At 43.3% G+C, this 57,671-nt stretch carries 55 protein-coding genes and 1 other annotated feature (2 of these 56 running past the window's edge); of the genes, 50 read left to right on the top strand and 5 right to left on the bottom strand.

Annotation, left to right across the window (positions count from 1 at the left end):
- A protein-coding gene (gene coaA, locus O3621_RS05540) for a type I pantothenate kinase (RefSeq protein ID WP_002895656.1) crosses the window boundary here: on the bottom strand, positions 1-503 show its 5' portion. 418 nt of this gene lie to the left of the window's left edge; only the first 503 of its 921 coding nucleotides appear in the window; its start codon is at positions 501-503; its stop codon lies off the left edge, out of view.
- A gap of 94 nt (positions 504-597) precedes the next feature.
- On the opposite strand from coaA, the gene O3621_RS05535 reads away from it, so the two are divergent.
- The 8 genes from O3621_RS05535 (at position 598) to O3621_RS05500 (ending at position 8,367) form a co-directional block, all read left to right on the top strand.
- Entirely contained in the window at positions 598-1,185 is a 588-nt protein-coding gene (locus tag O3621_RS05535) for a class I SAM-dependent methyltransferase (RefSeq protein ID WP_314449776.1), read from the top strand.
- A gap of 1 nt (position 1,186) precedes the next feature.
- Positions 1,187-2,464 (top strand): pyrimidine-nucleoside phosphorylase, encoded by a 1,278-nt coding sequence (locus O3621_RS05530; RefSeq protein WP_314449775.1) that lies wholly within the window; start codon positions 1,187-1,189, stop codon positions 2,462-2,464.
- A gap of 17 nt (positions 2,465-2,481) precedes the next feature.
- A complete protein-coding gene (gene deoC / locus O3621_RS05525; protein WP_314449774.1) occupies positions 2,482-3,144 on the top strand; it encodes a deoxyribose-phosphate aldolase in 663 nt (220 codons plus the stop codon).
- On the top strand, positions 3,131-3,520 hold the full coding sequence (locus tag O3621_RS05520; RefSeq protein ID WP_314449773.1) for a cytidine deaminase: 390 nt from the start codon (positions 3,131-3,133) through the stop codon (positions 3,518-3,520). Before deoC ends, O3621_RS05520 begins: the two co-directional genes overlap by 14 nt.
- A gap of 71 nt (positions 3,521-3,591) precedes the next feature.
- Entirely contained in the window at positions 3,592-4,647 is a 1,056-nt protein-coding gene (locus tag O3621_RS05515; protein WP_314449772.1) for a BMP family protein, read from the top strand.
- Positions 4,648-4,786: 139 nt separating this feature from the next.
- Positions 4,787-6,322, top strand: coding sequence for an ABC transporter ATP-binding protein (locus tag O3621_RS05510; protein WP_371513869.1), 1,536 nt, complete (start codon positions 4,787-4,789; stop codon positions 6,320-6,322).
- Positions 6,315-7,409, top strand: a complete 1,095-nt coding sequence (locus O3621_RS05505; RefSeq protein ID WP_314449648.1) for an ABC transporter permease — start codon at positions 6,315-6,317, stop codon at positions 7,407-7,409. The genes O3621_RS05510 and O3621_RS05505 overlap by 8 nt, the downstream gene beginning before the upstream one ends.
- A gap of 1 nt (position 7,410) precedes the next feature.
- The gene (locus tag O3621_RS05500) at positions 7,411-8,367 is read left to right on the top strand and encodes an ABC transporter permease (protein ID WP_314449647.1); all 957 of its coding nucleotides are present in this window, start codon (positions 7,411-7,413) and stop codon (positions 8,365-8,367) included.
- Between the two features lie 104 nt (positions 8,368-8,471).
- Here the strand turns inward: O3621_RS05500 and O3621_RS05495 are convergent, their stop codons facing one another.
- On the bottom strand, positions 8,472-9,437 hold the full coding sequence (locus O3621_RS05495) for a polysaccharide deacetylase family protein (protein WP_314449646.1): 966 nt from the start codon (positions 9,435-9,437) through the stop codon (positions 8,472-8,474).
- A gap of 140 nt (positions 9,438-9,577) precedes the next feature.
- On the opposite strand from O3621_RS05495, the gene O3621_RS05490 reads away from it, so the two are divergent.
- The 8 genes from O3621_RS05490 (at position 9,578) to O3621_RS05455 (ending at position 17,742) form a co-directional block, all read left to right on the top strand.
- Complete coding sequence (locus tag O3621_RS05490; RefSeq protein ID WP_314449645.1) at positions 9,578-10,864, top strand: homoserine dehydrogenase; 1,287 nt, start codon at positions 9,578-9,580, stop codon at positions 10,862-10,864.
- 1 nt (position 10,865) lies between these two features.
- Positions 10,866-11,732, top strand: coding sequence for a homoserine kinase (gene thrB / locus O3621_RS05485; RefSeq protein ID WP_314449644.1), 867 nt, complete (start codon positions 10,866-10,868; stop codon positions 11,730-11,732).
- 122 nt (positions 11,733-11,854) lie between these two features.
- On the top strand, positions 11,855-12,766 hold the full coding sequence (locus O3621_RS05480; protein ID WP_314449643.1) for a hypothetical protein: 912 nt from the start codon (positions 11,855-11,857) through the stop codon (positions 12,764-12,766).
- Positions 12,767-12,873: 107 nt separating this feature from the next.
- Positions 12,874-13,779, top strand: coding sequence for a UDP-N-acetylmuramate dehydrogenase (murB, locus tag O3621_RS05475; protein WP_371513866.1), 906 nt, complete (start codon positions 12,874-12,876; stop codon positions 13,777-13,779).
- Positions 13,780-13,960: 181 nt separating this feature from the next.
- Positions 13,961-15,118, top strand: a complete 1,158-nt coding sequence (locus O3621_RS05470) for an ABC transporter ATP-binding protein (protein WP_002906676.1) — start codon at positions 13,961-13,963, stop codon at positions 15,116-15,118.
- On the top strand, positions 15,099-15,905 hold the full coding sequence (locus O3621_RS05465; RefSeq protein ID WP_002895634.1) for an ABC transporter permease: 807 nt from the start codon (positions 15,099-15,101) through the stop codon (positions 15,903-15,905). The genes O3621_RS05470 and O3621_RS05465 overlap by 20 nt, the downstream gene beginning before the upstream one ends.
- Positions 15,902-16,675, top strand: coding sequence for an ABC transporter permease (locus tag O3621_RS05460; protein ID WP_125330963.1), 774 nt, complete (start codon positions 15,902-15,904; stop codon positions 16,673-16,675). The genes O3621_RS05465 and O3621_RS05460 overlap by 4 nt, the downstream gene beginning before the upstream one ends.
- Entirely contained in the window at positions 16,672-17,742 is a 1,071-nt protein-coding gene (locus tag O3621_RS05455; protein WP_371513865.1) for an ABC transporter substrate-binding protein, read from the top strand. The genes O3621_RS05460 and O3621_RS05455 overlap by 4 nt, the downstream gene beginning before the upstream one ends.
- Before the next feature lie 71 nt (positions 17,743-17,813).
- On the opposite strand, the gene O3621_RS05450 is transcribed toward O3621_RS05455, so the two are convergent.
- Together O3621_RS05450 and ppdK are read right to left on the bottom strand one after the other, a co-directional pair.
- Positions 17,814-18,230: a DUF6556 family protein gene (locus O3621_RS05450; protein ID WP_314449640.1), complete on the bottom strand. Its 417-nt coding sequence runs from the start codon at positions 18,228-18,230 to the stop codon at positions 17,814-17,816.
- A gap of 184 nt (positions 18,231-18,414) precedes the next feature.
- Positions 18,415-21,036: a pyruvate, phosphate dikinase gene (gene ppdK / locus O3621_RS05445; RefSeq protein ID WP_371513863.1), complete on the bottom strand. Its 2,622-nt coding sequence runs from the start codon at positions 21,034-21,036 to the stop codon at positions 18,415-18,417.
- A 245-nt stretch (positions 21,037-21,281) separates the two neighbouring features.
- Between ppdK and O3621_RS05440 the strand changes: the two genes are divergently transcribed.
- From O3621_RS05440 to O3621_RS05390, 11 genes are all read left to right on the top strand, one after another.
- On the top strand, positions 21,282-21,911 hold the full coding sequence (locus O3621_RS05440; protein WP_002915339.1) for a CBS domain-containing protein: 630 nt from the start codon (positions 21,282-21,284) through the stop codon (positions 21,909-21,911).
- Positions 21,912-21,916: 5 nt separating this feature from the next.
- Positions 21,917-22,735, top strand: coding sequence for a pyruvate, water dikinase regulatory protein (locus O3621_RS05435; protein ID WP_011836893.1), 819 nt, complete (start codon positions 21,917-21,919; stop codon positions 22,733-22,735).
- A gap of 41 nt (positions 22,736-22,776) precedes the next feature.
- The gene (locus O3621_RS05430; protein WP_125341262.1) at positions 22,777-24,687 is read left to right on the top strand and encodes a fructose-1,6-bisphosphatase; all 1,911 of its coding nucleotides are present in this window, start codon (positions 22,777-22,779) and stop codon (positions 24,685-24,687) included.
- A gap of 100 nt (positions 24,688-24,787) precedes the next feature.
- Positions 24,788-25,930 carry a cysteine desulfurase family protein gene (locus O3621_RS05425; RefSeq protein ID WP_125337399.1) on the top strand — a complete coding sequence of 381 codons (1,143 nt, stop codon included), beginning with the start codon at positions 24,788-24,790 and terminating at the stop codon, positions 25,928-25,930.
- Between the two features lie 3 nt (positions 25,931-25,933).
- Positions 25,934-27,148: a tRNA uracil 4-sulfurtransferase ThiI gene (gene thiI, locus O3621_RS05420; protein WP_125341261.1), complete on the top strand. Its 1,215-nt coding sequence runs from the start codon at positions 25,934-25,936 to the stop codon at positions 27,146-27,148.
- Between the two features lie 21 nt (positions 27,149-27,169).
- Positions 27,170-27,691 (top strand): isoprenylcysteine carboxylmethyltransferase family protein, encoded by a 522-nt coding sequence (locus O3621_RS05415; RefSeq protein ID WP_125341260.1) that lies wholly within the window; start codon positions 27,170-27,172, stop codon positions 27,689-27,691.
- 104 nt (positions 27,692-27,795) lie between these two features.
- Complete coding sequence (locus tag O3621_RS05410; protein ID WP_260468721.1) at positions 27,796-28,386, top strand: hypothetical protein; 591 nt, start codon at positions 27,796-27,798, stop codon at positions 28,384-28,386.
- 102 nt (positions 28,387-28,488) lie between these two features.
- Positions 28,489-28,576, top strand: a sequence feature (ribosomal protein L21 leader region).
- 33 nt (positions 28,577-28,609) lie between these two features.
- Positions 28,610-28,924 (top strand): 50S ribosomal protein L21, encoded by a 315-nt coding sequence (rplU, locus tag O3621_RS05405; protein WP_002904398.1) that lies wholly within the window; start codon positions 28,610-28,612, stop codon positions 28,922-28,924.
- Positions 28,925-28,939: 15 nt separating this feature from the next.
- Positions 28,940-29,284 carry a ribosomal-processing cysteine protease Prp gene (locus O3621_RS05400; RefSeq protein ID WP_002900460.1) on the top strand — a complete coding sequence of 115 codons (345 nt, stop codon included), beginning with the start codon at positions 28,940-28,942 and terminating at the stop codon, positions 29,282-29,284.
- 16 nt (positions 29,285-29,300) lie between these two features.
- Positions 29,301-29,594 (top strand): 50S ribosomal protein L27, encoded by a 294-nt coding sequence (gene rpmA / locus O3621_RS05395; protein ID WP_002895619.1) that lies wholly within the window; start codon positions 29,301-29,303, stop codon positions 29,592-29,594.
- A gap of 250 nt (positions 29,595-29,844) precedes the next feature.
- Positions 29,845-31,197, top strand: coding sequence for a vWA domain-containing protein (locus O3621_RS05390; RefSeq protein WP_048773290.1), 1,353 nt, complete (start codon positions 29,845-29,847; stop codon positions 31,195-31,197).
- Positions 31,198-31,294: 97 nt separating this feature from the next.
- On the opposite strand, the gene O3621_RS05385 is transcribed toward O3621_RS05390, so the two are convergent.
- Entirely contained in the window at positions 31,295-32,035 is a 741-nt protein-coding gene (locus O3621_RS05385) for a hypothetical protein (RefSeq protein ID WP_314449634.1), read from the bottom strand.
- Between the two features lie 236 nt (positions 32,036-32,271).
- Here O3621_RS05385 and O3621_RS05380 point away from each other — a divergent pair, with 236 nt between their 5' ends.
- The 23 genes from O3621_RS05380 to O3621_RS05270 all read left to right on the top strand — a co-directional run.
- Entirely contained in the window at positions 32,272-35,049 is a 2,778-nt protein-coding gene (locus O3621_RS05380; RefSeq protein ID WP_314449633.1) for a glycoside hydrolase family 3 N-terminal domain-containing protein, read from the top strand.
- Positions 35,050-35,333: 284 nt separating this feature from the next.
- A complete protein-coding gene (locus tag O3621_RS05375; protein WP_002909848.1) occupies positions 35,334-37,295 on the top strand; it encodes a peptide ABC transporter substrate-binding protein in 1,962 nt (653 codons plus the stop codon).
- A 112-nt stretch (positions 37,296-37,407) separates the two neighbouring features.
- Positions 37,408-38,265 (top strand): GNAT family N-acetyltransferase, encoded by an 858-nt coding sequence (locus O3621_RS05370; RefSeq protein WP_061591841.1) that lies wholly within the window; start codon positions 37,408-37,410, stop codon positions 38,263-38,265.
- A 119-nt stretch (positions 38,266-38,384) separates the two neighbouring features.
- A complete protein-coding gene (locus tag O3621_RS05365) occupies positions 38,385-39,287 on the top strand; it encodes a LysR family transcriptional regulator (protein WP_009660400.1) in 903 nt (300 codons plus the stop codon).
- A gap of 3 nt (positions 39,288-39,290) precedes the next feature.
- Positions 39,291-39,758, top strand: a complete 468-nt coding sequence (gene lspA, locus O3621_RS05360; RefSeq protein WP_314449632.1) for a signal peptidase II — start codon at positions 39,291-39,293, stop codon at positions 39,756-39,758.
- Positions 39,742-40,638, top strand: coding sequence for an RluA family pseudouridine synthase (locus O3621_RS05355; RefSeq protein WP_314449631.1), 897 nt, complete (start codon positions 39,742-39,744; stop codon positions 40,636-40,638). The genes lspA and O3621_RS05355 overlap by 17 nt, the downstream gene beginning before the upstream one ends.
- 114 nt (positions 40,639-40,752) lie before the next feature.
- Positions 40,753-41,862, top strand: coding sequence for a glutamate 5-kinase (proB, locus tag O3621_RS05350; RefSeq protein WP_371513862.1), 1,110 nt, complete (start codon positions 40,753-40,755; stop codon positions 41,860-41,862).
- Between the two features lie 21 nt (positions 41,863-41,883).
- Positions 41,884-43,146, top strand: a complete 1,263-nt coding sequence (locus tag O3621_RS05345) for a glutamate-5-semialdehyde dehydrogenase (protein WP_371513861.1) — start codon at positions 41,884-41,886, stop codon at positions 43,144-43,146.
- A gap of 2 nt (positions 43,147-43,148) precedes the next feature.
- Positions 43,149-43,952 carry a pyrroline-5-carboxylate reductase gene (proC, locus tag O3621_RS05340; RefSeq protein WP_371513860.1) on the top strand — a complete coding sequence of 268 codons (804 nt, stop codon included), beginning with the start codon at positions 43,149-43,151 and terminating at the stop codon, positions 43,950-43,952.
- 138 nt (positions 43,953-44,090) lie between these two features.
- Positions 44,091-45,221: a radical SAM family heme chaperone HemW gene (gene hemW, locus O3621_RS05335; RefSeq protein ID WP_268683033.1), complete on the top strand. Its 1,131-nt coding sequence runs from the start codon at positions 44,091-44,093 to the stop codon at positions 45,219-45,221.
- Positions 45,222-45,224: 3 nt separating this feature from the next.
- Complete coding sequence (locus O3621_RS05330) at positions 45,225-45,974, top strand: acyl-[acyl-carrier-protein] thioesterase (protein WP_002906653.1); 750 nt, start codon at positions 45,225-45,227, stop codon at positions 45,972-45,974.
- A 2-nt stretch (positions 45,975-45,976) separates the two neighbouring features.
- Positions 45,977-46,747, top strand: a complete 771-nt coding sequence (locus tag O3621_RS05325; protein ID WP_002906652.1) for a TIGR01457 family HAD-type hydrolase — start codon at positions 45,977-45,979, stop codon at positions 46,745-46,747.
- Positions 46,740-47,363: a TIGR01906 family membrane protein gene (locus O3621_RS05320; protein WP_002906651.1), complete on the top strand. Its 624-nt coding sequence runs from the start codon at positions 46,740-46,742 to the stop codon at positions 47,361-47,363. The genes O3621_RS05325 and O3621_RS05320 overlap by 8 nt, the downstream gene beginning before the upstream one ends.
- A 19-nt stretch (positions 47,364-47,382) precedes the next feature.
- Positions 47,383-48,366 (top strand): CPBP family intramembrane glutamic endopeptidase, encoded by a 984-nt coding sequence (locus O3621_RS05315; protein ID WP_002906650.1) that lies wholly within the window; start codon positions 47,383-47,385, stop codon positions 48,364-48,366.
- A 169-nt stretch (positions 48,367-48,535) separates the two neighbouring features.
- The gene (locus O3621_RS05310) at positions 48,536-49,279 is read left to right on the top strand and encodes a DeoR/GlpR family DNA-binding transcription regulator (protein WP_371513856.1); all 744 of its coding nucleotides are present in this window, start codon (positions 48,536-48,538) and stop codon (positions 49,277-49,279) included.
- Complete coding sequence (gene pfkB, locus O3621_RS05305; RefSeq protein WP_002906648.1) at positions 49,276-50,187, top strand: 1-phosphofructokinase; 912 nt, start codon at positions 49,276-49,278, stop codon at positions 50,185-50,187. The genes O3621_RS05310 and pfkB overlap by 4 nt, the downstream gene beginning before the upstream one ends.
- Positions 50,184-52,145 (top strand): fructose-specific PTS transporter subunit EIIC, encoded by a 1,962-nt coding sequence (locus O3621_RS05300; RefSeq protein WP_371513853.1) that lies wholly within the window; start codon positions 50,184-50,186, stop codon positions 52,143-52,145. The genes pfkB and O3621_RS05300 overlap by 4 nt, the downstream gene beginning before the upstream one ends.
- A gap of 124 nt (positions 52,146-52,269) precedes the next feature.
- Positions 52,270-52,644 carry a DUF1149 family protein gene (locus tag O3621_RS05295; RefSeq protein ID WP_002915309.1) on the top strand — a complete coding sequence of 125 codons (375 nt, stop codon included), beginning with the start codon at positions 52,270-52,272 and terminating at the stop codon, positions 52,642-52,644.
- Positions 52,645-52,646: 2 nt separating this feature from the next.
- Positions 52,647-53,495 carry a DegV family protein gene (locus O3621_RS05290; RefSeq protein ID WP_371513851.1) on the top strand — a complete coding sequence of 283 codons (849 nt, stop codon included), beginning with the start codon at positions 52,647-52,649 and terminating at the stop codon, positions 53,493-53,495.
- Positions 53,496-53,535: 40 nt separating this feature from the next.
- Complete coding sequence (gene dapB / locus O3621_RS05285) at positions 53,536-54,303, top strand: 4-hydroxy-tetrahydrodipicolinate reductase (RefSeq protein ID WP_371513849.1); 768 nt, start codon at positions 53,536-53,538, stop codon at positions 54,301-54,303.
- Positions 54,300-55,499, top strand: coding sequence for a CCA tRNA nucleotidyltransferase (locus O3621_RS05280; RefSeq protein WP_371513848.1), 1,200 nt, complete (start codon positions 54,300-54,302; stop codon positions 55,497-55,499). The genes dapB and O3621_RS05280 overlap by 4 nt, the downstream gene beginning before the upstream one ends.
- Positions 55,496-57,364 (top strand): ABC-F family ATP-binding cassette domain-containing protein, encoded by a 1,869-nt coding sequence (locus O3621_RS05275; RefSeq protein WP_371513846.1) that lies wholly within the window; start codon positions 55,496-55,498, stop codon positions 57,362-57,364. The genes O3621_RS05280 and O3621_RS05275 overlap by 4 nt, the downstream gene beginning before the upstream one ends.
- Positions 57,361-57,671 carry the 5' portion of a hypothetical protein gene (locus tag O3621_RS05270; RefSeq protein WP_371513844.1) on the top strand. 277 nt of this gene lie beyond the right edge of the window, so the window shows 311 of its 588 coding nt (coding positions 1-311); the start codon lies at positions 57,361-57,363; its stop codon lies beyond the right edge, outside the window. Before O3621_RS05275 ends, O3621_RS05270 begins: the two co-directional genes overlap by 4 nt.

Genomic DNA, 57,671 nt, shown 5'->3' with positions numbered 1-57,671 from the left:
GGAATTTGGAAATCCTGACCGTTTTTTATGCTATCCAGAAAGGAAAGAAGCAGCTCCATATTATAGCTTTCTGGGAAACCCTTGCGGTTTAAAATCCCATGATCTTCCAAGGTTTTATTCGGAAATAAAAAACCATCTGTGGTAACTAGCTCGACTGTCGCATTTGAAAAAGTCCGAGAAAGTAAAATCTGCAGCAAGCGGCTGGTGGTGGATTTCCCAACGGCGACACTGCCAGAAACTCCGATGATAAAGGGCTGTTTCCGGCTCTCTTTTTGTAGAAAAATCCCCTTGGAAAAAGCCAAGTCTTCCTTGGAACGCTTATAGATCTGAATGAGGTTGGTCAAGGGGAGGTAAATGTCCGTCACATCCTGCAGGCTAATCTTGTCATTGAAACTCTTGATAGAGTTAAGTTCAGCCTGAGTCAGGGGCGGAGTTGTTTTGCGGTGCAGGTTTTGCCATGTATGGCGGCTGATTTTTTCAAAGTGAAGAAATTCGTTAGTCATAAGTTACTCCTGTATGATGGATTTTAGTATAACATACTTTTTGGAGAAATGAAAACGATTTACAAATATAGGAAAATTATGATAAAATGGTTGTATGACTAAAATGTATTTTGCAGAAAATCCTGATGCCAAACATGATATTCATGAATTAAATGTGGAACTGTTAGGACACCGGCTGACTTTTTTGACAGATGCTGGTGTCTTCAGTAAAAAGATGATTGATTATGGCAGTCGGGTCCTTTTGTCTGTCTTGGACTTTGAAGCTGGAGAACGGGTCTTGGATGTTGGTTGCGGCTATGGGCCTTTAGGTTTGACCTTAGCCAAAGCATACGGAGTGGCTGCGACCATGGTAGATATCAACCAGAGGGCCTTGGACTTGGCTCAGAAGAATGCTGAGAGGAATCAGGTATCTGCTCATATCTTCCAGTCAAATGTTTATGAAAAGGTTACTGGAATTTTCGACCATATTATCAGTAATCCGCCTATCCGTGCTGGTAAGCAGGTTGTACATGAGGTTATCAGCGGAAGCTATGAGCATTTGACAGAAGGCGGTGATTTGACCCTTGTGATTCAGAAGAAGCAAGGAGCGCCCAGTGCCAAGTCGAAGATGGAAGCTATCTTCGGTAATTGTGAGATTGTTAAGAAGGACAAAGGCTACTATATACTAAGGAGCGAAAAATAGGATGCGTGCTGTAGATATTATCCAAAAGAAGAGAGACGGTCTGGAGCTAACCAGTCAGGAAATTCAGTGGCTGATTGAGGGTTATGTGGACGGGACGGTGCCCGACTATCAGATGGCAGCCTTTGCAATGGCTGTCTATTTTAAGGGAATGACAACTCGGGAAATTTCGGATTTAACTATGACCATGGTTGGAACTGGAGAGCAGTTTGACTTGTCAGAAATCACGGGAATAAAAGTAGATAAACATTCTACTGGCGGTGTTGGTGATAAAGTAACTCTGGTCTTGGTACCATTGGTAGCTAGTTTCGGTGTGCCTGTTGCTAAAATGAGCGGCCGCGGGTTGGGCTATACTGGAGGAACCATTGATAAATTGGAATCCATTAAAGGATTTCAGGTAGAGCGCAGTCAGCAAGACTTTATCAAGCAGGTGCAGGAAATCGGCTTGTCCGTTATCGGTCAGTCTGATCAGTTGGTGCTAGCGGATAAGTTGCTCTATGCCTTGCGAGATGTAACAGCAACTGTTGATACGATTCCGCTGATAGCTAGCTCTGTTATGAGTAAGAAAATTGCTGCTGGTGCAGACAGTATACTTCTGGATGTGACTGTTGGTGAAGGCGCCTTTATGAAAAATATTGATGACGCTCGTGTACTAGCACGTACTATGGTAGATTTGGGCAAGGCTGTCGGAAGAAAAACAGTAGCTGTTCTGACAGATATGAGTCAACCTTTGGGAACCAGCATTGGCAATCGTCTGGAAATCTTAGAAGCTTTGGATATCTTGCAGGGCAGGGGTCGTGAAGACATCACAACTTTCATTTGTGAGTTGGCTCAGATTATGCTCGGACTGGCAGATGTTGAGAAAACGGTGGAAGAAGTAAGAGAACAGCTGACCAACGGTGCTGCTTTGAAGAAATTTGAAGCTATGGTCGTAGCTCAAGGTGGTGACTTGGAAGATCTCTATCGTCCATCAAGTGCAGCTCATATTGTAGATGTGAAAGCAGAACAGGCAGGTTATATCACTGAACTGCCTGCTATGGAATTCGGCCTCTTTGCCATGAGACTTGGAGCAGGACGGGCAGTTAAATCTGACGACTTAGATTATGAAACAGGAATTGTTTTCGAAAAGAAAGTCGGAGACAAGGTCGAAATTGGAGAAGTTTTCGCAAAAATTTATTCAAATGAAAAAATTTCTCAAGAACTAGTTACAGAATTTCAAAAAAATGTTAAAATAGGTGATGAAAGCGTTGCAGTAAGCGAGATTATCGAGGTTATTGCTTAATTCTAGGAGAGACCAACATGAAATTAAACAAATATATAGACCATACGCTTTTAAAACCTGAAGCGTCAGAAGAGCAGATTCTGAAGTTAATTGAAGAAGCAAAAGTTTATGATTTTGCCAGTATCTGTGTCAATCCAACCTGGATAGAGTTTGCTGCGGAGCAGCTAAAAGGCTCAGATGTCAAGGTTTGTGTGCCAATTGGTTTTCCTTTAGGAGCCAACACTTCTGATGTGAAAGCTTTTGAAACGAAGGACGCAATTCAAAAGGGTGCGGGCGAAGTGGATATGGTCATCAATGTCGGCGCTCTGAAGTCTAAAAATTATGATTTGGTAGAGCAAGACATCCGTGCGGTTGTAGAAGCTGCTAACGGTACCTTGGTCAAGGTAATTCTGGAAACTTGCCTACTGACAGATGAGGAAAAGGTTAAAGCCTGCCAACTGGCACAGAAAGCTGGAGCTGATTTTGTTAAGACTTCTACGGGATTTTCAACTGGCGGTGCGACAGTCGCAGATGTTGCCCTTATGAGAAAAACAGTTGGTCCTGACATGGGCGTCAAGGCTTCTGGCGGTGCTCGTTCTTATGAAGATGCGCTGGCCTTTATTGAAGCAGGTGCGACTCGTATCGGAACTTCAGCCGGTGTGGCAATTATGAAGGGAGAAGAAGCTAGTGGCGACTACTGAGTTGATTGACTTGGCTGTCCAAGCCAGCAAAAATGCTTATGTTCCCTATTCTCATTTTCCCATCGGAGCGGTTTTAGTCGTTAAAGACGGACGAGTATTTACCGGCGTTAATGTTGAAAATGCCAGTTTTGGCTTGACCAACTGTGGAGAGCGGACAGCTATATTTAAGGCAGTTTCAGAAGGAGTTTTAGACTTCGAGGAGCTGATTGTCTATGGTGAGACGGAAAAACCCATATCACCCTGTGGTGCCTGCCGCCAAGTAATGGCAGAATTTTTTGCTGAGGATCTAAAAGTGACCTTGGTCGCTAAAGATAAATCGACGGTCGTGATGACGGTCAAGGAATTACTTCCATATTCTTTTACAGATTTAACATAAATCTGTTATCGGTCATCTGACCAAACTCAAACTTGCAACTGTGTTGCACATCTTATTTAGGAGGTTCAGAAATGAACAAAAAACAATGGCTAGGTCTTGGTCTAGCAACTGTCGCAGCAATCGGACTTGCTGCATGTGGAAACCGTGCTTCTCGCTCAGATTCTTCAGATGCGAAAACTGATTTGAAGGCCGCTATCGTAACTGATACTGGTGGTGTTGATGATAAGTCATTTAACCAGTCTGCATGGGAAGGTTTGCAAGCTTGGGGTAAAGAAAACGGTCTTTCTAAAGATAACGGCTTTACTTACTACCAGTCTAATGATGAGTCTCAATATGCAAATAACCTGAACCAAGCTGCTACGGATGGTTATAATTTAGTATATGGTATCGGATTTGCTCTTCGTGATGCGGTTGAATCTGCTGCTCAAGATAACAAAGACATCAATTATGTTATTGTTGATGATGTTATCAAAGGAAAAGAGAACGTCGCTTCAGCTATTTTTGCTGACAATGAAGCTGCTTACCTTGCTGGTGTTGCTGCTGCAAAAACTACTAAGACAAAACAAGTTGGTTTCATAGGTGGTATAGAAGGCGCTGTTATCACACGTTTTGAAAAAGGTTTCGAAGCTGGCGTGAAATCAGTTGACCCGTCTATCAAGATTCAAGTAGACTATGCTGGCTCATTCGGTGATGCTGCTAAAGGTAAGACAATTGCTGCTGCTCAATATGCTGCAGGTGCAGATGTGGTTTATCAAGTTGCTGGCGGAACTGGTGCTGGAGTATTTAACGAAGCTAAGTCAATCAACGAAACAAGAAATGAAGATGAAAAAGTTTGGGTACTCGGTGTTGACCGTGACCAAACTGAAGAAGGTAAATACAAGTCTAAAGATGGTAAAGAATCTAACTTTGTTTTGGCATCAAGCTTGAAACAAGTTGGTAAGACTGTCCAAGACATTGCTAACCAAACTGCCAAAGGTAAATTCCCAGGCGGTAAGACTACAACCTTCGGTCTGAAAGACGGTGGAGTTGACTTGACAACTACAAACCTGTCAGAGGATGTTAAAAAGGCTGTTGAAGAAGCGAAAGCAAAAATCCTTGACGGCAGCATCACTGTTCCTGACAAATAAAACAATTTAAGAGCGATCCGACCGTGTAGGGTCGCTTCTTTTTGAAATTGAGACGCCTTTGTGTCAATAGAATTTATTAGCACTGGCTGTGCTAGTAAATTTTATTGAAATAAAATGAAATTCTGGAAAGGAAAGAGCCATGACACATGAAAATGTCATTGAAATGCGAGAAATTACCAAGATTTTTGGTGAATTTGTGGCCAATGATAAAATCAATTTGGAACTCAGAAAAGGTGAAATTCACGCTCTTTTGGGAGAAAATGGTGCCGGCAAGTCAACCTTGATGAATATGCTGGCTGGCCTGCTTGAGCCAACCAGCGGTGAGATTGTAGTGAATGGAAAGTCAGTTAAACTGGACTCTCCATCAAAGGCGGCCTCACTTGGTATTGGGATGGTGCACCAGCACTTTATGCTTGTTGAAGCATTTACTGTCGCTGAAAATATCATCCTTGGAAGTGAAATCACCAAAAATGGTGTGTTGGACTTGAAAGGCGCGACTAAAGAAATAAAGGAACTTTCTGAGAAATACGGCTTGGCAGTTGATCCATCTGCTAAGATTGAAGATATTTCTGTCGGTGCCCAGCAGCGGGTTGAGATTCTGAAAACTCTTTATCGTGGGGCGGACATTCTCATCTTTGACGAGCCGACAGCTGTCCTGACGCCAGCTGAGATCGATGAATTGATGAAAATCATGAAGAATCTCGTCAAAGAAGGAAAATCTATCATTCTCATCACTCACAAATTGGATGAGATTCGGGCAGTTTCTGACCGAGTAACGGTTATTCGTCGTGGAAAATCCATTGAAACAGTTGAAATCGCTGGTGCAACTAACCAAGATTTGGCTGAAATGATGGTGGGACGGGCTGTTTCCTTCAAGACTGTGAAAGAGCCAGCTAATCCTCAAGAAACTGTCTTGTCAATAAAAAATCTTGTTGTTGAAGAAAACCGTGGTGTTCCAGCTGTTAAGGGACTTTCTCTTGATGTCCGAGCTGGTGAGATTGTTGGTATTGCTGGTATTGATGGCAATGGTCAAACCGAGCTGATTCAGGCTATTACAGGACTTAGAAAAGCTAGCTCTGGCGAGATTACAATTAAGAACCAGTCTATTATTGGTAAGCAGCCGCGGCAGATAACTGAAATGAAAGTCAGCCACGTTCCTGAAGACCGCCACCGTGATGGTTTAGTCCTGGCAATGTCCATTTCTGAAAATATTGCTTTACAGACTTACTATAAAGAACCGCTCAGTAAAAATGGAATCCTGAATTACGGTAACATTTATTCTTACGCACGCAAGTTGATGGATGAATTTGATGTTCGGGCGGCTAGCGAATATGTACCTGCTTCAGCTCTTTCAGGAGGAAACCAGCAGAAAGCTATCATTGCTCGGGAAGTGGACCGTGATCCAGACCTTCTGATTGTCAGTCAGCCAACTCGCGGACTTGATGTGGGGGCTATTGAATACATTCATAGACGTTTGATTGAAGCGCGGACTCAAGGTAAGGCTGTCCTCGTTGTTAGCTTCGAGCTAGACGAAATCCTCAATGTTTCTGATAGAATCGCAGTTATCCACGATGGTAAGATTCAGGGGATTGTAACTCCAGAGGAAACTAATAAGCAAGAGCTTGGTATTCTCATGGCCGGTGGTAAGATTCAGAAGGGAGCTTCAAATGTCTAAAAAAACACAACAGATTGCGGTTCCTTTAATCTCAGTTCTTCTAGGGATTTTATTGGGAGCGGTTGTCATGGCCATCTTTGGTTATGATGCTATCTGGGGGTATGAATCCCTCTTTAAAACAGCTTTTGGTTCTTTGAGAAGTTTGGGTGAGATTTCTCGTGCGATGGGGCCTCTGATTCTCATTGGTTTGGGCTTTGCTGTAGCTAGCCGTGCTGGATTCTTTAATGTTGGACTTCCTGGTCAAGCCTTAGCTGGCTGGATTTTGGCTGGTTGGTTTGCACTTTCCTTCCCTGATTTACCTCGACCTCTGATGTTATTGGCGACTGTAGTCATTGCAGCAGTGGCTGGTGGTATTGTTGGTGCTATTCCAGGAATTCTACGCGCTTATCTGGGAACGAGTGAAGTTATCGTAACCATTATGATGAACTATATTGTTCTTTTTGTTGGAAATGCTCTTATTCATAGTTTCCCAGAATCTGTGATGCAGAGTGTTGACTCTAGTAAGCGTGTCAGTGCCAATGCGATTTATCAAACAGAGTGGTTGAGAAGTCTTACGTCTAACTCTCGGATGAATATCGGTATCTTCTTTGCCTTGATTGCAGTAGTGGTTATTTGGTATTTGCTTAAGAAAACAACACTTGGTTTTGAAATTCGTGCTGTAGGGCTTAATCCAAATGCATCTGAATATGCAGGGATGTCATCTAAGCGTACTATTATCATATCTATGATTATTTCAGGTGCTCTTGCAGGACTTGGAGGAGTAGTAGAAGGACTTGGGACTTATCAGAATGTCTTTGTTCAAGGAAGTTCCCTGAGTGTTGGTTTCAATGGTATGGCGGTAAGTCTTTTGGCGGCTAACTCTCCAATTGGAATTCTCTTTGCAGCCTTCCTCTTTGCAGTTCTTAGTGTTGGTGCTTCAGGTATGAACGTGGCTCAGATTCCAACAGAACTTGTAAACATCGTAACAGCTTCTATTATCTTCTTTGTCAGCGCCCACTATCTGATTGAGCGTATGACAGGTATGACGATCTTTGATTTCTTTAAAAATCGTCGCCAAGAAGCTAAAAAAGTGAAGGAGGGAAACTAGGATGAATATTGTAACGGTATTAAGTTTATTAGTATCATCTATGCTGATTTATGCGGCTCCCTTGATTTTCACAAGTATTGGCGGGGCTTACTCTGAACACGCTGGTGTGGTTAATGTCGGCTTGGAAGGAATCATGGTTATGGGGGCTTTTACAGGTGTTCTCTTTAACCTGACTTTCGAGAAGAGCTTGGGTAGCGCGACTCCGTGGCTTTCTTTGGTTGCTGCTGGTTTAGTCGGTGTTGTCTTCTCTCTTATCCATGCTGTGGCAACCATTACTTTCCGTGCGGACCACGTTGTGAGTGGTACAGTGCTGAACTTGCTGGCGCCAGCCTTGGCAATTTTCCTTGTTAAAGCTATTTATAACAAGGGACAAACAGATAATATTCAGCGTTCATTCGGGAAGTTTAATTTCCCTGTCCTGTCTGATATTCCAGTCTTGGGAGACATTTTCTTCAAACATACAAGCTTGGTTGGTTATCTTGCCATTGCTTTCTCTTTCCTTGCTTGGTTTGTCATGTTTAAGACCAAATTCGGACTGCGTCTTCGCTCAGTCGGAGAGCATCCACAGGCAGCAGATACCTTGGGGATTAATGTTTACCTCATGCGTTATTGTGGTGTCATGATTTCTGGTCTGCTCGGTGGTATTGGTGGAGCTATTTATGCTCAGTCAATCTCTGTTAACTTTGCTGTGACAACTATCGTAGGTCCAGGATTTATCGCCTTGGCAGCTATGATTTTTGGTAAATGGAGTCCTATTGGTGCCATGTTGGCGAGTCTCTTCTTTGGAGCTTCCCAAAGTTTGGCGGTTATCGGGAACCAGTTGCCATTGCTTTCAAGTGTTCCAAAAGTTTATCTGCAGATTGCGCCTTACGTATTGACGATTGTAGTCCTTGCGGCATTCTTCGGTAAAGCTGTTGCTCCGAAAGCGGATGGTATCAACTATATCAAGTCTAAATAAATCTTTGCACCAGTCCTTTGGAACTGGTGTTTTTTGGTGATTGAAAGAAGTTATAATCATAGGGATTGAAAAAGCCTGCTTCGTCGGAAGCGGGCTTTTTAAGATTAGTTTGTTGCGATTTCATTTAGCAGGTCTTCTGCAGTAGTGGTTGGGTTAACGCGAACACGATTGAGTGTGAGCAAGCCATTGGATAGGGAAGCTAGACCGTTATTGGTCGTCAATCCCATCTTGTAGCCAAGGCTTTCAGCAATCTGCAAGGTTGCATCACTGTATCGTCCAGATGGATAGGCAACGGTTGTTGTTGTTTGAGACAGTTCTTTGTCTAAGTAAGACTTGGAGTCTTTTAACTCAATTTTTTGTTGGTCTTCTGCAGTCGCTGAGAGGTCAGGATGGTTGACGGTATGGTCTTCAAAAGACATGCCTTTGTCCTTCATTTCCTTTATCTCATCTAGCGTCAGCATATCTTCGCGTCTTGCTTGAACAAATCCAGTAATGACATTATTGGTTGCTTTCATGTCATATTTCTGAAGAAGTGGAAAGGCATTAGTATAGAAGTCCTTTAAACTATCATCGAAGGTCAGCCAGACGACTTTTTTGTTTTCTGGCAGGACGTTCTCCGTTAGGACCTTGTACGCTTCAGCTGGTGTCAGTGGGTAGTAGCCTGCGTCTTTTAAAGCTTTCAGATGGCTTTCAAATGTAGCTGGATCTACAATCAAACCAGCATTAGCTGCTTCTGATGGGTCCATGACGTGAATGGCATGATACATCAAGATAGGAACTTGAACTGGCTGGTCTTGCTTGACCCATTTGACTTTGTCTTTACTGTTATCATCCGAAGTTGTCTTTTTTTCCCGAGTCGGTGCTGACGAAGTTTTAGATGAAGTATTGACCTGGTTCGTTGACACATTATTAGCTTCTTTTTGATTGTGCGAGTTTTGCAGCTTGGCTAGTAAAGAAAAGCCACCTACAATCAGGACAAGAAAAAGTAATAAACTCGTTAAAGAAAGCAAAATAGCTCTTTTTCTAGCTTTGCGTTGCTGCATGCGATTTCCTCGGTGTTTTCCTGTCATAATATCTCCTTTTTTAAAAAAATTACAATTCCTTACGGAAATTTACATCTATTATAACAAATAAAGAAGTAGTTTTGTAGGCATTTTTTTATAATTTTGTTATAATATTTTTTATACAAGAAATTTTCAAGGAGTGCTTCATGTCTATTAAAATAGCTTTACTTGGTTTTGGAACAGTGGCAAGCGGTGTGCCTTTTTTGCTGAAAGAAAACGGAGAAAAAATCGTTCAAGCGGCTCATTCAGAGATTGAGGTTGCTAAAGTTTTGGTCAAAGATGATGCTGAAAAAGATCGTCTTTTAGCAGCTGGAAATAACTTTAATTTTGTTACAAATGTTGAAGAAATTCTGAAGGATCCTGAGATTACTATCGTTGTAGAATTGATGGGACGGATTGAGCCAGCGAAAACGTTCATCACTCGTGCTCTTGAAGCTGGCAAACATGTGGTAACGGCCAATAAGGACTTGTTGGCTGTTCACGGAGCAGAGTTGCTGGAAATCGCTCAAAAGCAAAATGTTGCTCTCTACTATGAAGCAGCTGTTGCTGGCGGGATTCCAATCTTGCGTACCTTGGTTAATTCATTGGCTTCTGACAAAATCACTCGTATCTTGGGTGTGGTTAATGGGACCTCTAACTTTATGATGACCAAGATGGTGGAAGAGGGTTGGTCTTATGAAGACGCTCTTGCTGAAGCACAACGCCTTGGCTTTGCTGAAAGCGACCCAACCAATGACGTAGATGGCATTGATGCGGCTTACAAGATGGTGATTCTTAGCCAGTTCGCCTTTGGTATGAATGTTAAATTTGAAGATGTGAGCCATCAGGGAATTCGAAATATCACACCAGAGGATGTGGCTGTTGCTCAAGATCTGGGCTATGTAGTCAAGCTGGTTGGTTCTATCGAAGAAACGGCATCGGGTATTGCAGCAGAAGTAGCTCCAACATTTCTGCCTAAAGCGCATCCTTTGGCTAGTGTCAATGGGGTGATGAATGCTGTCTTTGTTGAGTCCATCGGTATCGGAGAATCCATGTACTACGGACCAGGAGCAGGTCAAAAACCAACCGCAACTAGTGTTGTGGCAGATATTGTCCGTATCAGCCGCCGTTTGAATGAAGGAACAGTTGGCAAGGCCTTTAATGAATTCAGCCGTGAGCTAGTGTTGGCTAAGCCAGAAGATGTAAAGAGCAGCTATTACTTCTCTATCTTGGCACCTGACTCTAAAGGTCAAGTTCTGCATTTGGCTGAGATTTTCAATGCTGAGGATGTTTCCTTTAAGCAGATTCTGCAGGAAGGTACAGATGGTGAGAAGGCTCGCGTGGTGATTATTACCCATGCTGTCAGCAAGACACAGCTGGAAAATGTCACTGCTAAGCTTAAAGAAGTTGCTGAGTTCGACTTGCTCAACACCTTCAAAGTATTAGGAGATTAAGATGAAAATTATTGTACCGGCGACCAGTGCCAATATTGGTCCTGGCTTTGACTCCGTTGGAGTGGCCCTGTCAAAATATCTGGAAATTGAAGTTTTGGAAGAAAGTCAGGAGTGGGTGATTGAACATGATCTCAATCCTCGAATTCCTAAGGACCGGCGTAATTTACTGATTAAGATTGCCCTGCAGTTGGCTCCAGATATTCAGCCACGCCGTTTGAAAATGACCAGTGATATTCCATTGGCTCGTGGACTTGGGTCTTCTAGTTCGGTCATTGTGGCTGGGATTGAATTGGCCAACCAGCTGGCTCATCTTAATTTGTCGGATTATCAGAAACTGAAAATCGCTACAAAGATTGAAGGTCATCCTGACAATGTTGCGCCAGCGATTTATGGTAATTTGATCGTATCTAGCTCATCTAGAAATCAGGTGTCTGCTGTGGTAGCGGACTTTCCGGACGCAGACTTCATCGCCTATATCCCAGACTATGAGCTTCGGACGGTTGAGAGCCGCCAAGTCTTACCAAATCGGCTTTCTTACAAGGAAGCTGTTGCAGCTAGCTCCATTGCCAATGTTGCGATTGCAGCTCTTTTAAAAGGTGATATGAAAATCGCTGGTCGGGCTATCGAGTCTGATTTGTTCCACGAAAAATACCGTCAGCCTTTGATCAAGGAATTTTCAAATATTAAGTTCTTGGCCAGAAAAAACGGCTCTTATGCAACCTATATCTCAGGAGCGGGGCCGACTGTTATGGTCTTATCGCCTAAGCACAAGACGGAGACGATTTATCAGCTTCTGCAAAAACAGAATTTCAAAGGGCAAATCTTCCGACTTCAGGTGGATACTGAGGGCGTCCGAGTAGAAAAATAAATCATCAAGAGGTTTTCCATGAGCCTCTTTTTTCTTTTCGTAAGATAAGGATTTGATATCCCTATCTTTTTATACCTAACTGTGCTATAATGGGTCTAGCTTAAAGGAGGATAATTCACTTTATGGATCATTTAGAATTACAGGCTCTAGCGACTGAGCTAGGCTTACAGTTTGATGAATTTTCGTCTCTTGTCTTCGGACAGATAGAAGGTTACACGCTCTATATTGAGCCTGCAGAGCAAAGAAAGCAATATAGGATTTGTTTTTCTGTTAAAGCTGGCGATGCTTTTACAGCGCCAAATGCCTTTGATGACTTGATTAAAAACTCAGAGGTTCTCACCGGTAGCCAAATGAATCACTACAAGTTGGTACTTTATGCTAAGGCCAAGACCAATCAAGCTCTTGCACAGGCTGTTCAAGAAGCACTTGTCTTTTTCAAGGAAAGAGGCTTTGTAAATGTTTGTGAACAGAGTGGTGAGCCTGGGCAGATTGATGTCTATCAATTGGGAGGAAATATCCTGATTTTGTCACGACAAAGCTTTGAAAGTCTGAGTTCAGGTCTTTCGCTGGAAAATCAGATCTATGATAATCAAAAAGAAAGTATCGTTGGTGGTATTGTCGGTGCTTTTGTTGGCAGTCTCATTGGTGGAGCGGTAATCTTATTGATTGCGCAGATGAACTATGTGGCTGTTGCTGGAGGGTTGGCCATGGGTTACTGTACTATCAAAGGGTATGAGTTGCTGGGTAAAAAGCTATCTAAAGCAGGTATTGCTATTAGTATCGTGTTTATGGTCTTGGTGACTTTCTTAGTCAATCAGTTTGACTATGCTTTGTTACTTGTTCGAAAATATCCAGACGCAAATGTATTTGATGCCTTTTCAGTTGTCAACGAATCAATTTTTAATGGAATCATCCCAGATAACTATTGGTTCAACTTGATTTTGCTCTATGTTTTCACTGGAGCTGGAGCTTTCGGTGCTATCAGAAATGCTCTTTCTACTCAAACACAGCGATTTACTACTAGACAATTATAACCATTAAAAAGCTGAACTTTCTCAGCTTTTTCTTTGTAATCTATCGTAAATGCCATAGATTTTTGATATAATAGAGTGTATTTTGTTTACATAAAAGAGAGAAAATCATGCAAAAACTAGAGAAATTAAAATCTGAATTAGAGGGAATCGACATTCGCTTCAATGAGCCTTTGAGCCAATACACTTATACAAAGGTCGGGGGCGCAGCCGATTTCTTAGTTTTCCCTCGTAATCGTTATGAGCTGGCTCGTATTGTCAATTTTGCCAATCAAGAAGACATTCCTTGGATGGTGCTGGGAAATGCCAGTAATATCATTGTGCGAGATGGCGGTATCCGAGGTTTCGTGATTATGTTTGACAAGCTCAACAATGTAGCAGTAGATGGCTATATGATTGAGGCAGAGGCTGGAGCTAATCTGATTCAGACAACCCATATCGCCCTGCAGAATAGTCTGACAGGCTTTGAGTTTGCTTGTGGCATTCCTGGTAGCGTCGGCGGAGCTGTCTTTATGAACGCTGGGGCTTATGGTGGCGAGATTGCTCATGTCTTGGTATCTTGCAAGGTACTGACTCCTCAGGGTCAAGTCAAAACGCTGGATGTTCGGGATATGAAGTTTGGTTATCGTCACTCACTTGTTCAAGAAACAGGCGACATTGTTATTTCTGCTAAGTTTGCTCTTTCGCCTGGTGTTCACAGAACGATTCGTCAGGAAATGGAGCGCTTAACCCATCTGCGGGAGCTCAAGCAGCCTTTGGAATATCCATCTTGTGGCTCTGTTTTCAAGCGTCCTTTGGGTCACTTTGCTGGTCAGCTGATTAGCGAAGCAGGCCTCAAGGGGCATCGTATCGGTGGTGTAGAGGTATCTGAGAAGCATGCCGGCTTTATGATTAACGTCGATAAAGGAACGGCTCAGGATTATGAAAATCTTATCGCTTATGTGATTGAAAGAGTGCGGGAAAATTCAGGTATTACTCTGGAGCGCGAAGTCCGCATCATTGGTGAATCTCTGTAAGACAGATATGATTTCCAGTAGAAGTATTCTGGATAAGAAACTGCAGCTAGCTGCAACTTAGTAAGGGGGTGAAAGCCTATCGACACGGAATTTATAAAGGGCCTTTACAGCCCTCACGAGGTAGCAGCGGTCTGACAGAACCCTTAATCTGTTAATACGAGAAAGAAGGAATTTATGACAATTGAAAAAACCAATCATCGAGTTTAAAAACGTTTCAAAAGTTTTTGAAGATAATAATACTGTCGTTCTGAAAGATATTAATTTCGAGCTGGAAGAAGGAAAGTTCTATACTTTGCTGGGGTCTTCTGGTTCTGGAAAATCAACGATTCTGAACATTATTGCCGGTCTTTTGGACGCGACAGACGGGGATATTTTTCTTGATGGTGTTCGCATCAATGATATTCCCACTAATAAACGAGACGTCCACACGGTTTTTCAGTCCTATGCACTGTTTCCGCATATGAATGTTTTTGAAAATGTTGCCTTTCCGCTGCGTTTGCGCAAGGTTGATAAAAAAGAAATTCAAGAGCGGGTTGCTGAAGTACTGAAAATGGTTCAGCTGGAAGGCTTTGAACGCCGTTCTATTCGCAAACTGTCGGGCGGTCAGCGTCAGCGTGTAGCCATTGCTCGGGCAATCATCAATCAGCCGCGGGTCGTTTTGCTGGATGAGCCTCTGTCTGCTCTGGATTTGAAGCTGCGCACGGACATGCAGTATGAGCTGCGGGAATTGCAGCAGCGTCTGGGTATTACCTTTGTCTTTGTCACGCACGACCAAGAGGAAGCCCTAGCTATGAGCGACTGGATTTTCGTTATGAATGATGGCGAGATTGTTCAGTCGGGAACACCTGTTGATATTTATGACGAGCCTATTAATCACTTTGTTGCAACCTTCATTGGCGAGTCCAATATTCTGCCTGGTAAGATGATTGAGGACTATCTGGTTGAGTTTAATGGCAAGCGCTTTGAAGCAGTGGATGGCGGGATGCGCCCAAATGAAGCTGTCGAGGTGGTGATTCGGCCGGAGGATTTGCGGATTACTCTGCCAGAAGAAGGCAAGCTGCAGGTTAAAGTTGACACCCAGCTTTTCCGTGGCGTTCACTATGAGATTATTGCTTATGATGAATTGGGCAATGAATGGATGATTCACTCGACTCGCAAGGCCATTGTTGGTGAAGAAATTGGTCTGCATTTCGAGCCGGAGGATATCCATATCATGCGTCTCAATGAAACAGAAGAAGAATTCGATGCCCGTATCGAAGAATATGTTGAAGTAGAAGAGCAAGAAGCGGGTCTGATCAATGCCATTGAGGAGGAACGCGATGAAGAAAACAACCTCTAATCTTTTTCTCTTGCCCTACCTACTCTGGATTTTCCTCTTTGTCCTGGCACCTGTTGTCATGATTATCTGGAAATCCTTCTTTAACATTGAAGGGCAGTTTACTCTGGAAAATTACCAGACCTACTTCACGTCGCAGAACTGGACCTATCTCAAGATGAGTCTGAACTCGGTCCTTTATGCAGGAATTATTACTGTTGTAACCCTGCTCATTTCCTATCCGACCGCATTCTTTTTGACTCAGCTCAAGCACAAGCAGCTCTGGCTGATGCTGATTGTCCTGCCGACCTGGATCAATCTCCTACTCAAAGCTTATGCTTTTATCGGAATTTTTGGTCAGAATGGCTCAATTAACCAATTTCTTACTTTTATCGGAGTAGGACCGCAGCAGATTCTCTTTACGGACTTTTCATTTATCTTTGTAGCCAGCTACATCGAGCTGCCCTTTATGATTCTGCCCATTTTCAATGTTCTGGATGATTTGGATCCTAATCTTATCAATGCCAGTTACGACTTGGGAGCTAATCGCTGGGAAACTTTCCGTCGGGTTGTTTTCCCTTTGTCCTTGAATGGTGTCAGAAGTGGAGTGCAGTCAGTCTTTATCCCTAGTCTCAGCCTCTTCATGCTGACCCGCTTAATCGGGGGTAATCGGGTAATTACTCTAGGAACTGCCATAGAGCAGCACTTCCTGACTACTCAAAACTGGGGTATGGGCTCCACTATCGGAGTGGTACTGATTGTTGCCATGCTCTTTACCATGTGGGCAACCAAGGAAAGGAGAGGGCGATGAAAAAAATTGCAAATCTCTATCTAGCCTTTGTCTTTTTGGTGCTCTACATCCCTATCTTTTACCTGATTGCTTATGCCTTTAATGCAGGGGAAGACATGAATCGTTTTACAGGATTCAGTCTTAGTCATTTTCAGAATCTCTTTGAGGACTCACGCCTGATTTTGATTTTGGTTCAGACTTTCTTTCTAGCTTTCTTGTCTTCATTGATTGCGACGCTGATTGGAACTTTTGGAGCCATCTATATCTATCAAGTCCGCAAGAAATATCAGGATGCCTTTCTGTCTATCAACAATATCCTCATGGTGGCACCGGATGTCATGATTGGGGCAAGTTTTCTGATTCTATTTACCACTGCAAAATTCCAGCTGGGCTTCCTGTCTGTGCTGGCTAGCCATGTTGCCTTTTCTATTCCGATTGTGGTGCTGATGATTCTTCCGCGTCTGAAAGAAATGAATGATGATATGATTAAGGCTGCTTATGACCTAGGCGCTAGCCAATTGCAAATGCTGAAAGAAATCATGCTGCCTTATCTGACTCCAGCCATCATCGCTGGCTATTTCATGGCTTTTACCTATTCGCTAGATGACTTTGCTGTGACCTTCTTCGTTACAGGCAATGGCTTCTCTACTCTGTCTGTTGAGATTTACTCCCGTGCTCGTCAGGGAATTTCTCTGGAAATCAATGCCCTGTCAGCCTTGGTCTTTCTCTTCAGCATTGCTTTGGTAATTGGGTATTACTTTATCACCCGTGAGAAGGAGGAGACCGTATGAGAAAGATCTATTCATTTTTAGCGGGGATTCTGCTGATTATCCTAGTCTTGAGGGGTGTTAGTTACCAGATCGAAAGTCGGACGCAGAGCAAGGAGAGCGATAAGCTGGTCATTTATAACTGGGGTGACTATATCGATCCTGAGCTGCTGACTGAGTTTACTAAGGAAACTGGTGTCCAAATCCAGTATGATACATTTGACTCTAATGAAGCCATGTATACGAAAGTGAAGCAAGGCGGCACAACCTACGACATTGCCATTCCTAGTGAATATATGATTGCCAAGATGATGAAAGAAGGCTTGGTAGAAAAGCTAGATCATAGCCAGATTAAAGGTTTGGAAAATATCGGATCTGACTTTTTAGACCAGCCTTTCGATCCAGGAAATCAGTACTCGATTCCATATTTTTGGGGAACGCTGGGCATTGTCTACAATGAAAAAATGGTTGATAAAGCTCCTGAGCATTGGAATGATCTTTGGCGTCCTGAATACAAAAACTCTATCATGATGATTGATGGAGCCCGTGAAGTCATGGGAATTGGTCTGAACTCAGATGGCCATAGTCTTAACTCCAAAGATGCAGATCAGCTCCAGGAGGCTGTTGATAAGCTCTACACTCTGACGCCAAATATCAAGGCCATTGTAGCTGATGAGATGAAGGGATACATGATTCAGAACAATGCTGCTATCGGAGTGACCTTTTCTGGCGAGGCTCGGCAGATGCTGGAGGCCAATGAAGACCTGCGCTATGTCGTACCAACAGAAGCCAGCAATCTTTGGTTTGATAATATTGTCATTCCTAAAACGGTCAAAAATAAAAAAGCAGCCTATCAGTTTATTAACTTTATGCTGAGACCGGAAAATGCTTATAAGAACGCTCTTTATGTTGGCTATTCGACACCGAATCTTCCTGCCAAGGCCATGTTGCCTAAGGAAATTCAGGAAGATGAGGCCTTTTATCCTACTGAGGAAACGATGAAACATCTGGAAGTTTATGAGCAGTTGGGTCCTAAATGGCTGGGGACCTATAACGACCTCTATCTTCAAGTCAAGATGTATCGGAAGTGATAGTCAAGCAAGGCTGCTTGATGAATACAAGAAAAACGCCTGGCTCAATGAGCTGGGCGTTTTCTGCTTGTTTAGTTTGAAGCTTCTGTCTGAGTATTGGTTGCTGTATCTGTCGCAGAGCTAGAGGCAGTAGTGTCGCCTGCTGCTGTATCTGCTGCAGAACTGGATGCACTAGTCTCAACCGCTGCTGTATCGCTGCTGGAAGCAGCAGTATCAGTTGCAGCCGTTGAAGCAGGGCTGCTTGTTTCTTTTTCGATTTCCTTGATAATAGTTGTCGTTGCAGTAGAGCTGCTGGTATCAGTTTTGGATTTTTCATCCTTATGACTGGTCAGATTCATGATCGTGATACTGGCAATGATGATGGACAAGATACTGGCAATCGTAGCGATGGTCTTTTGGAAGGCTGAAAGGCCGGTTTTAATATGCTGTTTAGTAGGTTTTTTAGATGATTTTGTCTTATTTTTATTGCTGCGAGAATAGTTTTCCATGCTTGCAAGAATCTCCTTTTAAAATTTCAATGATTTCTTATCTCTCATTATACGTTTTTTATCTGAAAATGTCTTAAAAAAATCAAATTTTTATCTATGAAAACGCACACAGAAGATTGCTGTTAAGAAAAGAAGCTACTCAAATTTGGATTGAGCAGCTTCTTGAGCTAGAATAGCAAAGTAATTACGCCTTTTCATCTTGGAGTGCCGCTTGAGCTACAGCTAGCCTTGCTGCTGGAACCCGATAAGGCGAGCAGGAAACATAGGTGACACCAATTTCCTGGAAGAAGGGGATGGAAGCCGGATCGCCCCCGACCTCACCGCAGATGCCGATAGGAAGTTCAGGTTTGACTTGACGCCCTTTGCTGATAGCTATCCGCATCAATTCACCAACGCCGTCCTGGTCAACACTTTGGAAAGGATCAAAAGGAAGGATTTCTTTCTCTTTATAATGGCCGATGAATTTTCCAATATCGTCCCGTGAGAAACCGTAGGTCATCTGGGTCAGGTCGTTAGTACCAAAGCTGAAGAAGTCCGCTTCGTGAGCTAGCTGGTCTGCAACCAGACAGGCACGCGGAAGTTCAATCATAGTGCCGATTTCATAAGGGAAAGGCTCTAGACCTTGATGTCTAAAGAGCTTGTTGATATGTTGGATGAGAAAGGCTTTGACAGAGTCCAACTCAGCCTTGTCAGCAATCAGCGGAATCATGATTTCTGGCTTGACAGTCAATCCTTCTTGACTCAGCTTGATAGCACTATTGAAGACGGCTTCGACCTGCATCTTGTAAATCTCTGGTTGCGTAATCCCCAGACGGCAGCCACGGTGGCCTAGCATTGGATTGCTTTCTTGCAGCTGTTCAATGCGGCGAGTCAGCTTTTCTGGTGACTTGTGCAGCTTGTCAGCCAAAGCCTTGATTTCCTGTGAATCTTTAGGTAGAAATTCATGCATCGGCGGATCCAAAAGACGGATAATCATAGGTTTGTCCTGAACTGCTTGGAACATTTGATAGAAGTCTTCTTCTTGGAACTCCAGCAGTCTTTTGAGGGCGGATCTGGTTTCCAATTCGTTGTCGGCTAGAATCAGGCGCCGCATTTCTAGAATTCGTTCCTGACCAAAGAACATGTGTTCAGTACGAGCAAGACCGATACCTTTTGCCCCAAACTTAATAGCTGTTTTCAAATCCTGAACGGTCTCTGCGTTGGCACGGACTTTGAGTTGTGCGACTTCGTCTGCCCATGAAAGCAGTCGTTGGAGTTCTTGGTCATTTTCGACTAGGACGGTCGGAATCTCACCGCTATAAATGCGTCCCGAGCTGCCATCAACTGAAATGACGTCAGCTTCGGTCAAGACAAGATTTCCGCAGGAAACGGTCTTGCTTTCCTCGCTGATGTTCAGCTCACTGCAGCCAGCCACACAGCAGGTTCCCATTCCCCGGGCTACGACAGCTGCGTGAGAGGTCATACCGCCCTGACTGGTTACGATGGCCTGACTGACAACCATGCCCTCAATGTCTTCAGGTGAAGTTTCCTGACGGACTAAAATGACCTTTTTACCCAAGGAGTGGTAGTCTTTGGCGCGCTCAGCTGTAAAGACAATCTCGCCAGTTGCTGCACCAGGGCTGGCTGGCAGTCCTTGAGCCAAGAAAGGAGCATCTTGCAGAGCTTTTTCTTCAAATACAGGATGGATGAGCTGGCTAATCGTAGCGGGAGATACGCGCTGGAGAGCTTCTTTTTTGCTGATAATGCCCTCGTCTACCAGATCTAAGGCGATTTTCAAAGATGCCTTAGCGGTCCGTTTACCGTTTCTAGTTTGGAGAATATAGAGTTTACCCTTTTCAATGGTAAATTCGATATCTTGCATGTCCTTGTAGTGGTTTTCGAGAATCTTAGCATAGTCTTGGAAGGCTGCATAGGCCTGAGAGAGAGCTGTCTCAAGTGCAGCAATAGGCTCAGGGGTCCGAATGCCGGCTACGACATCCTCTCCTTGTGCATTGAGCAGAAATTCGCCAAATAACTGATGCTCACCGCTGGCAGGGTTTCTCGTAAAGACGACTCCTGTACCACTGGCTTGGTCGCTATTGCCAAAGACCATGGCTTGGACATTTACCGCTGTTCCCAAATCATGAGGAATATTATTCAAGTTGCGGTAGACCTGAGCTCGGGGATTATTCCAAGACTTGAAGACCGCCTTGATAGCAGCATAAAGCTGCTCTTTCGAGCTTTGGGGGAAGGTTTGATGATGCTCACGATAAAGCTGCTTGTACTGGTCGATTAATGCTTGATGTTCATCCAATGTAAAATCCTTGGCTTGTTTGCCAGCATTCCTTTCAAAATAGCCCAAGAGGTTATCAAACTCATCCTTGGAAATGCCATAAACTACATCAGCAAACATTTGCAGCAACCGGCGGTAGCAGTTGTAGGCAAAGTCAGCGTTGGTCTGCTCAGCCAGAGTCTGGGTTCTTAAATCGTTTAGACCTAGATTAAGAATAGTGTCCATCATGCCCGGCATGGAAAACTTGGCTCCGCTTCGAACAGACACTAAGAGCAAGGCTGAGTCGTTGCCACTGAAATATTTACCTGTTTTTTCTTCCAGGACAGTAACCGCTTTCAAAACATCTTCTTTTAAAGAAGATTCAAAGAAATAAGGGTTTTTTAAATATTCGATACAGCTTTCTGTAGTAATAGTAAAACCTGGAGGGACAGGCAGTCCCAAATTGGTCATTTCAGCTAGGTTGGCTCCTTTTCCGCCAAGCAAAGCCTTATCATCTGCACATCCTTCCTCGAAGGAGTAAATCCATTTCGCCATATTTACCTCCAAAATTATGAAATATGTGTCATATTGTAGAACAACTACATTGTAATATACATCACATATATTTGTCAACCGAAAAAATCATCTTGTTTTATTGACAATTTTTCTTTTTTTGTTATAATGTGTTACAAAATGATGATTATTTAAATGTTTAAAAATGAAATATGAGCAATAATTCCTAAATTTTAAGCGAAATCAGGCTAATCATCTATTATAAAGAACGAAGGAGTCAGACCTATTTGAAATTAAGTGAACGGCAAAAGAAAATTGTAGAAATTGTAAAAGAACACCAGCCACTCAGCGGTGAGAAAATCTCTGAATTACTCGATATTTCTCGGGCGACCCTGCGCTCGGATCTGTCTTTTCTGACCTTGGTTGGTATTTTGAAGGCTACGCCTAAAGTTGGTTACACATATTCGGGCTCAGATTTAGAGACGCTTTTCTTTTTCGATACCTTTCGAAAGGAAGTGGCGGAAATTATGACATCTCCTGTTTTAGTATCTCATGATTCTTTTATTCAAGATGCCATTATCACCTTATTTATGTATGATGCGGATGTTCTCTATGTCATTGATGAGCATAAGCTGCTCTTGGGGATTTTGTCGCGTAAGGACTTGCTGCGGGCTTCGCTCAATACTAACATTGACAGCACGCCTGTAGCGGTTTGCATGACCCGAATGCCCCATATTAAAACTTGCTACAAGGATATGAATATTTTGGAAGCGGCAGCAGTTTTGCAGGATTTTGCGATTGATTCACTGCCGGTAGTCGATGAGGATAATGAGCGTAAAATTTTAGGAACTGTGACCAAGTCAGCCCTGCTGGATTATATTATTCAAGAGGCCAGAAGCGCTGAGGTTAATAGATAAGAGGAATGAACATGAAGAAAGAAATTATTGTTTACAGCATTTCAGATTCTTTGGGGGGGACTTCGCAGAAGCTGTTGTCTGCGGTGACAGCTCAGTACCCAGATATTATTTTTAATAACAGCTATCGTTTTCCATTTATCAACAAGGAAGAAGAATTGCTGGCTATTCTGCGCGATGCCATCAAGGACGATGCCCTTGTCATCAGTACTCTAGTCGATAGCAAGCTAGCAGCTGTAGCTAGAGAGTTCAGTCAGGCCAATGGGCTTGCTTATCTAGATTTGATGCATCCATTTTTTGAGATTATCAGAGAAAAGACGGGCACCAGTCCTATAGAGGTGCCGGGTACTCTGCACCGGCTGGACACTGAGTATTTTAATAAAATCTCTGCTATTGAGTTTGCGGTCAAATACGACGATGGCAAGGCACCACAAGGATTTTTGGATTCGGATTTGGTGCTCTTGGGCGTCTCCCGAACATCCAAAACGCCACTCAGTATTTATCTGGCTAATAAAGGCTACAAGGTTTCTAACCTGCCTTTGATTCCAGAAGTCCCTCTGCCTCAGGTCTTGGAAAAGGTAGATCCGGAGCGGATTATCGGCCTTTTATGTGAGCCAGAAAAACTGTCTAAGATACGCAGTAATCGCTTGAATTCTCTGGGATTAACCCAGTCGACCAGCTACACGGATCTGGAAAAGATATACGAAGAACTAGACTACTCAAAAGAAGTCTTTAAAAAGTATCGGGCACATGTCATCAATATCACGGATAAATCAATTGAGGAGACGGCTTTCTTGATTGAAGATCATTTGAAGAAATTGAGATAAGAGAGAAGATCGAGAGAGCGGTTATAGAGTGAGGACTGAAGATGGAGCAATATAAGCGTATTTTATTGAAAGAATTTGACAGTCGCCAGAAAGTCATTACAGAACTGACCAACCTAGAGGCAATTTTGAACCTGCCCAAAGGGACGGAGCTGTATATCAGTGACATTCACGGGGAGTTTGCTGCATTTGACTATATTTTGAGAAGCTGTGCAGGTATCCTCAATGAGAAGATCAAGGACTGTTTTGGGGACAGCTTGTCAGAAGTTCATAAGGACCGGCTCTCAGCGCTGGTTTCCTATCCTGAGCTTGTGCTGGGGGAAGAAACTAAAGGCCAAGACTGGTATCAGGAAACCATTCCCCAGCTCTTGAACTTGCTGGCTTTTGCGGGTGCAAAATACAGTCGGTCCAAGGTTAGAAAGGCCTTGCCGCCACAGTATGCCTATATTATCGAGGAGTTGCTCTATAGTGACACGGCTCTAGCTGATAAAAAGTCCTATTTTGAGAATATCCTGACTTATGTGATTGAATTGCGGGAAGCTGTGCCTTTTATCCTAGGCTTGTCTCGAAGTATCCGGCGGTTGTTGATTGACCATCTGCATGTGGTTGGAGACATTTTTGACAGAGGAGCTGGTAGTGCTCAGGTCATTGATGAACTGCAGCATTTTCACTCGCTCGATATTCAGTGGGGCAATCACGACATTATCTGGATGGGAGCCTTTTTTGGCTCTAAGGCCTGCTTGCTCAATGTGTTGCGCATCGCAGCTCGCTATGGCTATCTCTGGGATATCGAGAAAGATTATGGTTTAAACCTGCGCTCTTTGACCCTTTTTGCGGACAAGACTTACCAGTCTAATCCTAAGTTTAGGCCTATTCTTGGTGGCAGAGAGCAGGAGTTTTCTGAAGAGGAAATTCTGCAACTGGAAAAGGTTCACCAAGCCTTGTCGATTATCCAGTTCAAGCTGGAAAATCAACTTATCAAACGACGGCCTGAATTCCAGATGCAGGACCATGTCATGTTGGACAAGATTGACTATTGGGAAGAAAGCATTACGATTGACGATACTAAACATGCCCTGGTTAATACCTGCTTCCAAACTATCAATCCGGAAAATCCTTCAGCTTTGACACCAGAAGAAAATCAAGCTGTAGACAGTATGCTGGCCTCGTTCCAAAGTTCTCTTAAGATGGCAGAGCATATGAGTCTTCTGATGAACAAGGGCTCTATGTATAAAATCTACAATAAGCACTTGCTTTTTCACGGCTGCATTCCTTTGGAGCCATCAGGAGAATTCCAGCCTTTCATTCTCAATCAAGCCCATTATGCGGGCAAGGAATTGCTGGATTTCTTTGAGTATCATATTCGGCAGGCGGCCAAGGACAAGGAAGTGGGCGATGATTTGTCGACTGATTTGATTTGGTATTGCTGGCAAGGTAAGCTTTCTCCTCTGTTTGGCAAAGAAAAGATGACTACCTTGGAGCGCTATTTCATTGAAGATAAGGAGACCCACAAGGAAGTGGAAAATTCTTATTTTTCTTATCGTAATTCTGAGAAAGTCTGCCAGCTGATTTTGGAAGAATTTGGTCTCTTTTCTCAAGAGTCTAGGATGGTCAACGGTCATACTCCGGTTAAGACAGGCAAGGGAGAGTCGCCTATCCGTGGGGGCGGTCTGCTCTTTGTCATTGATGGTGGCCTCTGCAAGGCCTATCAGAAGAAGACTGGAACGGCTGGCTATTCACTGCTCAATAATTCCTATGGCTTCCAGCTAGTGACCCATCAGCCTTTCCAAAATGCTCAAAAAGTTGTAGAATCGCCGTTTGCTCAAACCTCCCTGAAGAAGGTGATTGAAAATGTAGAGGAACGAACCCTCATCAAATCTACTACCATCGGTCAGAGCTTGTTAGCTCAACAACAGGAACTCTTTGGCTTATTGCATGAGTTTTATGACCGGTGAAGTTTAGCCCTAAGTTTTAACAGAATTTAGGGCTTTTTCTTTCTTGTTCCAGTTTCTCTTTCGTGTTACAATAGGAGTATTGAAATTTAGAGGAAAGAACATGATTTATTTAGATAATTCAGCGACAACCAAGCCTTATCCTGAGGCTTTGGCCGCTTACACAGAAGTAGCTTCTAAAATCTGGGGAAATCCATCCAGTCTGCACAGTTTAGGCAGTCAGGCAACCCGTCTCTTAGAAGCTTCACGCAAGCAAATAGCAGAGCTTTTAGGCAAGTCTTCATCGGAGATTTTTTTTACGTCTGGAGGAACAGAAGGAGACAACTGGGTGCTTAAAGGAGTCGCCTTTGAAAAGATTCCTTTTGGAAAACACATCATCGTATCTAATATTGAGCATCCCGCGGTTAAAGAATCAGCCCTCTGGTTGCAGAGTCAGGGATTTGAAGTCGATTTTGCACCAGTCGATAAATCTGGTTTTGTTGAGGTAGACAAGCTAGCGGAGTTGATTCGACCAGATACCACTCTAATCTCTATCATGGCTGTCAATAATGAAATCGGCAGTATTCAGCCCATTCAGAAAATATCCGAACTTCTAGCAGATAAACCAACTATTTCCTTTCATGTGGACGCTGTACAGGCTGTTACGAAGATTCCGACAGCTTCTTATCTGACGGATCGCGTGGATTTTGCGACATTTTCCAGTCATAAATTTCACGGTGTCCGGGGCGTAGGATTTGTCTATATCAAGTCTGGCAAGAAAATCAGTCCGCTTTTGACTGGTGGAGGACAGGAGTCGGATAAGCGCTCCACAACAGAAAATTTAGCTGGTATTGCAGCGACAGCCAAGGCTCTGCGTTTGTCCATGGAAAAGCAAGAAGTATTTGCCCAGCGGACGGCTCAGATGAAGCAAATTCTCCTTGAAGAGCTGCAGAAGTATCCAGATGTGATGATTTTCTCAGATCAGGAAAATTTTGCGCCTCATATACTAACTTTTGGTATTAAGGGAGTGCGGGGTGAAGTTGTCGTCCATGCATTTGAAGACTACGAGATCTATATCTCGACTACTAGTGCTTGCTCTTCTAAGGCCGGAAAGCCAGCAGGAACTCTAATCGCTATGGGCGTCGAAAAGTCTCTGGCTCAGACTGCTGTCCGTATCAGTTTGGATCTTGACAACGATATGAGTCAGATGGAGCAGTTTTTAACAACTTTTAAAATTATTTACGAAAAAACCAGAAAAGTAAGGTAAACAATGCAATATTCAGAAATTATGGTGCGCTATGGTGAGCTCTCAACCAAAGGGAAGAACCGCATGCGCTTTATCAACAAACTTAAACGCAATATCCAGGCTGTCTTGTCAGTCTATCCGCAGGTCCATGTCAAGGCTGACCGTGATCGGACCCATGTTTATCTGCACGGTACAGACTATCAGCCAGTCGCTGAGTCACTCAAGCAGATCTTCGGGATTCAGAATTTCTCGCCGTCTTACAAAATTGAAAAATCTGTACCAGCCCTAATCGAAGCTGTCCAATCTATCATGAAGGAAGTCTATCAAGAGGGCATGACCTTTAAGATTTCCAGCAAACGCAGTGATCACAGCTTTGAATTGGATAGCCACGAGCTCAATCAGACACTTGGTGATGCTGTTTTTGAGGCCATTCCTAATGTTCAGGTCAAGATGAAAGCGCCAGATATTGAACTGCGGGTCGAAATTCGTGAAGAAGCGGCCTATATCTCGTATGAGACGATTCGTGGTGCTGGGGGACTGCCAGTCGGCACTTCAGGCAAAGGCATGCTCATGCTCTCAGGTGGGATTGACTCACCGGTGGCTGGCTATCTGGCTCTCAAGCGAGGTGTGGATATCGAGGCGGTTCACTTTGCAAGTCCACCTTACACCAGTCCAGGTGCGTTGAAAAAAGCTCAAGATTTGACGCGAAAATTGACCAAGTTTGGCGGCAATATCCAGTTTATCGAAGTCCCTTTTACAGAGATTCAGGAGGAAATCAAGGCCAAGGCTCCAGAAGCCTACCTGATGACACTGACTCGTCGCTTTATGATGCGTATTACGGACCGGATTCGAGAGGAGCGGGGTGCTCAAGTCATTATCAACGGAGAAAGTCTTGGTCAGGTGGCAAGTCAAACGATTGAGAGTATGCAGGTTATCAATGCTGTAACCAATACACCGGTTATCCGTCCTGTCGTGACCATGGACAAGCTGGAAATCATTGAGATTGCAGAGAAAATTGATACTTTCCAAATTTCTATCCAGCCATTTGAAGACTGCTGTACCATTTTTGCTCCAGACCGGCCTAAAACTAATCCAAAAATCAAGAATGCTGAGAAGTACGAAACTTACCTAGATGTTGAAGGTTTGGTAGAACGTGCTGTCGCAGGCATTATGATTACAGAAATCACACCAGAAGCTGAGACCGACGAAGTTGATGAGCTGATTGAGGGGCTCTTGTAAAAGCGAGAGAAGGTGACGTTTATGCTTGCTGTTTTTCTCTTAATTCCTTTTCTGCTGATTCGTTTTCCTTTATTAAGTCATTTTGGCAAAAATGCTTTGTCACGCGCAGCTTATTTTGCACCAGTCCAAGGAATGGAAAAGATAGCTTATATGATTTATCAATTGAGCAATCTAGCCTTGTTCATAACTCATTTTTTGCTTGAAATTAAGTTTGATTTTTCTGTTTTCTTTTATGCTGGTATAGCTATTTACCTGCTTGGTTTGGCTTTGTGTGCTATCAGTATGAGAGATTTCGCTAGACCAGATGCAAACGGCATGAATACAAAGGGCATTTATCGCTATTCCCGTAATCCCATGTATGTAGCTTACTTTGTTTATTTTTTGGGAATAGCTTTTTTGACCAAATCAATGATTTTCTTTCTGATTTTAGTGACTTTTCAGACTGCGGCTCACTGGATTATTATCTCTGAGGAGCGCTGGTGTCTTGAAAAATTTGGGAAAGCTTATCAAGACTATCAAGATAGGGTACGGCGTTATATTTAGAAATTTTCTGAACTAATAATTATTTAATAAAGCAGTTAGCGGATAACAATAGAAAATACTATTTATCTGATTTGTAACAGAATTAATACTAGATGGAGTTTGAGATGGGATATTGGGATTATTTTTCGAGAGGCTTGCTTCAATCATTTTCTTGGAAAGATGGCTATGACAATGCTTTGTTAAGAGAGGTGCCAGGGGAATCATATTTGTTAGGTGTCTTCTCACATTCTTTGTTAGCCGTATTGATTACTTTTCTTGTTTTTTATGGTTTAAATATTGCTAAATTAAAAGCAGGTTCTTGGAAAGCTCTTATTAGCAAAGAATATCAAAAGAACCCAGTTAAATCTGTATTAGTTCTTGGTTTTGGTTTACCAATTATGATTCTTGTTCTTGTTTTTTATGAAGTTCATAGACCTATAGAAGCTCTACATGTTTATGAATATTTCAAAGAACAAAACGTGCACCCTGATATTGTTCGCTTAATCGATATAGATATACATACTACGACTGGTAAATATGGAAGAAAGATATTTAGTAATCTTATCTTCATAGTTGAAACAAAAGAAGGGACTCGTAAAGTGAACATTTCCGATGCCACACAGTATGAGGCAGAATTTTTAAAAGAAAATCTTGAAACGCCAACAAATATTTCCGTTCATGTAAATAGTAAGGGTGAAATAGTCTTTGTACATTAGTGAACAAAATCTAAAGATAATCCTTGAAAATCCGTTTTCATGAGATGAAAAAGCTTGCTAAAGAGCTGCAGAAGTGCTATACTTATAGAGTTGACTATGCACATTCCTGTGCAACCGCACGAACATCGTTGCTCATTCAGTGAGATAGAAGTGGTTCGTCCCACGATGCTAGGCGAGTCTTCACAAAATTCGGGGAAACCCTAAAAATCATAGGAGGTGCATAATGAGCACATACGCAATCATTAAAACTGGCGGAAAACAAGTTAAAGTTGAAGTTGGTCAAGCAATCTACGTTGAAAAGTTGAACGCTGAAGCTGGTCAAGACGTTACTTTTGACGAAGTTGTTCTTGTTGGTGGTGAAAACACTGTTGTAGGAACTCCGCTTGTTGCTGGAGCTTCTGTTGTCGGAACTGTTGAAAAACAAGGCAAGCAAAAGAAGGTTGTTACTTACAAGTACAAACCTAAAAAAGGCAGCCATCGTAAACAAGGTCACCGTCAACCATATACAAAAGTTGTCATCAACGCTATCAACGCTTAATTTTAAGGAGATTAAATGATACAAGCAGTCTTTGAAAGAGCCGAAGATGGCGAACTGAGGCGTGCAGAAATCACAGGTCACGCCGCGAGTGGTGAATACGGCTTTGATGTCGTGTGTGCGTCCGTTTCGACGCTCGCCATTAATTTTGTCAATTCAGTTGAGAAATTCGCAGGCTACGAACCAAACTTAGAATTAAACGAAATAGAAGGCGGTTATCTGAAGGTTGAAATTCCTCAGGATATACCGTCACACCAAAGAGAAATGACTCAGCTTTTCTTTGAATCATTTTTCCTAGGAATGGCAAACTTATCGGAGGACTCATCTGAGTTCGTCCAAACCAGAGTTATCACAGAAAACTAACACGGAGGAAAACATTATGTTAAAAATGAATCTTGCTAACTTGCAATTATTCGCCCACAAAAAAGGTGGAGGTTCCACATCTAACGGACGTGATTCACAAGCGAAACGTCTGGGAGCTAAAGCAGCTGACGGTCAAACCGTAACTGGTGGTTCTATTCTTTACCGTCAACGCGGCACTCACATCCATGCAGGTGTCAACGTTGGACGCGGTGGAGACGATACTTTGTTTGCAAAGGTTGAAGGCGTAGTACGCTTTGAACGCAAAGGACGCGATAAGAAACAAGTTTCTGTTTACCCAATCGCTAAATAATTAATAAGAAATCCCCATGCTCGGATATTGAGCATGGGGATTTCTTATTAGAGACAGCATGATAAAGCATTTGTTTAATGATTCATGATGATGCTCATCAATTTTAGCATACAAACTCTGATAATATTCTAAAATTTTAATTTTTAGACTAATAAATATATGAAATCGCTTGCAGTTCCTATTTTTTTATGTTATTCTATATAAAATAGATGCAATCATGTTTCTAAATCTAAAAAGATAAGGAGAAATTATGGAAAAAGAATCATTTAAACTTCCAGGCTTTTCATTGTACAAATTGAAAGTTGGATTAGTATCAGCAACTCTTCTATTTGCCTTTTCACAAGCTTCGCATGTTTTTGCAGATCAGATTAGCACACCACCTTCAAGTGGAATAGCAAAAACTGAAGCAGTAAGCTCTCCGATTGAAGCTGCTGGTGCTGAAATTGCTGCTGATACGACGAAACCTGTTGTTGAAGAATCTACAGCGAAACCAGGAGATTTGATCGATGTCTCAAAAAATGTATCGCCTGTTGATGTCAAAGAAAGTCAAGAAGGCAATCAAACAGTCCATGTAGAAACGGCAACCGTTGATGTTACAAAGACAGAAGTGGCTCCGGCAAAGGTTGATAAGGCGCCAGAGCCAATAACTAGACGTACTGAAAATACTTTATCTGGCACAGATGAAAATGGGAATCCCTATACGCAGTATGAGCGAGTAGATAAGACTACAACCATCACCTACACCTCAACGCCACCAACTGTGACAAAAGCAGGTTCAGCTGATATTGTCTTTGTTGTCGACCGTTCAGGATCCATGGGTGGCACAATTGATATTGTTCGTGCAAATATTAATGAATTTGTGCGAAATATTACTAAAGAGGGGATTACAGCACGTTTTGGTCTGGCAACATTTAGCGATGAAGTCTACGGCCGTAATTCTGGCAGCAAAGATGAAGATACGGTTCTAACACGGTTTGGGTCATCTTATTTTACAACTGATCCGGCTGAGCTCGAAAAAGCGTTAGCTGCGATTCGTATAGCGAGTGGAGGAGATACTCCAGAAACACCAACTCCTGCCCTGAACCAGATTATTTCGACCTATGATTGGTCTAAGTCATCTAAAAATAAGAAATTCGTCGTTTTATTAACAGATGCTGAAATGAAAGAAGACCCTTCAATTCCAACGGTTGCTGATACACTTGCGGCTTTGAAAGCTGCTGGTATAGAAAGAACCGTAGCAACGGTAAAAGCGATTGAGGGAATTTACAAAAATTTTGCAACAGAAGGCAGAGTGCTTGATATCGAAAATAACCTAGCTGATGCTCTAACAAAAGGAACCACTTCATGGATTGTTGAAAGTGTCAATGAAGCTCGTTACTATAAAATCATAAAAGATAGTTATCAATTCTATCTTGAGCGTCGTACTACAATGCCTATATCTACCGTCTACCATGTTCAGGCACCAACACTTTTGGCCAAATCTGAACAGACTCTTCCTAAAACAGGAAGTAGCGAAAAGGCAGTCTATAGTGTTGTGGGGCTTGGTTTGCTTCTGGCTGGATTGGGACTAGGTATTAGTGTAAGAAAATCAAAAGAACAATAACCATCTGCTTATAAAAAATGAATTTTCTATTTGAGTGATTTTGAATAAAATAAATACCAGAAACGAAGACATACGTCCTCATTTCTGGTATTTTTCGTTATGGTGTAACTTCTTCGTCTTTTATATTGACAACGCCATGCCAATTAGTATAATAGGTCTTTCCTTTGTAGTCGAAAGAACCTTGCCTCAAAAGATCGCCATACTCGGTAAAGTAATAATAGTACTTGCCAATCTTATAAAGTCCGTTTTTATAAGGTGTCCCATCTTCTCCAAAGTAATAAGTATATTCAGAGTAACTAACAAATCTGTTTTTGACCATTTCTCCGTAAGAATCAAAGAAGTATTGCTTGCCGTCTACACTGTAAAGATTGATGACCCTTCGTCCTTTTTCGTCAAAATAATAGACTTTACCTGTTGGGCTAGTATAGAAGGAGTTTTTTAGATTCGTCGGAATTTGTTCTCCTGGATCATCCCGAACTTCGTATATAGATCTAATAGGATCAAGTGCATAGTATTTACCCTTGTAAAGAACGATTCTATTTCTAATCCTTTCACCAGTTTCTTCATCAATAACGCTAGGATAATCATTCTTAGGTGCTTCCGGAACCTTGATAGGTCCTGGATCATCAAAGATAGTAGGGTCGTCCTCAATGTCTGGTACACTAGGATCGTAAATACCAACTTCACGTCTAGAAGCCCAGTCAGGGATTGACTTGTTCTCCGCTCGAACTGTTCCGGTGGAAATCAAAGCAGCGGCCAAAGTTGCAGCAGAAGCGAGGGAAAGCCCCAGCCAGTAGCGGCTGTTGAACATTGCTTTGGTGTTCTTTTCTTGTCTCATAGCAAATCCTTTCTATGCAACTGTTAGCACAAGATAAAAGAATCTTGTTTTTAACAGTTAGGTTATGTTATTTCTATAAAATTATACCTCTGTAACATTTCTATAATATTGTAATACTATTTCATTTTTATAGAGATTGTATTACTAATTGGTGATAAAAACAAACAATCATTAGATAATATGTAAACGTTTACAAACATCGTTTTTTGTGCTATTATTATAGGGATGAAAGGAGAATGCCTATGATGAAAAGGTATAAATTGCTATTGGCGCTTGCCTTATCATTACTAGTTTTTTGGCCATTGGGAGCCATAAAAGCAGATTCGGTTAATCAGCCGCCAGAATCTGCTAACCAGTCTGAACAAGCAAGTGCAGCAGTTGTAACGGACTCTTCTGATAGTGTTGCAGGGGCTAGTGGCACGACAAGTCAGGATAGTCAAATTGCCGCAAAAGCCTTGCCAGTCTCTGATGCTTCGGAAGTTGCAACTACTGAAACGGCTGCTTCAACCCAAGAAGCCAATACTGGTAATTTGGTAGAAGATTCTGCCAAACCAGCGACCGCTCAGTCTGCAGAAGTTTCCTCAGATGCCAATCAGGCGCAAGGTCAAGCGGCGACTGATGCGCCACCAGCTTCTAAGAGAGTACAGGAGCTTGTGGCAGATATGACGCTTCATCAGAAAATTACCCAGATGCTGATGCCAGACTTCAGAAAATGGCAGCAAGAGGGCCAAGCTGCCCAGTCCGATATGACGGAGCTTAATAAAGAGGTTGCAGAAGCGGTTGATAAATACGACTTTGGCGGAGTTATTCTTTTTGCTGAGAATGTGAAAGGAACTGCTCAAACCTTAGCCTTGACGCAGGCCCTGCAGCAAGCAGCTATCAGTAACCAAGCTAATAATGGCAAGTTGCCGCTCTTGCTCGCTATTGACCAAGAAGGTGGTATTGTCTATCGTTTGGGCAGCGGGACTGCTCTTCCAGGCAATATGGCAGTTGGCGCGACGCGAGATCCAGAGTTAGCCAATCAAGCAGGTCAAATTATCGGACGGGAGCTGTCGGCTCTAGGTTTGAATGTCAACTTTGCCCCAGTTTTTGACACAAATAACAATCCGCAGAATCCAGTTATTGGTTTGCGTTCCTTCTCTTCAGATCCTAAGGTGGTTGCCCGTTTGGGAACGGCTATGATGGAGGGGATTCAGAAATACAATGTCGCAGTAGCGGCTAAGCATTTCCCTGGGCATGGCGATACGGCGGTGGATTCTCACACTGGTCTGCCTCTGGTAGATAAGTCCTATTCGGAGTTAGAGGCACTGGAGTTGCTGCCTTTCAAAGCTGCCATTGACAAAAACGCTGATATGCTGATGACTGCCCATATTCAGTATCCTCAGATTGAAAAAGACACGGTTATATCTAAACAAACTGGGGAAACCATCTATATCCCTGCTACCTTGTCTGATGACATTATTACCGGCATTGTTCGCAAAAAGTTTGGCTACAAGGGAGTGGTGGTATCTGATGCTATGGGCATGGATGCAATTGCCAAAAACTTCGGAGAATCTGAAGCGGCTATCATGGCTATCAAATCAGGTGTAGATGTGGTGCTGATGCCAACCGTCTTACGCAGCAAGAGTGATTTAGCTAAAATCGATAAGATTATCAACGATATTGAACAGGCAGTTCAGAGAGGCGATATTCCAGTCAGCAGATTGAATGAGTCTGTGACCCGCATCTTGAACCTAAAAGAAAAACGGGGTATTTTAGACTTTAATCCATCTGAGCGAACTCAGTCTAAGGCTGAAGCAATTGTTGGATCAGAGTTAAACAGAGATACCGAGAGAAAAATCGCTGCTAGTGCAGTGACGGTAGTTAAAAACGAAGATACTGTTCTGCCCTTTAAGGTCAAATCTGGCGACAGGATTTTGCTGTTAGCAGCTTACGACGATGAAGTTCCTGGACTAGAGCTGGGCGTCAAGCGTCTGATAGCAGATGGAGTGATTCCAGCTGGAGTTACATATGATGCGTTGAACTACAGTAAGACGACCAAGCTAGAAGATTTGAAAGGAAAAATTGACCAGGCTACTCATCTTATTTTGATTTCTGAGATTGGACGGCAATCTCAACTGGCCAGCGATTTCTGGCTGACAAGAGTTCCGACAGAAGTCGTGGACTATGCAAATGCAACTGGAAAACAGGCGGCTGTCATGAGCATTTCCAAACCTTATGATGTAGCAAATTATCCTAATGCTAAGGCTATTGTAGCAGTTTATGGAAACAAGGGCATGGATCCGACTGAGTCTCTGAAGCCTGACAATGCCTTCGGACCTAATATCCCGGCTGGTGTGGAAGTCATTTTCAATGGTCAAAATCATGTTGGGAAGTTACCGGTAAATGTGCCGAGTATCAAGGATGGTATCATGTCAGAGACAGAGGTGGCCTATCCTATCGGGCATGGTCTCTTTTATACCGATCCAGTTAAGGATATCAAAGTGAATGTCCCTGCATCTGCCCAGCTAGATCAGCCTTTTACAGCTACGGTTACCCTGAGTGGACTAAACGGCCTAGAGAAAAATGGCTACCGTCTTGCTCTTAAGATGGATACTCAGCACTTCAGCATTCTCCCTAGTCCAGATTATACCATCTCTGGTGATACTGTTCTGATTTCTAAAAAAGCCGACGATACCAATCCGGTTGAGCTCAGCTTGAAAGGCTTAGTGGAAGGTCAGTTCAGTCCAGTGCTTTCCCTAACCTTGATTGACAGTCAAGACAGAGAATTCAACATGGGAGAGGGTTATTACAAGGAGCTTGTTCAGATTACTGCAGCTAGGCAGAGCATGATTCCAGGTCAACAAAATCCTCCGCAGTTGAGTTTGCGTTCTGTTGAACCTGTAAGTTCTCGTCGGCAGCTAAGTCAGCTTCCTAAAACAGGAGATAGCAGCAGCTTGTTCTTAACCTTGCTGGGTGCCTTGTTCTTGTTTGGAATTGTCTATCTGTATGGCTTATCATACCGAAGACTATAAGAAATAAAAAATGAGAATACAGCAGTAATACTTTCGTAGCTTTACTTATTCTTGATAAAATAACAAAAAGGAAGATTCCACAGCAACTTTGCAGTAAAAGCGGATTCTTCCTTTTTTATTTAGAAATTTGCAGAAATGCAGTAACAAAAAGCCTTGTGAGCTTGCTAAAAGAATCCACCCTTAGATATTTTACTCAACTGTCATCGGTTTACTATTTACTTTTTATACGTTTTTTGGTATAATAGTTCATGTTATAAAATATAACATCAAAGGAGGTTCTATCCATGAAAGCATCTAAATGGCTGATTGCGACTGGAGTTGCACTGAGTGCCGGGCTATTGCTGACGGCTTGTAGCCAATCTTCATCTAGCACAAATAATTATACTTACGTTTATAGTTCAGACCCTGACAGCTTGAACTATCTTGCTACAAACCGTGCAACGACAAATGATGTCATTTCCAACCTGGTTGATGGACTTTTTGAAAATGACGAGTACGGAAATCTGGTTCCCTCTATCGCCAAGTCATGGACGGTTTCTAAGGACGGTCTGACCTATACTTATAAGCTGCGTGATGATGCTAAATGGTACACATCCGATGGTGAAGAATATGCAGAAGTAAAAGCTCAGGACTTTGTGACTGGCTTGAAGTATGCAGCTGATGAAAATTCTGAAGCTATTTATCTAGTTCAGGACTCTGTGAAGGGCTTGGATGCTTATATCAAGGGTGAAGATAAGAATTTTGACAATGTTGGTGTCAAGGCTATTGATGACCATACACTCCAATACACTCTGGCCCGCCCTGAGCCATACTGGAACTCTAAAACGACCAGCACGATTCTTTTCCCAGTCAATGAAGAGTTTCTGAAAGCAGAAGGAAGCAATTTTGGCTCTGTCAAGCCATCTAGCATCCTCTATAATGGTCCTTACTTGCTCAAGTCGCTGACTTCCAAGTCTGTGATGGAATTTGTCAAGAACCAAAACTACTATGACAAAGACAATGTGACTCTGGATAGCATCAAGTTGACTTATTACGATGGAAATGATCAGGAAGCGCTGATTCGTAACTTCAGCGATGGCGTTTACAGCACAGCTCGTCTCTATCCGAATAGCTCAGGCTTTGCTTCAGTCAAGAAGAAATACGCGGACAATATCGTATACAGCCCGCAGGATTCTACTTCTTATTACTATAATTTCAACTACAACCGTCAGTCTTACAATCATACTTCTAAAACAACAGACGCTCAAAAATCTGCGACCAACGAAGCGATCATGAACAAAGACTTCCGTCAGGCTATCAACTTTGCCTTTGACCGTACATCTTATGGTGCGCAAGGAAATGGTGAAGACGGAGCGACTAAGGTCTTGAGAAATACCTTGGTACCACCTAGCTTTGTCCAAATTGGCGACAAGGATTTTGGAACTGTTGTTGGGGAAAAATTAGTTAACTATGGTAGCCAATGGCAAGGAATTGACCTCTCTGACGCTCAAGATCCTTACTACAATCCTGAAAAGGCTAAGGCGAAATTTGCAGAAGCGAAGCAAGCCTTGCAGGCTAAGGGAGTTGAATTCCCAATTCACTTAGATATGCCTGTGGATCAGTCTAGCACGATTGGCGTTCAATGGGCTAGCTCAACCAAGCAGTCTATCGAATCGGCTCTTGGAGCAGAAAATGTCGTCATTGACCTGCAAAAGATGAGCACAGACGATCTTAATAATATCACCTATTTTGCTAACTCTGCTGCTCAGAAAGACTATGATATGTCTACTGGTGGCTGGACTGGTGACTACCAAGACCCATCTACCTACCTTGATACTCTCAATATCAAGAACGGCGGAAGCTTGCAAAACTTTGGTTTTGAGCCAGGTCAGGATAATGATAAGATTAAAGAGCTGGGCTTGGATACATATACTAAGATGCTGGAAGAAGCCAATGCTGAAACCAACGATGTGCAGCTGCGTTACGAAAAGTATGCAGAAGCGGAAGCTTGGTTGCTAGATAGCGGCTTGATTATCCCGACTGTTTCACAAGGAGCAACACCGTCTGTTACTAAATCAGTGCCATTTACAAAGGCCTACTCACCAGTTGGTGTCAAAGGTTCAGCTTACAACTTCAAGCTGACCCAGCTTCAGAAGGATGTAGTAACGACTAAAGAATACGAAGCGGCTAAGAAAAAATGGAAAGAAGAAGCTACTGCGGCAAATAAAAAAGCCCAGGAAGAACTTGCTGACCACGTTGAAAAATAAAAAATGATTAACTTAGCGACATTGGGGCTGGATTTTTCCAGTCCCTTTTTGAATGGCTTGACTAAGGTTTTTGTAGTAAAATAGAAAGAAATACTGGAAGGAAGTGAGACGGATGCAAATAAGAATTTATAGTGCATTGCCTGAGAAAGAAAAGCAGGAATTATTTGAATTAGTTCAAGAGTGTAATAAGGTAGATGGAGGCTATCGGCTGCCCTATCTGGATAATAATTATAATGCAGTTCCTGAAATGCCAGCCTTCTTCTTGGCTGAGATGGATAGTCGAACCATCGGCTTTTTATCAGTCTACGCGGATGAACCTGGCCAAGCAGAGGTCTCACTTTATGTTCTGCCATCGTATCGCCGTCAGGGTGTGGCTAATCAACTCCTAGCTGATTTTGCCAAGGTAGCTGATCAGTATGATTTGACCGAGATTGAGTATGTAGCGGAGCTGGCTTTTTTTAACGATCAACCTGACTTTGCTAGGAGATTTGATTACCAAGAGGATGAAGCGGAAATCTGGCTGGCACAGCCTGCTCAAGCTTTTCCTCTAGAAGAAAGAGAAGGGATTGAGGTTTTGCAGGGGAGTTTGGACTTGGCTGAAGAGATTGCAGCCTTTCAGTCCCAAGTCTTTGAGACACCGCTAGATGTTGCCTTGAAATACGCCAGAGAAGCCGTTAGCAGTGGTTCCAGTCTGCTTTACATCTTGAAGAAAGATGGTAGAGTTGTAGCTTCTGTGTCGGTTGATACGGATTTTGGCACTAATTATTTCTTTGGCTTGGCGGTTGATCAAGATTTTCAGGGGCAGGGGCTAGGAAGCTATCTCTTGCTTGCAAGTATGCAGGATTTGAACGAGCGCAATGGACAGGAGTTTCAGATTGTCGTAGAAAAGCAGAATACCCGAGCTTTGAAACTTTATAAAAAACTAGGCTTCAAAGAGATGACAGAGGTTGTCTATCTAAAAGAAAAATAGCAAATTTGTCTCAGATTACTCATTAACTTAAAAGGAGAAACCGGCTTCTTACAGCTGGTTTCTTTTGTTCTGCCTTGGTTTATGGTATAATGAGACGATATGTAAAGAAGGAAAATGTTATGAATATTCAACAATTGCGTTATGTGGTCGCCATTGCTAACAGTGGAACCTTTCGAGAAGCCGCGGAAAAAATGTATGTCAGCCAGCCTAGTCTGTCTATCTCTGTCCGTGATCTGGAAAAAGAACTGGGCTTCAAGATTTTTCGTCGGACCAGCAGCGGGACTTTTCTGACTCGCCGAGGAATGGAGTTTTATGAGAAAGCTCAAGACTTGGTCAAGGGCTTTGATGTCTTTCAAAATCAATATGCCAATCCCGAGGAGGAGCGAGATGAGTTCTCAATTGCCAGTCAGCACTATGATTTTCTGCCGCCTTTGATTACACAATTTTCTCAGACTTATCCTGAGTATAAGAACTTCCGGATTTTTGAGTCAACAACTGTGCAGATTCTGGACGAAGTAGCGCAAGGCCATAGTGAAATCGGCATTATCTACCTCAATAATCAGAATACTAAAGGGATTATGCAGCGGGTGGAAAAGTTAGGCTTGGAAGTAATTGAGCTGATTCCTTTTCAGACCCACATTTACCTGCGGGAAGATCATCCTCTGACACAAAAGGAGGAGCTTGTCATGGAAGATTTGGCTGCTTTGCCGACTGTTCGCTTCACTCAGGAAAAGGACGAGTATCTCTATTATTCAGAGAATTTTGTCGATACCAGTGCCAGCTCACAGATGTTTAATGTGACGGACCGGGCGACTTTGAATGGGATTTTAGAGCGTACTGATGCTTATGCGACGGGATCTGGCTTTTTGGACAGCAATAGTGTAAATGGTATTACTGTCATCAAGCTTCGCGACAACTTGGACAACCACATGGTCTATGTCAAGCGTGAAGATGTGGAGCTGACTCAGGTCGGAGAAGACTTTGTATCAGTTATGAAAGAGTATTTTGCACAGAAAAAATAAAGTATGAAAAGAAAAATTATTATTCCTTTTGCAGTCTTGGTTCTTATTGCTGTGGACCAGCTAGTTAAGTCATATATTGTCAGCGGTTTTAAGCAGGGGCAGGTCAAGAGTTTCATTCCGCATCTGGTGAGTCTGACCTATCTTCAGAATACCGGCGCAGCCTTCTCCATGCTGGAAAATCAGCAATGGCTCTTTACTTTGGTGACATTTCTGGTCATTGGTGGAGCTGTTTACTACCTCATCAAGCACCTCCACGCCTCAAAGTGGATGCTGGCCGGGCTGACCTTGGTAATTGCTGGCGGTTTAGGAAACTTTATTGACCGGATACGCCAAGGTTTTGTCGTGGACATGTTTCAGTTAGATTTTATTAATTTTGCTATTTTTAATGTGGCGGATATGTATCTGACCTTTGGTGTAGCTATTTTACTGCTGATGATTTTGAAGGAAGAAAAAGATGAAAGTAAGAATTGAGGCTTCAGTAGCTGGTCAGCGATTGGACAAGGCGGTTGCTGAGCTGACAGACCTATCTCGGAGTTTGGCCAATGAGCAGATCAAGGACGGCCGGATTTTGGTCAATGGACAAGCCAAAAAAGCTAAATACGCTGTCAAAGAAGGCGATGTCATCTCTTATGAGCTGCCTGAGCCAGAAGTGGTTGAGTATGTGCCGGAGAATATTCCGCTAGAAATTGTCTATCAAGATGAGGACGTGGCAGTCGTCAATAAACCGCAGGGAATGGTGGTCCATCCTTCTGCAGGCCATACTAGCGGCACACTAGTCAACGCCCTTATGTATCACATCCAAGACCTGTCTGGCATCAACGGTGTCCTCCGGCCGGGGATTGTCCATCGGATTGATAAGGACACTTCTGGACTTCTGATGATTGCTAAGAATGACCAAGCCCATGTGGCTCTGACTGATGAGCTCAAGGATAAGAAATCCCTACGCAAGTATTGGGCTATTGTTCATGGAAATCTGCCTAATGACCGTGGAGTGATTGAAGCACCGATTGGGCGCAGTGAAAAAGACCGCAAGAAACAGGCCGTGACAGCCAAAGGCAAGCCTGCTCTGACGCGTTTCCAAGTCTTGGAACGTTTTGGTGACTATAGCTTGGTTGAGCTTCAGCTGGAAACAGGCCGAACCCATCAGATTCGCGTCCATATGGCCTACATCGAACACCCTGTGGCTGGAGATGAGGTTTATGGACCGCGCAAGACCCTAAAAGGACACGGCCAGTTTCTTCACGCACGAACGCTGGGCTTCACCCATCCTCGAACTGGTGAAGTTCTGGAATTTACAGCTGAAGTACCAGATATTTTCCAAGAAACCTTGGAAAAGCTGCGACAAAGATAGCAAGTTCATTTATTATTAAAATACAAATTTTCCTTTGACCGCTTCAATCGCGGTCGTTTTTATTTTCTGTAAATCGTGGTATAATAAGACAATCTAGCAGTGAAGGAAAAGGAAATGAAAGCAAAGCGAATCGTATTTAAGGTGGGGACTTCGTCATTGACAAACGCAGATGGAAGTCTGTCACGCGCCAAGGTAAAGGAAATCACTCGGCAGTTGGCACTTCTCCATGAGGCGGGACATGAGTTGATCTTGGTCTCATCAGGAGCTATTGCCGCAGGTTTTTCTTCTCTAGGCTTTAAAAAGAGACCGACCAAGGTGGCGGATAAACAGGCATCAGCTGCTGTTGGACAGGGTTTGCTTTTGGAGGAATATACATCCAATCTTCTTTTGAAGCAAATCATTTCTGCTCAGATTCTTTTGACCCAGGATGATTTTGCAGATAAGCGACGTTACAAGAATGCCCATCAAGCCTTATCTGTCTTACTGAATCGCAGCGCTATTCCTATCATCAATGAAAATGACTCGGTGGCCATCGAGGAGCTCAAGGTCGGGGATAATGATACACTGAGTGCTCAAGTAGCGGCTATGGTTCAGGCGGACCTCCTGGTGCTCTTAACAGATGTAGATGGACTGTACACAGCCAATCCCTCTACCAATCCAGATGCCCAGCGTCTTGAAAAGATTGAGAAGATTAGCTCTGAGCTGATTGATATGGCAGACGGTGCAGGAACGAGCAACGGAACTGGCGGCATGCTGACAAAGATTAAGGCTGCAACGCTGGCGACCATGTCCGGAGTTCCGGTCTATATCTGCTCCTCGCTCAAGACTGATGCTCTGCTGGAAGCTGCTGAGGAAACCAAGGATGGCAGCCTCTTTTTAGCCCAGGAAAAAGGTCTAAAAACGCAGAAGCAATGGCTGGCTTTCTATGCTAAAAGTCAAGGTGAAATCTATGTAGACCAAGGAGCAGCCAACGCTCTCAGAAATAAGGGAAAAAGTTTGTTGGTTTCGGGTCTTGTCTCGGTGTCAGGCAGTTTTACCTATCAGGATACGGTGACCGTTTATGAAGAAGGCAGCGGAGCTATTCTTGGTAAAGGGCGCGTGCGTTTTGGCAAGTCTGCTCTTAAAGATATCCTCAATTCCAATAAACCTAAAGGTGTCGTCATTCATCGAGATGACTGGATTTCTCTGACACCAGAGTTGAATGATTTATTTGCAGAATTTTAGAAGACGAGGAAAGGAGAGGCTATGACCTCAACACAAGCAATTTTTGAAAAGGTTCAGAAAGTCAAGAAGACAATCAATACGGCCACAACGGCTGAGAAAAACCATGCTTTGGAAGAAATGGCAAAGCAGCTCTGGCTTTCTCGTGCTGACATTTTAGCAGCCAATGAATCGGATATGACCGCAGCTAAAGGTAAGATTTCAGATGTGATGCTGGATCGCCTCTATCTGGATGAGGAACGAATTGCTGCCATGGCAGAGGGTATTCGTCAGCTGATTGACTTGGAGGATCCCGTAGGGCAAGTTTTGGAAAGAACCGAGCTTGAGAACGGCCTTGTCATCAGTAAGAAGCGGGTGGCCATGGGTGTGATTGGGATTATCTACGAAAGTCGGCCTAATGTCACCTCTGACGCTGCAGCTCTGGCTCTAAAGAGTGGTAGTGCAGTCGTCCTCAGGAGCGGTAAGGATGCCTATCAGACAGCGCTAGCCATTGTCACAGCTTTGAAAGAAGGTTTGGCTCAGACGAAGATTTCGCCGGATTGTATCCAGTTGGTTTCTGATACCAGCCGGGCTTCCGCCCAGGCTATGATGAAGGCCAAGGGATACCTGGATTTGCTCATTCCTCGTGGAGGGGCGGGACTGATTCAGGCGGTCGTGGAAAATGCGACTGTGCCGGTTATTGAGACAGGTACTGGAATTGTTCATGTCTATGTAGATAAGGATGCTGATCAAGATAAGGCTTTGGCCATTATTGAGAATGCCAAGACCAGTCGCCCCTCTGTCTGCAATGCCATGGAAGTGTTGCTGGTTCACGAAGAGATTGCAGCTGCATTTTTACCGCGTTTACAGAAGATGCTGGTGACAGATCGTGATGCTGCGCAAGAAAACCCTGTTGAATTACGTTTGGATGAGAAAGCAGCTCAGTATATATCAGGCTTGCAAGCTAAACAAGAAGATTTTGAAACCGAATTTTTAGACTATATCTTAGCGGTCAAGCTGGTGCCTTCGCTAGAAGAAGCGGTGGAGCATATTGAGGCTCACAGCACCCATCACTCAGATGCCATTGTGACGGAGAACGATGCAGCGGCAGCTTACTTTACAGAGCAGGTGGATAGCGCAGCAGTTTATGTCAATGCCTCAACCCGCTTTACAGATGGCGGTCAATTTGGTCTTGGCTGCGAAATGGGGATTTCTACTCAAAAACTGCATGCCAGAGGTCCTATGGGACTGAAAGAGTTGACCAGCTATAAGTATGTCATTCAGGGTATTGGTCAAGTGAGGAAATAAAGATGAAAATTGGATTTATCGGTCTGGGAAATATGGGCGGCAGTCTTGCCCGTCTAGTTGCCCAAGATGAAAGATTTAGAAGCGAATTACTTCTGGCTAATCGCAGTCGTGACAAGGCTGAAAAGATTGCTGTGGAACTTGGTGGTCAACCGGTCAGTAATGCAGAAGTTTTTTCTCAGGCAGAGGTGATTTTTCTGGGTATCAAACCAGCTCAATTTACTGACTTGCTGGCTGAGTATCAGGAAATTCTAGAAAAACGGGAGTCTATTTTGTTGGTTTCAATGGCTGCTGGTCTGAGTTTGGAAATATTAGAAAAATTGACACCTAGCCACCATCGTTGGATTCGGATGATGCCTAATACACCGGTAGCTGTTGGCGAGGGGGTTATTACCTATGCTTTATCCCCAGAAGCGAATCAAACGGACGAAGACTTGTTGCGTGATTTTCTGTCTTCGGCTGGCCTTTTGGTCAAATTAGAGGAAAAACAGTTGGATGCAGCGACAGCTCTTGCTGGCTGTGGACCAGCTTTCGTCTATCTCTTTATAGAGGCTTTGGCGGATGCTGGGGTGCGGGCAGGACTCAGTCGCGACATTTCGCTTGAACTGGCCAATCAAACTCTCTTAGGTGCTGCCAAGCTAAGTCAGGTCAGTGGGCAACATCCGGCTCAACTCAAAGACCAAGTCTGTAGTCCGGCTGGTTCGACCATCGCTGGGGTAGCTAGTCTGGAAGAAAATGCTTTTCGAGGAACGGTGTTGGATGCTGTCCAAGCTTCTTACAAGAGGACGCAGGAGTTGGGGAAGAAGTGATTTAAATCTTTAATTTTTTAGATTATAGGAAAGGGTGTGACTTGCGAGGACAATTTTTGTCTTTACAGGATCACTCTTTTTTTCTTTGTTTGATAATCAAATAAGTCCTCTCTTTAAAACTGTGGTATAATAAGTACTATGCAAACCAAACCGACTTCTGCTTATGTGCACATTCCTTTTTGTACTCAGATTTGTTATTACTGCGATTTTTCCAAGGTTTTTATCCAAAATCAGCCGGTAGATAGTTATCTGGAGCATTTGATTGAGGAGTATAATTCTTACGATATCAAAAAGCTCCGTACCCTCTATATCGGTGGCGGAACTCCGACCGCTCTATCGGCGCATCAGTTGGCTTTTTTGCTAGAAAAGCTGACAGACAAGCTGGACTTGTCTTATCTAGAAGAGCTGACTATTGAAGCCAATCCCGGGGATTTGGACCAGGAGAAGATTGCTGTACTTAAAGACTCGCCTGTCAATCGGGTTTCGCTGGGCGTTCAAACCTTCAATGACCGCATGCTCAGGCAGATTGGCCGCAGTCACTTGGAAAAGGATATCTATGAGAATATTGCCGATCTCAAAAAAGCGGGTTTTGATAATATCTCGATTGACCTGATTTATGCCCTGCCCAAGCAGACCATGGAAGATGTGAAAACCAATGTAGCCAAGGCCATTGCCCTGGACATTCCCCACATGAGTTTGTATAGCTTGATTTTGGAAAATCATACGGTCTTCATGAATCGGATGCGGCGAGGGAAGCTACCTCTGCCTAAAGAAGACTTGGAAGCGGAGATGTTTGAATACATTATAGCTGAGTTGGAAAAGGCCGGCTTTGAGCATTATGAGATTTCCAACTTTTCCAAGCCAGGCTTTGAGAGCCGCCACAATCTCATGTACTGGGACAATGCGGAATATTATGGTATCGGAGCGGGAGCGTCTGGCTATGTCAATGGTGTCCGCTATAAAAACCACGGGCCAATTCGTCATTATCTGCATGCGGTGGAAGCGGGCAATGCCCGAGTGCAGGAAGAAGTGCTGACGCTGAAAGAAAAGATGGAAGAAGAGATGTTTCTAGGACTACGCAAGAGGGCAGGTGTTTCTAAAAAACGTTTTGAGGAAAAATTTGGTGTCTCCTTTGAGGACCACTACGGAGCTGTTGTGGCTGATCTGACTGAGCGGGGTTTGCTAGTGCCAGACAGAGACATGGTACGCATGACCAAACAAGGCCTCTTTTTGGGCGATACGGTTGCTGAGAAATTTATATTGGAGTAAATCATGGGCTTAACTTATCAAATGAAAATGAAAATTCCTTTTGATATGGCAGATATGAATGGCCATATCAAGCTGCCGGATGTTATCCTGCTGTCCTTGCAGGTATCGGGGATGCAGTCAATCGAGCTTGGCGTCAGTGACAAGGATATGCTGGAGCAGTATAATCTGGTCTGGATTATCACGGACTATGATATTGATGTTACACGTCTGCCACGCTTTGCAGAGGAAATTACCATTGAAACAGAAGCTTTAACCTACAATCGGCTCTTTTGCTACCGTCGCTTCACGATTTTTGATGAAGCAGGTCAGGCTATTATTCAGATGATGGCAACCTTTGTTCTTATGGATCGAGATAGCCGCAAGGTTCGTGCCGTTGATCCGGAGATTGTAGCGCCATATCAATCTGAGTTTTCCAAGAAATTACTGCGCGGTCCTAAGTATCCAGACTTGGAAAATCCTGTCAGCAAGGACTACCATGTACGCTTTTACGACTTGGATATGAACGGCCATGTCAATAATAGCAAGTATTTGGACTGGATCTTTGAGGTTATGGGGGCAGACTTTCTCACCCAGCACATTCCCAAGAAAGTCCATCTCAAGTATGTCAAGGAAGTCCGTCCGGGCGGCATGATTGCTTCTAGCTATGACCTAGAAGGTCTGCAGAGCAATCACCAAATTTCCAGTGATGGCGAAGTAAATGCCCAGGCTTTAGTGACTTGGCAGGAGTTTAAACAGGATAATGAGGAAGAGTAGAAATGACTTATAAAGGATATTTGATTGATTTAGACGGGACGATTTATAAGGGCAAGAGCCGGATTCCGGCTGGTGAAGCCTTTGTGCATGAGCTGCAGAAGCGTCATATTCCCTATCTGTTCGTGACCAATAACACCACGCGCACTCCAGAAACTGTCAAAAACATGTTGGCAGAAAATTTCAATATTGAGACGCCACTAGAGACTATTTACACAGCGACTTTAGCAACTATTGACTATATGCAGGAGAAAAATCTGGGCAAGAAAGTCTACGTCATTGGTGATGTGGGACTTAAACATGCTATTGAAGAAGCTGGATATATAGAAGACACAGAAAATCCAGACTATGTAGTAGTTGGGCTGGACTGGGAAGTGGATTATGAGAAGCTGACAATAGCGACTCTGGCTATTCAAAAGGGTGCTCACTTTATCGGGACCAATCCTGATCTCAATATTCCGACGGAGCGTGGTTTGCAGCCGGGAGCGGGTGCTATAAATGCCCTCTTGGAAGCAGCCACTCGGGTTGAGCCAACCTTTATCGGCAAGCCAAATGCCATCATCATGGAAAAAGCTATAGAGCATCTAGGGTTGGCGCGTGAAGAAGTGGTCATGGTAGGTGATAACTATCTGACAGATATTCGAGCGGGAATTGATAATGGCATTCCGACGCTCTTAGTTACGACAGGCTTTACTCTGCCAGAAGAGGTGCCCAATCTGCCTATCCAACCGACGCATGTCTTGTCCAGTCTAGCGGAGTGGGACTTCGATGCGTGATAAGTTGAGATTTTTAGCCAGCGTCTTGTGCTTGTTGGCAGCAGCAATCTTGCTAACCATTTATCTGGCTTGGCTCTTATACCCGATAGAGATTTCTTATTTCAATTTGCCGGATAAGGTTTATTTGAAAGCAGAGACCATCCAGTATAATTTTAATATTTTGATGAATTACCTGACCAATCCTTTTAGTCAAAAGCTAGCGATGCCAGATTTTCGCTCGTCAGCAGCAGGATTGCATCATTTTCAGGCGGTCAAGTATCTTTTTCACTTGGCGCAAGCTATTTTTCTAGTTGCTCTGCCTGCTTTGATTTTCTTTATCAAAAAAGTGGTTAAAAAGGGATTTTTGAGTCTTTACAGACGGGCTTTTCTGGTGATTAGTCTCTTGCCGCTTGTCTTAGGTGTACTGGCCTTTCTGATTGGCTTTAATAGTTTTTTTACACTCTTTCATCAAGTTCTCTTTGCCGGAGACAATACCTGGATGTTTGACCCGGCAAAGGATCCAGTCATTTGGATTCTGCCAGAAGAATTTTTCATGCACGCCTTTATTCTTTTTGCTTTGCTTTATGAGGGAATCTTTTTGACCTTGTATTTCCTAAGCCGAAAGGGTAAGGAGTAAATTTAATATAGGAGATTTTATGTATTATATACCTGAACCTTTAAATCCTAAAAAAGATCTAGGACGATTTTCAGCGACTTGCTTTACTTATTTATGGGTCATGATTGCAGCTGTTTTCATTTATGTATTTGTTGCCTTTTTTATCATCATGCCAGGACAAGGTATGGACATTCAAAAGACGCAAGACATTGTTACCAAATTCATGGAAAAGGACGGCGGAGCCTATATTCTAGCTTCCTGTCTCGGGGTTCTTACTTTCACGGTGTCTCGGGGCAAGCAGCTCTTTAAATACGACCTTCGTCGCAAGGGGCGGAAGATGACTCCTAAAGTTTTCTTTTATATGATTTGCTTCCTTTTATTCGCCCAAATGTTTACAGCTGTTGTCAATCAGATGATGCAGGCTATCATGCAACTCTTCAATCTAGATCTTTCTAGTATGGAATCAGGGAGCGGTGGTTCTGAGACACTAACCATGCTGATTTATTCATCCTTGATGGCTCCAGTTACGGAGGAAATCATTTTTAGAGGTGCTGGATTGCGAGCATTAGAGAAGCATGGAAAGGTTTTTGCCATTCTTTTGACTGCGATTTTGTTTGGTCTCTTTCACGAAAATCTTTATCAGTTTTATTTTGCTAGTTTGATTGGTTTAGGCTTTGGTTATATCGCTTTTGAGTATTCGATTATCTGGTCTATCATTTTTCATGCTCTCAATAACTTTGTCATAGCAGAAGGTATAGCTTTTCTTTCAAAAAAAGCTCCAGAGCCTATTGTTAACATCGTTTTTTATGGCCTATTAATCGCTGGCAGCACAGTATTTCTTTTGCTTTTAATCTTGAAGTGGCCAAAATTTAAGGAATACATTGACGCCAATCGTTCGCTCCCAAGGACCTACCGACAGGCTTTTAAGTCAGTCTGGTTCTGGGTTCTGGTTGTGTTTACTTTTCTTGGTACTTTTCTGCCTGTCATGGCAGCCTATCTTGTATCCTTGATCAATAATAGCTAATTGCCTTTTATTGGGCAGTTATGCAACGATATGAAAGGAGTTGGACGTAGTCCAGCTCTTTTTTGTTCGATAAAAAGATAGAAATTGAAAGTTTTTGATAGAAAATGCTTGACATTGGAAAATAAAGAGGTATAATAATAATCGTAAACGATTCCAAAGGAGGTGCTTTATGCTGAAGTCGGAAAGAAAGCAAGTTATTCTAGAGACAGTCATAAGAGAAAAATTTGTTTCTTTAGAATATCTAGTACATGCTTTAAACACTTCAGAATCAACTATCAGAAGAGATTTGGATGAATTGGAATGCGAGCATAAGCTGCGACGAGTTCACGGAGGAGCCGAAAGTCTTCATTTTCTGCAAGAAGAGGAGAGTAATCAGGAAAAATCTATCAAAAGCATTCAAGAAAAGACAGCTATTGCCAAGATGGCAGCAAGCTTGATTCAAGAGCATGATGTGATTTTTATTGATGCGGGGACAACCAATGAGCTTTTAGTCAATGAGCTGCATGATCCAAGAGTGACAGTGGTCACCAACTCCATTCACCATGCGACCAAGTTGGTAGAGCGCAATATCCCGACGGTCATTATCGGCGGAAAGGTCAAGCGCTCAACAGATGCCAGCATCGGAGGTGTGGCTCTGAATCAAATCGGTCAGTTGAATTTCGATAAAGCCTTTATTGGAATGAATGGCATTGACGATGGCTTCTTTACCACTCCAGATATGGAGGAAGGAGCTGTCAAAAGAGCAATTTTAGAGAACGCTAAGAAGACTTATGTCTTGGCTGATCTTTCTAAACTAGGACAGACGTCCTTTGTCAAGGTCGCTCCTCTTGCCAAAGCAAGCATTATTACTATTCAAAATGAATCGGAAGTGATTCAAGCGCTGAAAGAAAAAACGGAGGTGATTGAGGTATGATTTATACTGTCACACTAAACCCTTCCATCGACTATATTGTTCGTCTGGACAAGGTCCTTATAGGAAGCGTCAATCGGATGGACAGTGACGACAAATTCGCTGGCGGGAAGGGAATCAACGTTAGCCGAGTTCTCAAACGTCTAGGTATTGAGAATACAGCGACTGGTTTTATCGGTGGTTTTACTGGCAAGTTCATCACAGATACTCTGGAAGAGGAAGGAATCTCAAGCCATTTTGTAGAAGTTGAGCAGGATACTCGTATCAATGTCAAGATTAAAGCAGATGCTGAGACAGAAATTAATGGACCTGGTCCAGAAATTTCCAGTCAGAAACTAGAAGAACTTGAGAAGTTCCTTTCTTCTCTGACTTCAGAAGATACGGTAGTCTTCGCAGGCAGCAGTCCTAAAAATCTAGGAAATGTTGTCTACAAGGAGTTGATTGGCCTGACCAGAAAGACAGGAGCGCAAGTCGTCTGTGATTTTGAAGGCCAGACGTTGCTTGATTCATTAGAGTTTGAGCCGCTCTTGGTCAAACCTAATAACCACGAACTAGGTGATATTTTCGGAGTCAAGCTCGAAAGCTTGGATCAGATTGAGAGTTATGCCCGTCAAATCTTAGACAAGGGTGCCCAACATGTCATCATTTCCATGGCTGGTGACGGTGCCTTGCTGGTAACTCGAGAGGGTGCCTATTTCGCTAAACCTATCAAGGGCAATGTGAAAAATTCTGTTGGTGCTGGCGACTCTATGGTGGCTGGATTTACCGGAGAGTTTGTCCGCTCTGGTGATGTTATTCAAGCCTTCAAATGGGGAGTGGCCTGCGGAACGGCGACCACCTTCTCAGATGATTTGGCGACAGCTGATTATATAAAAGAAATCTATGAAAAAGTAGAGGTAGAAAAAATATGAAAATTCAAGACTTACTAAGAAAAGATGTGATGTTGCTAGACTTGCAGGCAACAGAGAAAAAAGCTGTTATCGAAGAAATGATTCAGAGCCTAGTGAATCATGGCTATGTGACAGACTTTGAGACTTTCAAAGAAGGGATTTTGGCTCGTGAAGCCTTGACTTCTACAGGTTTGGGTGACGGAATCGCTATGCCCCACAGCAAAAATGCTGCAGTGAAAGAAGCTACTGTCCTTTTTGCCAAGTCAAATAAAGGCGTAGATTACGAAAGTTTGGATGGCCAGCCAACTGATCTTTTCTTCATGATTGCAGCTCCAGAAGGTGCTAACGATACTCACTTAGCTGCCTTAGCTGAATTGTCCCAGTACCTGATGAAGGATGGCTTTGCGGATAAACTGCGTCAAGTGACTTCGCCTGATCAGGTGATTGAGCTTTTTGACCAAGCTTCGGAAAAAGCAGAAGAACCTGCTGTTGTCGAACCTGCCAATGAGGGAGGAGAATTCCTTGTAGCTGTAACAGCTTGTACGACTGGGATTGCACATACCTACATGGCTCAAGAGGCCTTACAAAAGGTCGCAGCTAAAATGGGTGTCGGCATCAAGGTTGAAACCAACGGTGCTAGTGGTGTTGGGAATAAGCTGACAGCAGAAGATATTAAAAAAGCTAAAGCTGTTATCATCGCGGCAGATAAGGCCGTAGAGATGAATCGCTTTGACGGCAAGCCGTTGATCAATCGTCCAGTTGCAGATGGTATTCGTAAGACAGAAGAACTCATCAATCTGGCCCTTTCTGGAAATGCTGAGGTTTACAAGGCAGCTAACGGTGGTGGTGCTGCAGAATCCAGCAATGAGAAACTTAGTCTGGGTGGCGCTTTTTACAAGCACTTGATGAGCGGTGTTTCCCAAATGTTGCCATTCGTTATTGGTGGTGGTATTATGATTGCCATTGCATTCTTGCTGGATCAGATCTTAGGTGTACCAAAAGATCAGCTTTCTAATCTGGGAAGTTATCATGAGATTGCAGCGCAGTTTAAAGCAATTGGTGGAGCGGCCTTTGGCTTCATGTTGCCAGTATTAGCTGGTTATATCGCATACTCAATCGCTGAAAAGCCAGGTCTGGTTTCTGGTTTTGTAGCTGGAGCAATTGCGAGCAGCGGTGCATCATTTGGTGGTGTAGCTTACGCTGAAGGCGGTCAGAAAACTCTTGATTTAGTTGGTGTATCATCTGGTTTCCTTGGAGCTTTGGTAGGCGGCTTCTTAGCTGGTGGTATCATCCTTCTCCTTCGTAAGCTTCTTGCAGGTCTGCCTCGCTCACTTGAAGGTATCCGTTCAATCTTGCTCTTGCCTCTTCTGGGCGTTCTTGTGACTGGATTTGTGATGTTGGCGGTCAATATTCCAATGTCAGCAATCAATACAGCCCTGAATGATTTCTTGGCAAGTCTGAGCGGAAGCTCTGCTGTCCTTCTTGGTCTCTTAGTCGGTGGTATGATGGCTGTCGATATGGGTGGACCGGTCAATAAGGCTGCTTATGTATTTGGTACTAGTACACTGGCAAGCACTGTTTCAACTGGTGGTTCGCCAGTTATGGCAGCAGTTATGGCAGCAGGTATGGTTCCGCCTTTGGCAGTATTTATTGCAACTCTTTTGTTCAAACATAAATTCACTGAAGAAGAACGCGATTCAGGTTTGACAAACATTGTCATGGGACTGTCTTTCATCACAGAAGGAGCTATTCCTTTTGGAGCTGCTGACCCAGCTCGTGCTATTCCAAGCTTTATCGTCGGTTCCGCTCTTACAGGTGCTCTTGTAGGCTTGTCTGGTATCAAGCTCATGGCTCCTCACGGAGGAATCTTCGTTATTGGATTGACAAATAATCCAATCCTTTACTTGGTATATGTATTGATTGGTGCAGTAGTCAGCGGTATTATCTTTGGTTACCTGCGCAAACCACTTAAAAAATAATATCTAAAAGAATCTCGCTTGTCAGTGAGATTCTTTTTTGTGTTCCAGCCTGCAAATTTTAGCATGGAAACTTCGCTCGATATATGGTATAATGGGCCTATCGCATATTTTTAGGAGAATAAAAATGAACATACAGCGCGAAAAAGAATTTGTTAGTCAGTACCATTTTGACGCCCGAAATTTTGAGTGGGAAAAAGAAAATGGAACACCTGAAACCAAGGTTGATGTGAATTTTCAATTGGTCAAAAGAGATGTCGAAGCCCATACAACTTCATTGATTGTGATTTTGACTTTTATGATTGTTTTTGAGAATTTTGTTATCAGCGGAACCATTTCGCAAGCCAACCACATTCACGGTCGTCTTATTGAGGAACCGAGTGAATTTGACCACGATGAAGTAGAAGAGCTGGCTCGGCCTTGCTTAACTATGCTCAACCGCTTAACTTATGAAGTGACAGAAATTGCTCTGGATTTGCCAGGGATTAATTTGGAGTTTTAATCATGAAGTTAGCGGTTATCACAGATTCATCAGCCTATCTGCCAGCTTCTCTGCTGGATAATGAAAATCTTTTCGTCTTGGATATTCCAGTCGTGATTGCTGGTGAGACTTATGTCGAAGGCAGAAACTTAACAGCCAGTGAATTTTATGAAAAAATGGCTCAGTCAGATGAATTGCCCAAGACCAGTCAGCCTAGCATTGCTGAGTTAGAAGAGATTCTCACCATTCTAAACGGCAAGGACTATACCCATGTTCTGGGACTCTTTCTATCCAGCGGTATTTCTGGTTTTTATCAAAACATTCAGTATTTGAAAGATGAATTTCACGGTTTGCAAATTGCCTTTCCGGATTCTAAGATTACCAGCGCTCCGCTCGGCATCATGGTCCAATCTGCTCTAGAATGGGCAGCACAAGGCCTGGAGTTTGAAACAATTTTGGCTAATGTCCAGAAGCAGATTGATGGCACCAGCGCTTTTATCATGGTGGACGACTTGAACCACTTGGTCAAAGGAGGACGCCTGTCTAACGGCGCAGCTATTTTGGGAAATCTGCTCAGCATCAAGCCTATTCTGTATTTTAACGATCATGGTGTGATAGAGGTTTTTGAACAGATTCGGACGGAGAAGAAGGCAACCAAGCGTATGCTGGAACTTGTCCAAGAAAGAACAGCAGGCGGTGCTTATCAGATTATGGTTATCCATGGCAATGCACCAGAAAAAGCAGCTGATCTACGGCAAAATCTGCTAGACAGTGGTATTGCTGGCGAAGTTCCTATCGCAACCTTTGGAAGCGTCGTCGGGACACACTTGGGTGAGGGCAGCGTTGCACTGGGATATATTCCTGTGATCTGATTGCTTGAAAGTCTGAGCTTGTCTCTGTAAGGAGGAAAACATGAGTATCAAAGTTATTATTGCTGGGTTTAAAGGGAAAATGGGCCAAGCAGCCTATAAAATGGTGACAGAAGATCCTGAATTAGAATTAGTTGGACTGCTGGATCCTTTTACGGATGAAAAAGAAGTGGCCGGTGTTCCTGTCTTCAACGCCAAGGAAGAATTGGCTGGGTTGGAAGCCCATGTCTGGGTTGATTTTACAACCCCAAAAGTAGCTTATGACAATACTCGCTTCGCTCTAGACCAGGGATTTTGCCCAGTGGTCGGAACGACAGGATTTACTCCAGAGCAGTTGGAAGAGTTAATCACACTGTCTAGGGAAAAGGAGCTGGGTGGATTGATTGCTCCAAATTTTGCCTTAGGAGCTGTTTTGCTGATGCAGTTTGCAGCACAGGCAGCCAAGTATTTCCCAAATGTGGAAATCATTGAGCTGCATCATGACCAGAAAAAGGATGCACCGAGCGGGACGGCTATTAAGACAGCTGAGCTCATCAGCCAAGTCAGACCGAGCAAGCAGCAGGGAGCTGCTGATGAGGAAGAGTCTATAGCTGGCGCTCGTGGAGCTGATTTCGATGGCATGCGTATTCACTCGGTTCGCTTGCCTGGTCTGGTTGCCCACCAAGAAGTAATCTTCGGCAGCCAGGGAGAGGGATTAACCCTGCGGCATGATTCCTATGACCGTGCTTCCTTTATGACAGGAGTTAATCTCGCGATTAAAGAAGTTGTCAAACGCTCAGAATTAGTCTATGGATTGGAACATTTACTATGAGATTAGAAACTCTGCCTTCTGAATTTCAGGAGGCTTTGCCAGTATTAGAGAAGATAAAAACGGCTGGCTTTGAAGCTTATTTCGTTGGGGGTTCTGTTCGCGATGCCCTTTTGCAGCGACCTATTCACGATGTGGATATCGCCAGCTCTAGCTATCCTGAGGAAACCAAGCGTATCTTTGACCGGACAGTTGATGTTGGGATTGAGCATGGGACCGTCTTGGTTTTGGAAAATAACCGTGAATACGAAGTAACAACTTTCCGGACTGAGGATGTCTATGTGGACTACCGCAGGCCCAGCAAGGTTTCTTTTGTGCGCTCTTTGGAAGAAGATCTCAAGCGACGTGATTTTACCATCAATGCTCTAGCTTTGGATGAAAACGGTCAAGTCATCGATCTTTTCCAAGGTTTGGATGATTTGAAAAATCGGATTTTGCGGGCAGTTGGGACGGCTGCTGAGCGTTTTAATGAAGATGCTCTCCGTATCATGCGGGGCTTTCGTTTTCAGGCTGCCTTGGATTTTGACTTGGAGCAAGATACTTTTGCAGCTATGAAAGATTGTGCTCCCTTGCTGGAAAAGATTTCGGTTGAACGAATTTTTATCGAGTTTGACAAGCTCTTGCTGGCTCCGTTTTGGCGCAAGGGTTTAGAGGCACTCTTGACAAGCGGTGCCATAGAATTTTTGCCAGATTTGAAGGGGAGCAGAGCTAAGTTAGAACGGCTCTTTGACTTGGCTTCAGATTTTCGCTTTTCAGCATCTGAACAGGCTTGGGCAGCCCTTTTACTGGCTTTAGATGTGCAAAATGTCAAAGGCTTTCTGAAAAAATGGAAGACTTCTCGTGAATTTGCCAAGAAAGTAGAAGATTTGGTTGAGATTGCGGCCATTCGATCAGAACGAGACTTGACCAAGCGAGACTGCTATGACTATGATATTGACTTATTGCTACAAGCAGAAGAACTACGGCAGGCGCAAGGTTTGGCAGTTGATTTCTCTGCCATTCAAAATCTTGATGCCAGTCTGACTATTCATAGTAAGCAGGAAATGGTCGCCAATGGTGGCATGCTGATGCAGGAGTTTGGTTTTAAGCCGGGACCAAAACTTGGTCAAATTTTGAAAGAGTTAGAATACGCTATTGTAGACGGCCACTTACCTAATGAGCTAGAGGCCATTTACGCTTATATCAAGGAGAAGAAATGAGCGATTTTATCGTTGACAAGCTAACCAAATCAGTAGGAGATAAGACTGTTTTTCGGGATATTTCCTTTATCATTCATGACTTAGACCGGATTGGTCTGATTGGTGTCAATGGAACTGGAAAGACAACGCTGCTGGATGTGTTGTCGGGCAAGTCGGGCTTTGATGGAGATGTCAGCCCTTTTTCTGCTAAGACGGGCTATAAGATTGCTTATCTGACTCAGGATCCTGATTTTGATGAGGAGCAGACGATGCTTGACACGGTTTTGTCCAGTAATTTACGGGAAATGCAGTTGATTCGAGAGTATGAGTTGCTCCTGACAGCTTATGATGAAAGTCAGCAGTCTAGACTAGAAGCAGTTATGGCCGAGATGGACTCGCTCCATGCTTGGGAAATCGAAAGTCAGGTCAAGACGGTTCTGTCCAAGCTTGGTCTGACTAATCTGTCACTTAAGGTTGGTCAGTTATCAGGAGGCCTTCGTCGCCGGGTTCAGCTGGCCCAGGTTCTCTTAGGTGATGCCGATTTGCTCTTATTGGATGAGCCAACCAACCACCTAGATATTGATACCATTGAATGGCTGACGCATTTCTTGAAAAATTCCAAGAAAACCGTCCTTTTCATCACCCACGACCGCTATTTCTTGGATAATGTTTCAACTCGGATTTTTGAGCTGGATGGCGGTCGCTTGGTTGAATATCAGGGAAATTATCAAGACTATGTCCGTCTCAAAGCAGAGCAGGATGAGCGGGATGTGGCCTTGCTCCATAAGAAGCAGCAGCTATACAAGCAGGAGTTATCCTGGATGCGGCGGCAGCCTCAGGCTCGGGCAACCAAGCAACAGGCTCGTATCAATCGTTTCCATGACCTCAAGAAAGATTTGGCAGGCCAGACGACTGAGAGCAATCTAGAAATGAATTTTGAAACCAGCCGTATTGGTAAGAAGGTTATCGAGTTTCAAAATGTAGACTTTGCTTATGACCAGAAGCTTATTCTCTCTCAGTTCAGTCTTTTGATCCAGAACAAGGACCGTATTGGGATCGTCGGAGATAACGGTGTCGGCAAGTCGACCTTGCTCAATCTGATTGCCGGTAAACTTCAGCCTCAGGCTGGCCAGCTTATTATAGGAGAGACAGTCCGAGTGGCCTATTTCTCTCAGCAGATTGAGGGCTTGGATGAGTCTAAGCGAGTCATTAATTACCTGCAAGAAGTGGCTGAGGAGGTCAAGATAGGCAGTGGAACGACTTCCATTGCAGAACTCTTAGAGCAGTTTCTTTTTCCTCGTTCTACTCATGGGACTTTAATCGAAAAGCTTTCTGGTGGAGAGAAAAAGCGACTTTATCTGCTCAAGCTGCTCTTAGAAAAGCCGAATGTCTTGCTTCTTGACGAGCCGACCAATGATTTGGATATTGCGACTCTGACGGTCTTGGAGAATTTTCTGCAAGGCTTTGCCGGGCCAGTCATTACAGTCAGCCACGACCGCTATTTCCTAGACAAGGTAGCCAGCAAGATTTTGGCTTTTGAGGATGGAAGTATCAGAGAATTTTTCGGAAATTACACGGATTACTTAGATGAAAAAGCCTTTCTAGCAGAGAGCTCTGCTATTTCCCAAAAGTCTGAAAAGGAAAAATCGGCCAAGGTGCGCGAGGAGAAAAAGCGCATGACCTACTTTGAAAAGCAGGAGTGGGAGTCTATTGAGGCTGATATCGAAGCGCTTGAGGAGCGGATTTCTGAGATTGAAGCGGCCATGCAGGAGAATGGCTCGGACTTTGCTCGCCTGTCTCAACTCCAGCAAGAACTGGATGAGCAGAACGAAAAGCTGCTGGAAAAATACGAGCGCTATGAATACCTGAGTGGTTTAGACGGATGAAGGAAGTAGTGTTTAGGCAGAGCTGGTTGAAAATATTCTTTTTAGCTATATCGGCGATCGCTCTGGCTGTCTTTTTGACTGCAGTTCTTGTATTACCATCTAAAAATGGATACCTATTATTCGACTCCAATATTTCTGTGATTGAAAAAATGTTTTTAGTGATAGGTACAATTGTTTTTGATTTTCTTTCTATTTTAGTATGGATTTGTTTGTTTAGAGATAAACGTTTTTTACGTCTGACTGAACAGGGTTTTTACTTTAAACCCCTTCTTTTTAGAGAAGTTTCGTTTTATAGTTGGAAAGAAAT

Origin of the sequence: Streptococcus sp. 20925_1_22 (assembly GCF_041431685.1) — a bacterium.
Taxonomy (GTDB): domain Bacteria; phylum Bacillota; class Bacilli; order Lactobacillales; family Streptococcaceae; genus Streptococcus.
The sequence above is the reverse complement of the archived record's forward strand: the minus strand, read 5'-3'. Positions and strand labels throughout refer to the sequence as shown.

Bases quoted from the DNA above. Each gene is read 5' to 3' on its own strand.
- O3621_RS05535 (WP_314449776.1), top strand. From the start codon at position 598: ATGACTAAAATGTATTTTGCAGAAAATCCTGATGCCAAACATGATATT.
- O3621_RS05530 (WP_314449775.1), top strand. From the start codon at position 1,187: ATGCGTGCTGTAGATATTATCCAAAAGAAGAGAGACGGTCTGGAGCTA.
- deoC (WP_314449774.1), top strand. From the start codon at position 2,482: ATGAAATTAAACAAATATATAGACCATACGCTTTTAAAACCTGAAGCG.
- O3621_RS05515 (WP_314449772.1), top strand. From the start codon at position 3,592: ATGAACAAAAAACAATGGCTAGGTCTTGGTCTAGCAACTGTCGCAGCA.
- O3621_RS05510 (WP_371513869.1), top strand. From the start codon at position 4,787: ATGACACATGAAAATGTCATTGAAATGCGAGAAATTACCAAGATTTTT.
- O3621_RS05505 (WP_314449648.1), top strand. From the start codon at position 6,315: ATGTCTAAAAAAACACAACAGATTGCGGTTCCTTTAATCTCAGTTCTT.
- O3621_RS05500 (WP_314449647.1), top strand. From the start codon at position 7,411: ATGAATATTGTAACGGTATTAAGTTTATTAGTATCATCTATGCTGATT.
- O3621_RS05495 (WP_314449646.1), bottom strand. From the start codon at position 9,437: ATGACAGGAAAACACCGAGGAAATCGCATGCAGCAACGCAAAGCTAGA.
- O3621_RS05490 (WP_314449645.1), top strand. From the start codon at position 9,578: ATGTCTATTAAAATAGCTTTACTTGGTTTTGGAACAGTGGCAAGCGGT.
- thrB (WP_314449644.1), top strand. From the start codon at position 10,866: ATGAAAATTATTGTACCGGCGACCAGTGCCAATATTGGTCCTGGCTTT.
- O3621_RS05480 (WP_314449643.1), top strand. From the start codon at position 11,855: ATGGATCATTTAGAATTACAGGCTCTAGCGACTGAGCTAGGCTTACAG.
- murB (WP_371513866.1), top strand. From the start codon at position 12,874: ATGCAAAAACTAGAGAAATTAAAATCTGAATTAGAGGGAATCGACATT.
- O3621_RS05465 (WP_002895634.1), top strand. From the start codon at position 15,099: ATGAAGAAAACAACCTCTAATCTTTTTCTCTTGCCCTACCTACTCTGG.
- O3621_RS05460 (WP_125330963.1), top strand. From the start codon at position 15,902: ATGAAAAAAATTGCAAATCTCTATCTAGCCTTTGTCTTTTTGGTGCTC.
- O3621_RS05455 (WP_371513865.1), top strand. From the start codon at position 16,672: ATGAGAAAGATCTATTCATTTTTAGCGGGGATTCTGCTGATTATCCTA.
- O3621_RS05450 (WP_314449640.1), bottom strand. From the start codon at position 18,230: ATGGAAAACTATTCTCGCAGCAATAAAAATAAGACAAAATCATCTAAA.
- ppdK (WP_371513863.1), bottom strand. From the start codon at position 21,036: ATGGCGAAATGGATTTACTCCTTCGAGGAAGGATGTGCAGATGATAAG.
- O3621_RS05435 (WP_011836893.1), top strand. From the start codon at position 21,917: ATGAACATGAAGAAAGAAATTATTGTTTACAGCATTTCAGATTCTTTG.
- O3621_RS05430 (WP_125341262.1), top strand. From the start codon at position 22,777: ATGGAGCAATATAAGCGTATTTTATTGAAAGAATTTGACAGTCGCCAG.
- O3621_RS05425 (WP_125337399.1), top strand. From the start codon at position 24,788: ATGATTTATTTAGATAATTCAGCGACAACCAAGCCTTATCCTGAGGCT.
- thiI (WP_125341261.1), top strand. From the start codon at position 25,934: ATGCAATATTCAGAAATTATGGTGCGCTATGGTGAGCTCTCAACCAAA.
- O3621_RS05415 (WP_125341260.1), top strand. From the start codon at position 27,170: ATGCTTGCTGTTTTTCTCTTAATTCCTTTTCTGCTGATTCGTTTTCCT.
- O3621_RS05410 (WP_260468721.1), top strand. From the start codon at position 27,796: ATGGGATATTGGGATTATTTTTCGAGAGGCTTGCTTCAATCATTTTCT.
- rplU (WP_002904398.1), top strand. From the start codon at position 28,610: ATGAGCACATACGCAATCATTAAAACTGGCGGAAAACAAGTTAAAGTT.
- O3621_RS05400 (WP_002900460.1), top strand. From the start codon at position 28,940: ATGATACAAGCAGTCTTTGAAAGAGCCGAAGATGGCGAACTGAGGCGT.
- rpmA (WP_002895619.1), top strand. From the start codon at position 29,301: ATGTTAAAAATGAATCTTGCTAACTTGCAATTATTCGCCCACAAAAAA.
- O3621_RS05390 (WP_048773290.1), top strand. From the start codon at position 29,845: ATGGAAAAAGAATCATTTAAACTTCCAGGCTTTTCATTGTACAAATTG.
- O3621_RS05385 (WP_314449634.1), bottom strand. From the start codon at position 32,035: ATGAGACAAGAAAAGAACACCAAAGCAATGTTCAACAGCCGCTACTGG.
- O3621_RS05380 (WP_314449633.1), top strand. From the start codon at position 32,272: ATGCCTATGATGAAAAGGTATAAATTGCTATTGGCGCTTGCCTTATCA.
- O3621_RS05375 (WP_002909848.1), top strand. From the start codon at position 35,334: ATGAAAGCATCTAAATGGCTGATTGCGACTGGAGTTGCACTGAGTGCC.
- O3621_RS05370 (WP_061591841.1), top strand. From the start codon at position 37,408: ATGCAAATAAGAATTTATAGTGCATTGCCTGAGAAAGAAAAGCAGGAA.
- O3621_RS05365 (WP_009660400.1), top strand. From the start codon at position 38,385: ATGAATATTCAACAATTGCGTTATGTGGTCGCCATTGCTAACAGTGGA.
- lspA (WP_314449632.1), top strand. From the start codon at position 39,291: ATGAAAAGAAAAATTATTATTCCTTTTGCAGTCTTGGTTCTTATTGCT.
- O3621_RS05355 (WP_314449631.1), top strand. From the start codon at position 39,742: ATGAAAGTAAGAATTGAGGCTTCAGTAGCTGGTCAGCGATTGGACAAG.
- proB (WP_371513862.1), top strand. From the start codon at position 40,753: ATGAAAGCAAAGCGAATCGTATTTAAGGTGGGGACTTCGTCATTGACA.
- O3621_RS05345 (WP_371513861.1), top strand. From the start codon at position 41,884: ATGACCTCAACACAAGCAATTTTTGAAAAGGTTCAGAAAGTCAAGAAG.
- proC (WP_371513860.1), top strand. From the start codon at position 43,149: ATGAAAATTGGATTTATCGGTCTGGGAAATATGGGCGGCAGTCTTGCC.
- hemW (WP_268683033.1), top strand. From the start codon at position 44,091: ATGCAAACCAAACCGACTTCTGCTTATGTGCACATTCCTTTTTGTACT.
- O3621_RS05330 (WP_002906653.1), top strand. From the start codon at position 45,225: ATGGGCTTAACTTATCAAATGAAAATGAAAATTCCTTTTGATATGGCA.
- O3621_RS05325 (WP_002906652.1), top strand. From the start codon at position 45,977: ATGACTTATAAAGGATATTTGATTGATTTAGACGGGACGATTTATAAG.
- O3621_RS05320 (WP_002906651.1), top strand. From the start codon at position 46,740: ATGCGTGATAAGTTGAGATTTTTAGCCAGCGTCTTGTGCTTGTTGGCA.
- O3621_RS05315 (WP_002906650.1), top strand. From the start codon at position 47,383: ATGTATTATATACCTGAACCTTTAAATCCTAAAAAAGATCTAGGACGA.
- O3621_RS05310 (WP_371513856.1), top strand. From the start codon at position 48,536: ATGCTGAAGTCGGAAAGAAAGCAAGTTATTCTAGAGACAGTCATAAGA.
- pfkB (WP_002906648.1), top strand. From the start codon at position 49,276: ATGATTTATACTGTCACACTAAACCCTTCCATCGACTATATTGTTCGT.
- O3621_RS05300 (WP_371513853.1), top strand. From the start codon at position 50,184: ATGAAAATTCAAGACTTACTAAGAAAAGATGTGATGTTGCTAGACTTG.
- O3621_RS05295 (WP_002915309.1), top strand. From the start codon at position 52,270: ATGAACATACAGCGCGAAAAAGAATTTGTTAGTCAGTACCATTTTGAC.
- O3621_RS05290 (WP_371513851.1), top strand. From the start codon at position 52,647: ATGAAGTTAGCGGTTATCACAGATTCATCAGCCTATCTGCCAGCTTCT.
- dapB (WP_371513849.1), top strand. From the start codon at position 53,536: ATGAGTATCAAAGTTATTATTGCTGGGTTTAAAGGGAAAATGGGCCAA.
- O3621_RS05280 (WP_371513848.1), top strand. From the start codon at position 54,300: ATGAGATTAGAAACTCTGCCTTCTGAATTTCAGGAGGCTTTGCCAGTA.
- O3621_RS05275 (WP_371513846.1), top strand. From the start codon at position 55,496: ATGAGCGATTTTATCGTTGACAAGCTAACCAAATCAGTAGGAGATAAG.